The organism is Taishania pollutisoli, from assembly GCF_014518315.1.
Taxonomy (GTDB): Bacteria; Bacteroidota; Bacteroidia; order Flavobacteriales_D; family Crocinitomicaceae; genus Taishania; species Taishania pollutisoli.
The window spans coordinates 692056-749726 of sequence record NZ_JACVEL010000001.1 but is presented as its reverse complement, the minus strand read 5'-3'; the positions used below and the strand labels follow the sequence as shown (position 1 = coordinate 749726).

Sequence of the window (57671 nt, the reverse complement as noted above, 5' to 3'; positions counted from 1 at the left end):
TGGTTGAATTATCGTGATACAGCGGTACGTATATCGTGTTCACGGAGGTGTACGTACTACTTCGGAGTCCTTCTACCGTATAACCGGTAAAAATCTTTGCTCCCGCCGCTACATCTTCTTCCGTGTAATTGGAGTAATCTCCCGGTCCGATCTGGATGCCCTTCCCAATGGTGTACAGTTCCAGGAACTCCCGGGCGTAATTTTCATTCGGTGAATAGAAGGTATTGGTTGCCCCGTTGAGAAATTCCAGCATGTTGGTATTGTTGGTCATTTCTTTGATCAATGTTTTGAAATTCCCCAGTGCATGCTGTCGGATCAGGTCAAAGTAATTATACGAGGAACGCTGGTCAAACGAAAGGATGGCCGCGAAATGGTTGTGCCAGAAGAAGCACATTTTTTCAGCGATGCTCATTCCTTCGTTATTGATCCGTTGCATCAGCCATGCTCCCAGTGATTTTGCCCGTGCCGTATCACATTCCTGTGCCGCTTCAACATCTGTCGGGTAGGGTGAATTCTGCCAGGGTTGTCCGAAAGTAGCAATTGTTTCTGCCGGATCGTAGGTCAGCGGTTGCCCGATTGCCGGAATGATCATCAATTGTGCAATGGCTGCATCCAACCCGTCGGATGTCACCTGGTTGATCTGTTGAAAGGACGGTCCGAAAAGTGACCGTCGGAGCAAATGAGCTGCTTGCGCATTGGTCCACGCTCCCGTATATGGCGAAAGACTATGATTCGTCGGCGGATTGATAACAGAACTAGGCATATAAGAATTAGTTTTTGAGAATCTAAGATATTACTTTTTGCTATCCCACAATGTATACGTACACGTTTTTTACCATGAAAATGAAGAAAAACACATTAAAATTTGCATAACGAAATAAAATCACTACTTTTGCACCCGCAATTGAGTTTTTTCATGCGCACTTGAAATACATGATTCCGTAGCTCAGCTGGTAGAGCAATACACTTTTAATGTATGGGTCCTGGGTTCGAATCCCAGCGGGATCACTCTGATAAAAAGCATTCGCGAAGCGAGTGCTTTTTTCGTTTAAAGCGAACAGAACGTGTTCGAGTGAGCGGTAAACGAAAAAAGTACGTCAAGGCGCGTAGCGACTGATGCTTTTATCCACTGCACGTCGGTCTGATTGGGATCAGGCATTCATCCCAGCGGGATCACAGAGTAAAGCCAATCCGTTTAGGGTTGGCTTTTTAATTACTCATTAATCTATTTTTCAATATTTTAAAACGATTTAAGAAGTTAGAACTTTAGGGATTTTTGGTTAACATCCTTTTTGGGTCTTTGCCTTGACACTTTTAATTGAATCTCCTATGGTAATGGCGTATAAATACGTATTTTTAATTTCGATTGGGATTAGTAGCTTTGTGCACGCACAACAGGAATTATATAATTTATTGTAAATCAATGAGTAAAATTGTAATAATTGATTGCAAGTAATTATTTGTTGCGTATATTTATAAGTTGTATGCCATTTTAGAGCAACTTATCACTAAAAATAAAAACTATGTTAGGTGAACATTTATCAAAAAGAAAAGACAAGAAAAAACTTGTGGTTATTTTAGTAATAACCTTATTGGTGTTATTGGCAGGAATTTTTCTATTTGTAAACAGGTTATGAAAAAGTGGACCAAACGAAAGATTTTTAAATTCATATGGTTTAGTGCTGTCATAATTTTTTTTGCCTGGAATTGGTCAACTTTTCAATCAAGAAATCTTCCAAAGGACACATTTGAAAATTCTAACAAGGTAACAGTATTAAAATCAAAAGACTTAATAACCTTTCAGGCAGACACTTCAAGTGACAATCTGAACATTATCTTTTTTCAGGGTGGTCTGACCGACCCAAAAGCATACGCACCACTATGTAGAAAACTTGCAGAAAACGGATTTACTTGCCACTTAATAAAAATGAATTGGCGAATGCCACAATATGACTACAAAAAGACGCTTAAACTTTTTAAGTTAGATAGTGGCAATTATGTTATAGGTGGACATTCACAAGGCGGAAAAATGGCGGCTCAAATTGTTTATGAGAATCCGACTTTATTCAAAGGACTTTTTTTGTTAGGGACTTCACACCCAAGAGACATTGACCTTTCTTCATTGTTAATTCCGACAATGAAAATTTATGCCGAAAAAGACGGCCTTGCAAGTGTTTCCGAAGTATTGGAAAACAAAAACAAACTTCCAAAAAATTCAAAATTAATTTTGCTTAAAGGTGGCAATCATTCGCAATTTGGATATTTAGGAAAACTCTTAATGGACAATAGTTCGGACATTTCTTTGGAAGAACAACAAAGGCAAACCGTTCAATATATTCTCGAATTTCTCAATGACAATAAAAACGGCATATAACATGGTATTGCCAAAAGCGGGGCTGAATAGCTTCGATTGGGCATTTGTGCAAGGTTCAACTTTCGTTCTTCGATTGAACTTTTGTGCTAAAAAACCCCGCCTTCGGCAATACCCGAACCGTTAGCGGTCATTGTAGGGCGACCCCAACCGACAGATTTATTTACAATTACCATTCGGCTCACAGACTTGACCATCTTGAATTTCTAACGCATTGGGATTTTCTTTTTGCCATTCAGAAAATGCTTTTTCAAGTGTTTTTAAAATTTCGTTTGGCTGTTGAGCACCTGCAATTGCGTATTTACGATTTATGACAAAAAAAGGAACGCCTCTTGCACCCAAAGTTTGGGCGTCTTTACTATCGCTTTCAACTTTTTGGACATACAAAGAATTAGTTAATGCTTCGTTGACTTCGGTTTCTGTTAAACTAATTTCTTTTCCCAACTTAATCAACGTTGCGACATCACTAAGATTTTTGCCTTGCGTGAAATACGCATAGAACAAACGTTCTTCCGCTTTTTCGCCCAAACCTTTTGTTTTGGCAAATTGTATTAGACGATGACCTTTTAATGAATTTGTTACAAGTGCTTTATCAAAATTATATTCAAGCCCTACACTTTTAGCATATTGAATTAAATCTTGGTGCATTTTCTTTGACTGTTCGTAACTGAAACCCTTGCGGTCAGCTACAAACATATACATATTGTCTTGGTATTTCGGAACCTCGGGAATAGTTGGGTCAAGTTGGAAACTTTTCCATTCCACATCCACTTGTTCTTTGTTTGCAAACTGCGACAAAGCCGCTTCAAAATTTCGTTTTCCGATATAGCAAAACGGACACATTATATCAGACCAGATTTCTATTTTCATTTTGTTTTCAATTGTTATATTTTTTGTTTCAACGCTGTCTTGCTTTTCGGCTTGCTGACCACAAGCTGTTAGACAACTCATAGCAAAAATTGTAATGAATATTTTACTTCGCATAATTCAGTTTTCTGAAATAGTAGTAAGACGCAGAAAGAATTGCAAAAGGAACAAGTGGTGCAATACCTTTTACAGGTCCGTCAACAAGCCAATGTGCTAAACTTGCTGACAACAAAAGTATTCCGAAACCTACATACGACCATTCTTTGAACATTGTTGGAATTGCAGGAACTAGAATTATTATTGCACCAACAATTTTCAGAATATCTAACTCTAATCCAAAATAACTTGGAAATTCCATTCTGCGAATGGTTTCAATTAAGTATTCACGTGGTGCGAAATACGAGGGTAACACAATTAAAACCATTGCGATAATGGTTGCTGTCCAATAGATTTTTTTCTCTTTATTCATTGTTCTAAAATTTATTTCGTTTGACGTTGCAAAATTATTTACATTTGCTAACCATTGGTAAGCACTAACCCGACAGTTAGCGATTACTTTTGGGTTAGTAATGAGATTTTAGACAATGGCAAAGACAATTAAATGCGATTCAACAGGCATTCGTGCCATAAAAGATGCAATGGAAACGCTAAGCGGAAATTGGAAACTTCCGATTTTGTTTTCGTTGTCGGGCGGTGCAAAACGTTTCAAAGAAATTACAAGAGAAGTTGACGGCATCAGCGACAAAATGCTTAGCAAAGAATTGAAAGACTTGGAAGCCAATCATCTTGTGAAACGGACAGTTTACGACACGTTTCCACCGACAGTTGAATATGAAATAACAGAACACGCAGAAACATTGTTTGACGTAATGAAAGCGTTGCGTGATTGGGGACAAAACCACAGAAAGAAAATAATTGGAAAATAAAACGGAAATAACAACGAACCGTTAACACGGGTTTTGCGTCAGGCGGGGTGACATGCAAACTTGGAAATTTGTGCTTCCAATAAACTTTAGTAATACATTGAAACTTTGTGCTCCGAAATCCGCCCGAACGCAACCCCCAAAACGTTATTTCCAAAAAATGGGCTTTAATTTCAATTGATTAATGTGTTTTTACTTGCTTGAGTGCAAAAATGATCTGAGCGTCACTAAATTTTGACTTTTTCGTTGTATCAATTTAAATTGTTTACGCTTTTGATGCCCGAAATTCTCTGGTTTTAAATGACCTCGTTTTTTGAAGGGAGGTCAATTCTATTTAAGCCAACATTGCTGAGAGCTAAGTCGGGAGATGGAGCGGCAGAACCCTGTGAAGACAGAGAAGAAGGCTGGTTGTTATATTTTTCTTTCTTTCAACTTATCCATTACTTCTTGTCTTTTTCTGCGCGATATATCAAATTCCTTTCCGTTGTTGAGTCTCAGGTAATAAGGCTCCTTTTTGGAATAAGCGGTAATGTATTCAATATTGACGAGGCAACTTTTATTTACACGCACAAATAAGGCCAATTCTTCCAGCGTTTCTTCCAGCATTTTAAGATGATTTGCTACAATATACTTCTCACCCGATATGGGATAAATAGTTGTATATCGACCATGTGCTTCAAAGTAGATGATGTCAATTAGCTTCAAGAATCTGACTTCATCTCCATAATGTACAGCGATCTTTTGTGAATCTTCGTTGGATTCAATATTTGCAATAAGATTGAGTACCTGTGAATGCCTGAACACCTTTTGATCAACTACCCGTTTTGCTTTATCAATCGCTTGTTTTAAGTCGTTTATTATTACAGGCTTAAGCAAATAGTCAAGTGCGCTGAACTTTATTGCTTTGAGTGCAAATTCGTCATGGCTGGTAACAAAGATGACTTCAAAATCGATAACGGTCATTTTTTTCAAAAATGCGAAGCCGTTTTCTCCGGGCATTTGTATATCCAGAAAGATCACGTCGGGTTTGATTTGCGGCACTGTTTCAAAAGCTTCTTGTGCAGATGTTGCCGTACCAACAACAGTGACTTCATCCCGAAAATAAGAAGTCAGTAAACTTATCATCACTTCTATGCTGTCAGTTTCATCATCTATTAAAAATGCACGTAACATGTCTTTTCGGTTTTAGTTTATAAAAGCGGTAAATAGATTTCAACTCGTGTGCCCTGGGGATTGTTTGTTTCATCGTACAAGTCCACGATTTGAATGGAAGCATCTTCCATTGCATCATACAGTTGTCCGGTCATCTGAATACGATCGTTTACCAAATTTAACGCCATTGAATGGTGGTCAATGCCTGGTTTTTCCCTTTTCGATTGATTCCGGCCAATCCCATTATCTTCAATCACTACTTTAAGCAAGTTATTCTCAATGGCAAATAAAAGCCGTAACTTTCCTCTACGGTTTTTGAGTGGTATCAAACCATGCCAGATCGCATTCTCCAGTAGTGGCTGTATGAGTGTTGGTGGTAACAAAACTTCGTTTTCGTCAATCGTTTCGTTTAGATCAACTTCAAAATCAAAAGACTGTTTGCACCGCATTTGTTCGAGTTCCACATACAGTGAGAGGATTTCGAGTTCCTTGGCCAATACCACTATTTTTTTCTGGGAATTGTATAAGATCATGCGAATGAGGTGACTGAATTTTGCCAGGTAATTGTACGCTTCTTCTTTTTGATTTTTAAGTATGTAATTCTGAATAGAATTAATGGCATTGAATACAAAATGCGGATTCATTTGTGCCTGAAGCGCAGTCAACTGGCTTTCGGCAAGTAAGGCGTTTATTCTGTTTTTTTCTTCTGACTTCTTTTGGGCACGTCGGATCAATACACGAAGTACGAAGATGAAAATCAGTACCATTGTTACCAGCTCCAATGCAATAAACCACCATGTTTGCCAGAAGGGTTTAGAGATATAGAATGTATACACAAAAGGTTGTGTACTTCTGATTCCCTTGCTATTTTCACCATACACAATCAGTTTGTATTTCCCGGGGGAAAGATTTTCCAAAACCAGTTCGGTGGAGTTGCTATGAGAGAACACCTTATCCCGACCTTTCAACTGATAAGCAATGTGAGGAGAAAAGTCTTTGAATGAGAGGATGTCAAAATGAAACCTGAATGTGTTTTGACTGTATTTCAGTTGGTGAGGTAAGTGCCCGGTATTTATATGTTTATTGTTGATCTGTAAATTACTCAGGTAAATTCTGGGATTTCCTCGTTTTTCCTCTGAATCCAAAGGCAAAGAAGAAATGCCAAAAACACTGGAAAAGAAAATCCGGTCAGGTGTGGCAGCCAACTCCCGGACTTCATCAGCCGGTAAACCATCTGATTGGGTGTAAACTCTTGTAGAAACCCGGCTTCCCTGCATGGTGCAACAATACAAGCCCTCGTTGGAAGAAATCCAGTAGTTTTCATTTACATCCTGAACAATTTCAAAAAGAATGCGCGCAGGAATAGCAAACCAACGATTGACAGCAAGTAGTTTTTCGTCCTTATACAGAAACAATCCCTCACCTTTTGTAGCAATAAAAATACGACCCTTTTTATCTTTCAATATATCTGAAACAGGCTGTGTAATACCCGGTATTCGTATTATGCTACTACGATCTCCCATCCAGGTAACCTTCCACAAACCATCTCTCGTACCTACCAAAAAGCAGTCATTGTCCAAAGGTTCGAAACAAGTCCCTAATGGCATGGCAGGTACTGACTTTCTGTAGTTGCAAACAAGACCTTTAATTTCGCCGATCAATGAACTTCCCAGCGTGTACAGTTTTCCGTTAGCGCTTTTCAGTTGTTTGGCAGCACAATTATAAGGCCAGTTTTGCTTCCTGACAGGATGAATACGTGTAAAATTTTCGTCAGTAAGGACTAAAAATCCATGAGAACTGATGTAATATTTATGATTAAAAAAACTTATATCTGTAATGTAATCCGGACTTGTTACATCGAATGAAACCTCTTTTAAAACAGAATCGTTAAGCACATAGATTTTTTTCTGCCACGTTACAAACAGATTACCATTCAGGTATGTTAAAACCTGAGGATTTTGCTGCATATTCGGAATACTATAACTCCATACTTTTTCATTTCTGCAAAAAAACAGTCCTTTTTCCAACGTAGTACACCAAATATTACCCTCTGCGTCTTTTATGATTCCACTTACGGAATAATTGTTTAGACTATTAATCGGCTTTGATTGCAGATCAGCACTGTTATAGTAAAAAACTCCTTTCAACAACGTTCCTATCCATAGCCCGCCGTCTTCATCGGCATACATGGAAAGAACTACTCCGGGCAAGCGATGAGTCTCATGTGTTCCGTCAGGATTTAAAACGATCAAATTCTGACCAAATGCCACATATTTTTTGTCCGCCATTGAGCAGGTTAACAAAAAAGTGGAGCGAACAGGTAATTTTATTTGTGGAACTACAACGACTTGTTTTAATTTCCCACTGATAAAATAGTTGAGTTTCTCTGAAATCGGAGGCTTAGGACGCACATTCTCATTTGCCCTGCCATTGAACGCGATGAGTTTGTTATTGATCAAATTGACATCGTAGTCGTAGTAATTTTGTGTGTGTTTGATTTCCGTACATGCACCTGTTTTCTTGTTAATCAAAAAGGTACCTCTTACATACGTGTCAAGATACATCTCTTCGGCATTTACGAAAACAAGTGAGGTTACTATTCTCCCTTTCGATATCTGTCTGAAAGCGTTACTGAATGATGCTTCTTGTAGCTTTTCATTGTCAATATAAAGTATTCTGTTAGTAGACGTTATGATCCAGATTTTTCCTGATTCGTCCATTTCAAGCGCATAAACTGCTTTTTCAGGAAGGCCGTTTTTTTCATTATAAACAGATAATCCTTCGCCATCATACCTGCACAATCCCTGTTCAGTTGCAAACCAAATATATCCTTTCGTATCCTGTAAAATATGATAACACTCCTGAGAAGGTAACTTCATAGTATTGCTGATGTTCTCGAAATACATCTCCTGCGAAAACACCGCTAAATGTAGAATCGAAAAAATAAAAGCAACCAAAAACCGCATCAAATACAAGTAAATTACAATTGAACTGAATACAAAGATAAAGCAATAGCTCTTTATTTGCCGTAAGAGGAAGCCGGCGTGTGAAAAACGTAATTAACGGTCGTGCAAATGCGTTCCGAGGGAGATACCTTTGCACGGACAAAGATTTTAAAAAGTACAACCCGAACGGACACTTTCCAGAATAGTGGTTAAGTGACACCGTAGAAATATACCACCTTCATTGATCCTTTCATACTACATACTATTTATTGAAAAGACCTGTTAGTTTTACAGGTCTTTTTTCTTGTTTAAAAAACTCACTACATGAGATCAAAACCGAACAGATAAAAAACACAAATAGCAAGTATGATGATGGTGAAAATCTGGCAGAATGATTTGAGAGTACTTTTTTTGTTTTTATCTCCTGCAATGAGTAGCTTTGGGCTCAATAACCTTGCAATTGAAATTTAGGCTGCTAAAGAATGACAACGTAACTACTTCAGGTCAACATTATAGGAACCAATTTATTCATTCATAATGAAAACATACAAAGAGAATTACCTGCTGATTAGTTTTATTGTCGGTTTTTTGGTGTGGCTATCAGCCACTGTATTATTTAGGGTCGCAGGACACTATTTTTTTATTGTTGACAATGTATTAATCCTGGTCGCTTTGTATATCATTTTGATACCAGCGTTAGGTTTTATTTCAACCGCGGTCTTTAATAAATTTAAGTTGGGTAATCTTGAGAGTATAAAATCTGCAGCCATTATGGTGCTACCTGGCATGCTACTGGATACACTATGTGTGCAGTTTTTTGAAAAATTATTCCCCAATATGCCGGAAATCTATAGTAAAACGTTTGCTTCCTGGCTCATGTTTGCATATGCTATTGTTTTAATTTTCGGACTCTTGAGAAAGAAACAAGAGGATGCAAATTGATTGTGATAAAATGGTTCTCTGCTGAGCGCCAATTGTCTTCAATCACTCAATTATCCCTTTTCAAACTCCTGGCCGCAATCCCGGCATTTGTACACATCTTTGCTATACAGAGGAAAAACAAATAAGAGGAATGATGTAATAGCAGCCAGGATTCCACCGACGTTTTTCATGGATTTATACCCCGATTGAATGTGAGTGGATGCACATTTCGGACAATGGATGGCTTTTCCCTCATCGGTTGTATAAGGAGTTTCTTCCAGTTCCAGCAAAATTTCTTTCGCGTGAGTAAGATCCTCTTCGTTGATTTTAAGCTTGATACCACCGACTGAATTGGAGTAAAGCGGATTGATCGATACAATGTGTTCATCAAACAGAAAACAGGTAATTCCTTCACTCTCCAGTTTAATTTTCAGAAGATGTGCATCCACTGCATTGTCGAATGTTTTGAATGTAATCAGGGACATAGATATCTAACGGGTAAAAAGCTATTCGTTGAGGTATACAATCTACGGAATCTCCTTATTTTCCTGTTTTTATGAGGTCTACCAGTTTCTGGGTTTCTGTATAATTTTCGTTATTTTTCTTTGCAATTTCAATTGTTTTTTCAGCCTGAGTAAGGGCTTTCTGCTGATCGCCTGATTTGTAGAGCAACCAGGCGTAAGTATCATTGTTCGCATAGTTATTGTTCAGTTCTATCGAACGGATCGAGCATTTTATAGCCGTTTTTATTTTATTTGTTTCACCCGCATTTGCTTGTGAATTTACTACTCCCCATGCATAGAAATTCAGGCTGTTTTCATCATCCCAAATCTTGGAAATATACGATTCTAATGTTTTGTTATAGTGAACAGTATCACCAATCCGATCATAAAAAGCAAGGGAGGTCTGTAAAACTAGGTGGATACCCATGATACCAGTTATTCTTCCATCCGTTTCTTTGAACAAATAGGGTTCACCGGTGTCATATTCCTCCAATGCCTGTATTGCTTTTTTAAAAGCAGGTTCATCTTTGTGCTCTATAGCAATGTAACAAGCTTCGTTTATTATCCGTGCGATTCGTGCAGTGACCTGGTCTTTCTCTAAATACACATAAAATTTTTCTTTGTTTTGTTTCAGAAATGAAAAATACGGACTGTCAAAAGGAATAAACGTTTGTGAATTATGTACACAGAATTCGTAGATGAATTTCAGGTTTTTTTCTTCAGAAAGATCGTGAGGTTCTACTGTATTTAAGTAATCCATTACAATACTTGAATCAAGCTCAAACGCATCCCTCAACATGTAACAATACGCAAATAAGAAATCCGAATCCCGGTTACCCGCGGCGTATTGTTTTTTGTAATCGGAAAGCACCTTGCCATTTGTTATAATATGCCGCGCCTGTTCTAAAAACTCTTCAGGAGAGAACACCCCGACGATCCGGTGTAGTTCATTTCCCGACTGATCAAGAAATAAGTATGTAGGGTGCATTTTAATGGAATAAACCTTATTGACCTCTATCCCCTTTTCTTTTAATGTGTTGACTTCAAAATTTATAAAGTTTGAATTGTAAAACCGAGCAACCTCCGGGTCACTGAAAGCCGTTTTTTCCATCTGAAAACAGGCTCCGCAGCCATCAAAATGAAAATACAACATCACAATCTTATTCTCTTCCTTCGCAGTATCAAATAGTTTGGAATAGGACAATTGCCGGAATATAAGAGTAGTGTCTGAAGCAAAACCGGAGGTACTTGCCATCATTGCTATGCTTAAAAAAAATAATCGTAAAATCATGGTAGAAGTGTTTAATTAAAACATACGTTTTGATTTAGTGAAACAGGCAAAATTGTATGAGAACACATACCTGATTTAGCTCATTTTCAAATATAAGCATTTTTTTTAAACAGGACGTTCGGCCTTTTTCCCGGGTAACAAAATGAATAAGCTTATTGTTGTGGCAGGTAATCCTCCAGTGTTTGAAAGGTTTTGTTGGTATAATTATCGAAATGAAACGTATCCAATTTTTTCAACAGGATCGTCAACTGCTCCTTTTCGCGTTGTGTCAACTCCCCGGTGGCGATTTTACCAAGGGTATTCATCTTGCCAAAAATACCGAACAATTCAAATTTTCCGGTGTCCGTTAACAAAATAAGCTGACTTCTCTGGTCTTCCGGGTTGTCCTGCTGCATCAGCATCTTTGCCTTGATCAGCCGGTTGATGATCTCAATACCACTGCTTTTCTCAAATACATTTCGCTTGATCAGATCTGTCTTGGAAATCCGCTGGTGTTGCATGACGGTAATTAAAAAACTAAACTCTTCCAATGTTTTAATCCTGCTTTCCGAAAAAGCAATTTTGGAATAGAATTTAATGTAACGGTATAAAAACAATACATGCTGGGAAATTACCCGTTCGATATTATTTTCAATGTGGAACGAACGTTCTGCCTCCGGCTTTTCATACGTTCCGACCAGTGAATTTTTATATGCCTCCGGTTGTATTGCCGGACCCAGCGATTGGATATACCCCTCCAATGACAAATTGTCCTTATCTGCCTCACCGCCTTCGTACTGTTCCAGCTTCTCAATCAGCACCTTTACTAACTCAAGACTATTCATTCGTTATTTTTTAGTATGTTTTTGTTCTAAAATAAAAATAAAAGTATAGATTTGTACAAAAATACATCATTTTATGAAAACAATCCACCTGTTTTTGTACGTTTTTGCACCATTTCTTCTGTTTTCCCAGAATATCGGAACAATAAATGGTACGGTCAAAGATAAGAATACTCAGGAATTATTGATGGGGGTGAAACTGGCGCTTCGCGGCCAGGATACCATCTATGCGCTTTCGGATGAGAATGGTGCCTTTAACCTGAAAGCTCCCGTTGGGAAGTACAACCTGGAAGCGACATTTATTGGCTATGAACCTGTTTCATTGTACAATTTAAATGTCAATTCGGGAAATGCACTGGTAGTACAGGTTGAGATGAACCCCGGAGTGCAGGAATTGGATGAGGTGGTAGTGAGCCTGGCCAAATCAGCGCGAGCTACCGATATGACAACACCACTGGCAACGCAGAAACTCACGGCGGAAGAAATTAGAGTAAACCCGGGAGGAAATTTTGATGTTTCCAAGGTAATCCAGGTGCTTCCCGGAGTGGCCGGAGGAACAACCGCCAACCGGAATGACATCATTGTTCGCGGTGGAGGCCCCAGTGAAAATGTGTACTACCTTGACGGGATAGAAATTCCGGTACTGAACCATTTTCAGACACAGGGAGCAAGTGGCGGGGCGACAGGAATTCTCAATGTTTCATTTATCAATGACGTCCAATTGACATCTTCCGCGTTCGACAGCCGGTACGATAATGCGCTTGCTTCTACGATTGTCATTCAGCAACGTACAGGGAACCCCGATAAATTGAGTGGCAACATCCGTTTGTCAGGGAGTGAATTTGCAACCACACTGGAAGGTCCTTTGGGCAAGAAAACAACGTTTTTAGCTTCCGCACGCAGATCCTACCTGCAATTTTTATTTCAGTTACTGGACTTGCCCATCCGCCCGGATTACTGGGATTTTCAGTACAAAATCAATCACAAGATCAACAATAAAACAGAATTGAATTTTATCGGAATCGGTGCCATTGATAAATTTCGTCTGGTAGCACCCAAGTCGTCGGATGCTGAAAACGAATATATCCTGCGTTCAAACCCGTTGCTCAATCAATGGAATTACACAGTTGGAGCATCGCTTAAACGATTGGTCAACAATGGATTTTTCACTGTTGCACTCAGTAGGAATATGTTTTTTAATGGAGCAGACCGGTATGAAAACAATGCCAGTGCAACCGGAAACAAGTTGTTCAGCCTCGGTAGCCATGAAACGGAAAATAAGTTACGCTTCGATATGAATAAATATGTGAACGGATGGAAATTCAGCTACGGAGTGAGCGGACAATATGTGAAATATGACGCGTCCCTGTTCAATACCATCTCGAAGGAAGTAACGGATTCTGCTGGTAATGTCGTGAGTCCTGCAATTACCTTTGCGAGTGAAACCGCAATTGAATTCTTTAAAATGGGAGCGTATGTTCATACCAGTAAATACCTGTTTAATGAGAAGTTATTGCTTTCCGGAGGATTGAGAACAGACCTAAATACGTTTACAACAACGGGTTTGAATCCATTGAAAACACTTTCTCCGCGGTTTTCAGTTTCCTATGCGTTCAATCCGAAATGGAATGTATCTGCTTCAGCGGGAAGTTATTATAAATTAGCACCCTATACCGCACTGGGTTACAGAGATTCCTCAAATACCCTGGTGAATAAAGACCTGGACTATATTCAGGCAATTCACTATACTGTGGGGACACAATTTGTTCCGCGAAGTGATTTCCGGTTCACATTTGAAGTATTTTACAAAGATTACAGACAGTATCCGGTATCATTGACCAATGGTATTTCTATGGCGAATATCGGAACAGATTTTTCTGCTGTAGGAAATGATACGTATACTTCAATCGGGAAAGGACGGGTATACGGAGTGGAGGCCTACGTACAGCAAAAACTGATTAAAAACCTGTTTTATGTCGTGAGTGCAACCCTTTACAAATCGGAATTTTCAGGGGCTGATGGCGCGTTTCGTCCTTCTACATGGGACTATGGATTCATTGTCTCGACAACATTGGGGTATAAATTCAAGAAAAACTGGGAAATCGGGGCAAAATACAGAATCGCTGGAGGTCAGCCGTATACACCATTTAATGTGGCGCAATCAACCGCCACTTATCTGACAAGCGGAGTAGGGGTGTATGATTATTCCCAGCTAAACAGTGAGCGTTTGCCATTCTTTCATCAACTCGATTTGCGGGTGGATAAGAAATTTAATTTCAAAAAAACCAGTTTGACGCTGTTTGTTGATTTTCAAAATGTGTTTCTCTATAAAACACCTTATTTGCCACGGTTTACATTCCAGAGAAATGAGGACAATACGGGATTTGCCACAACAGACGGGAACCCTGTCGCAGCAGATGGAAGCAATGCCATTCCATATATTCTGAACCAGCGTTCGGCAACAATCGTACCGTCGATCGGTTTTATTTTCGAGTTTTAGGAAATAATTCATAGCGCGTGCTGCGTCTCGGAGAAATGTTAAATGAGCCTGTCAGTAATCCTGACAGGAGGGAGATTACTTATTTTTGCTACAGATGTTAAATAATAAACGCAATGAATACATATACCGTAAAAGCATTCGGAACGGAAGCCCCGGAAGCTGCTTTAAAAGAAATGAACATTGAACGCCGGGAAGTAACGGCAACGGATGTGGAAATTGAGATTCTATACTGCGGTGTTTGTCATTCCGACTTGCACACCGCGCGCAATGAGTGGCATGGGACGATCTACCCGAATGTGCCGGGACACGAAATCGTAGGGCGCATTATAAAGATCGGTAGTGGTGTAACCAGGTTCAAAGCAGGTGACCTGGCTGCCGTTGGTTGCATGGTGGATAGCTGCCGGGAATGTGAAAGTTGTAAAGAAGGGTTGGAACAATACTGTGAGCAAGGAAATACAGGAACGTATAATTCTCCGGATAAATACCTGGGAACACATACCTTTGGAGGTTATTCTCAAAGTGTAGTAGTGGATGAGGCATTTGTGTTGCACGTGCCTGAAAACCTTGATCTGGCTGCTACAGCACCGTTGCTGTGTGCAGGAATTACAACCTATTCACCGTTGAGACACTGGAACGTTGGTCCGGGTAAAAAAGTCGGAATAGTGGGCATCGGTGGTTTGGGACATATGGGAGTGAAACTGGCAAAGGCAATGGGAGCACATGTGGTTGTGATCACAACGTCCACCTCGAAAGTGGAAGATGCCAAACGATTGGGTGCGGACGAAGTGATTCTTTCTACGGATGAAGCGCAAATGAATGCACATGTAGGAACCTTTCATTTTATGCTGGATTGTGTTTCGGCACAACACGATATCAACGCATATTTGCGTTTATTGAAACGGGATGGCTCGCTGACATTGGTCGGAGCGCCTGAACATCCGCTTCCGGTGGCACCGTTCAGCCTGATCCCGGCACGTAAGAGTTTTTCAGGTTCTATGATTGGAGGTATCTCGGAAACGCAGGAAATGCTTGATTTTTGCGGAAAACATAACATTACATCCGATATTGAACTGATCCGCATGCAGGATATCAATGATGCATATGAGCGGTTATTGAAGGGAGATGTCAAATACCGGTTTGTCATTGATATGGCTTCGCTGAAAGCCTGACCTCAGAAAACAGCATTATACAATTTAAACGGGTGGAGGGAACTTCATCCGTTTTTTTGTGACCCATTTTTAAGAGGAATCGGAGAAGATAACGTACTATTGTGAAGCAATATAACAGTCATCAAAATGGAAGAACTTGAATTAACGCAGGTGACACTGGAAGAACTCCCGTTGTTGCAGGAAATCGGCCGGGCAACATTTTCAGAAACGTTTTCATCCTACAATTCGGCAGAAAACATGGATAATTACCTCGAGGAGGGATTTTCAGTGCAAAAATTGACCGAAGAGTTGAATAACAAGCACTCCGTCTTTTATTTCGCTCGTTTGGGAGGAAGCGTGATTGGTTATCTGAAAGTGAATTTCGGTGGTGCACAAACGGAATTACAGGACAGTAATGCACTTGAAATCGAACGGATTTATGTGCTGAGGGCATACCATGGAAAACGGGTAGGGCAGGTAGTGTACGAAAAAGCGATGGAACTGGCTGAACAAAGAAACGTGGACTATGTTTGGCTGGGGGTGTGGGAAGAAAACCCGAGGGCAATTAACTTTTACCAAAAGAATGGATTTGTTGCATTTGACAAACACGTATTCAAACTCGGAAAGGATGAACAGACAGATCTCCTGATGAAGAAAGTACTGAAAACCGGTAAATAAACACATTTGAAACGCAGCCAAATACAATCACCAATGCATTTTTCGATTCAATCTCCATTAGAAAACGACACCATTCTCTTGCTTCCCCTGCAGGACACAGATTTCGATGCCTTGTACGCAACTGCCTCAGACCCGAACATCTGGGAACAGCACCCCAATAAAGACCGCTGGAAAAAAGAAGTGTTCCGTGTATTTTTTGACGGTGCCATTCAAAGTGGAGGTGCATTTAAAATTGTGGACAAAACAACCGCACAGGTCATCGGAAGTACCCGCTTTTACGATTACAACGAAGGAGAAAACAGCATCTTCATTGGTTACACCTTTTACGCGACATCGTGTTGGGGGAAAGGCATTAACCGGGGTGTAAAAACCATGATGCTGGACTACATTTTCTGGTTTGTGGAAACGGTCCATTTTCACATCGGTTCGGAAAACAAACGTTCACAGATTGCCATTGTACGGTTGGGAGCCGAAAAAGTAGGCGAACAGGAAGTTGCGTATTTCGGCGAACCGGTCAAGTTGAACTATTGCTACCGGATTACACGGGAAGGGTGGCGTATATTCAATTTGAAAGCTTAACGAACGGTTCGTTATGAAGTGATTTCTACGAAAAAAAGAAATCCAGCCTTCCCAGGTTCACACCGGCCCAGCCAACCTGATTGATCAGCACTTTTTCACCATCGAGGTTGATTTCTTCGACAGGTTTTTCCAGAAAGGTGTGTGTATGACCGCCCAGGATGAGGTGAATGTTTTTGGTAGATCGAGCCAAAATCCGATCGGATACTTTATTGGAATCGGTGTATTCAAATCCTAAGTGTGAAAGACAGATAATGAAATGGCAGCCTTTGTCTTTGAGTAGTTGTGCCTGTTCATTGGCAACAGTAATGGGATCGAGGTATTTGCTGTTTTCGTAACACAGCTTGGGAACAAGCCCTTCCATTTCAACACCCAGTCCTAAAATCCCGATTTTTAATTTTCCTTTTCGAATGATCAGATGTGGAATGGTTTCACCGTTGAGAATGGTGTCCGAGAAATCATAATTGCTGCAGATAAACGGAAATTTAGCATACCGTTTGGCATTTTTAAATCCCTCTAATCCCAGGTCAAATTCATGGTTTCCCATAGTCGATGCTTCGTAGCCCATTTCGGACATTAGTTTCATTTCCAGCACACCTTTGTACTTGTTGAAATAAGGTGTTCCCTGGAAGAGATCCCCGGAGTCCAGCAGCAATACGTGCTCTTCTTCCGACCGGATTTTCTGAATGAGTTCATGGCGCCACACCACGCCCCCGCGGTTGGGAAATTTCGCATGATTGGCGGGAAACGGATCAATGTTGGAATGCGTGTCGTTGGTATGGAGAATCGTTAATTTGATCTGTTTTTTTTCCGGTTTCTGAGAAAACAAGGAAGGGGAGAGGATCAGCCCTCCGGCAACAGCAAACGTATTTCTGACAAAATCTATTCTTTTCATTGGATGATGATACGGTTTTCAGGGTTACTGATCAACGTTCCTTGTTCTTTTGCTTCAGTGATGATGCAATCGCGGATTAACTTCCCGGTGTCAATGACTTCAATTGCTTTTTGGAAAAAGTACATTTTATCTCCTCCGTTCAACAGGTAGTCAGAAGTGATGATAATGAATTCTTTGGTAGTCGCTTCGACCCCGTTTACAGTCAATTTTCCGTTTTCAAGCCGGGCTCCGGAAATCGGTTCTCCGCCGGTCTTTTCCAAATAGGCCGCGATTTCTGGAATCACTTCGACAGGCATTCTGACCCACACGGTAAGGTTGTCAAAAGGCATGATTTTGAACAAGTCACCAATGGTTACATCCCCTTTGTTGATGGTTGTTCGTAGTCCGCCCGTATTCAGCAGACACATGATAGGAACATTTAAACGTACGTTTTTTGTCTGGTTGGTCAGCAATGCATCGGCCGCCCAGTTGTTAAGGTTCCCGCATGGCCGTTCCGGGACAAAATTTGTGTCTGCAAAAGCAATCACTTTGTTCATTTCCCATTCAACCGAATCCCGGTAGGGTTGTATTTCTGTTTCCAACACGGAATGTTCGCCCGGCGTGCCCTGAACGGGAATCAATTCATAAGATTCTTGCCTGACAGAAAGAGAAGAGCAGGCCATCAGACCTGCTCCAATCATTAAAAATAGCGAATAAACGAGTTTACTCATTTTTCAATGGATCAACTTATTTAATAATTACTTTTTGTGTTACTTCACCTTTTGGTGTCGTGATGTGAAGCAAGTAGCTTCCTGAAATCAATCCGTTTACGTTGATATCTGTTGAAACTGCGTTTACTTCTTTTCCGGTGATGATCACACGTCCTTGCAAATCAATCAGTTCATATCCTGAAATTTGTGTGTTGTTAACCAATACAGACAAGTTGTTGCTTGCAGGCACAGGGAAAATCAAAACATCATTTGATGTAATTACTTCTTTCACACTCAATGGACCACATCCTGTTCCATTGTAGTTCATTGAACCAAAGTCAATATAACATGCATAGTCAACAGAGTCAATAAATGGGTTTCTGTTCCCTTGAACGCTATAAATGTATTCATTACGTGCAATTTCGAAATTGTCCGGAAGGTCTTCAAAGTGCCATTGACGGATTACTTCAGGATCTTGTCCGTACATAATGAGGAAGCTGATTTGCTCTGGAAATGCCCAAATACCACCTCCGGTTCCATTGTATGTTGTTGCCATATACATCAAGGCACGAGCTACATCACCTTTTATTTCATCCCGTGGTTCATAAACAGTTCTTCCTTCAGCATTTGCTCCGAACTTTGAATCCAAGTATGAACTTTGAACAGATACAACCTCACCAAAAGGATAGTTACTTCTAACGGCATTTACATTAGGCATACGAACGGGGAACAAGTTGTGCTGGTCTGTATAAGCAGGGTGCTCAGGACTGTTGTATGGATTTCCTGGCATCCAGGAGTGTGCATATACGTGTTCTCTTGAAAAATTAGCATCTGTCCATGTAAATGTTCCGGAGAATACTTCTTTGTGACCGGAATACAAACATTCTACATACGTTTGACCGCCTGTTGTATCCCTCAAAGAAAAATTATTCAACATCGTTTGCAGATAATTGTAGTAGGTGATCATTGTATGTGGATTTGTCAGTGCTTTCAAATCTGCGGCAAATGTAGACTGGTCTGTAGAAATACTCGAATAATAGTTCCCTATTTCTTGTCCTCCTGAAGTGACAGAACCAATTGCTGGAGCGGTTGTCAGGTAATTTTCAATACCATTTGAGCCGTTAAATGCATAAACAGCGAAATGATAGTTTTGATTGGCAATCACTCCACGAGGAGTAAAACCCGTTGCACTACCTACATATGCCACACGTGCATTACCGATCACATCTCCTCTCTGGTAAGTTGTTCCGTCAACAGGTGCACCTGTTACAGCACTTCCGTTGTTCCAAAGTACCAGGTATTTTGTTGCTCCAGCTCCAGCATTGAATGATCCGCTTACACGGTATGCTTTATTAACAGGGAATGTCAATGCTGATGCATTGGAAGTCGGTTGTGTTGCCAATCCGTCTGTACCTGCTGCTTCGAAGTTAATCACATATGAACTTTCATCTGCATCGTCAGATGAGATGGTCAATGTTGCATTGTGTGATCCATTTGCTGTCGGTGTTACCGTCAATGTATATGCATTATTCGTTTCAGGACCTACAGTTCCCGGTACAATAGATGTAGAATAAGCTGCTGCCTGCGTTCCTGTAAATGAAGCGCCGCTAATTGCCAGATTACCTACTCCCAGGTTTTCAACTGTAATATTTGCCGTTGTCGCAGTTCCTAAATAAAATGTTGTTCCTGACAAGTATGTTGTTCCGTTTACAAGTACGTTGATCTCTCTTTGCGGAGCAACGTATGGAACGATGTCATTCAAGTCTCTCGGAATGATCTGGTAGTTCGTGTTGAACTGTCCTACTACACCTGTGATAGAAACTGTTCCTGAAGGAATATTCGTACCATCAATATTTGTTGTTCCGTTGATACGGATGTCCAATGTTGTGGAACCATCTGTTACCTGAACAGTTGAATTTCCTGAAGCAAATGAACCACTTGTCGTAAAGGTAACGTTGTTGATCACCACCAATTGCCCTTCTACTGCTTCATTCACAGCAGACAATGGAACTGTCAGCGGTTGTGGAATAACTTGTGCAGGACCGTGGTTGATGTATGTCGGATTTCCTCCGGACTGTCCTGTACCGATTTCCAGTAATCCGTTGAACTCTGTCAATGGACCTGTTACGGTAATAGAGTCATAGCGGTTGATTCCACTAACATTCCCTCCGTATGCAGCAATTCCTGCTGTCCCGTCCTGTAAATAACGAAGGGCACCTAATTCCGATCCGTTGGTAACAACTCCTGAAACAGTAACTGTCTGTCCGAGACTTGTACTTCTTGCACTTGCAATACTGATCACCTGTGAAAATGCAGATGATGCCGTAAAAATGCTGATTGCGATTAATAATTTTTTCATCGTTCCTATATATTAAAATTCGTAAGCTATTGAAGCATTAAATGTTGTCCCCATTCCAAAGAATACTCCGGCAGAAGCAGCATCAAATCCACTTCCGTTTTGGTTATTTCTGGCATCGGAAATGTAGAGTGTATTCAATACGTTGAATACGTTTCCTCTGAATGACAATGCCGATTTTTCAAACTTCAATGTGTATCCTACATGGGCAGATAACTGACCATAACTAGGTATTTTCCATGATTCTTTTCCGCCGTTCGCTCCTGTTAAGCTGAATGGATCAAAGTTGGAATAATACCGGTCAAAATAGGTGTATTTCAATTTGATGTATGCACGTTTAACAAATTCCCAGCGAATGGACCCTGCATAAACTGATTGGGCAGCATCTCCTACGTGCACACCTTTTGCATCGAATTCAAACTTTGTACCAACAACATCTACTGTTTCGGATGATTGCCAAGTCCAGTCTCCGACAGAGGCCATTCCTTCTATTGTAAGGTTTCTCAGGATATTATACGCTACATCTACTTCAACACCCATGTGTAATGCATCCATTCCGTTAACATTTGCGCGGATAAATGTTGTCGGATCGTTTGGATCCGGTACATTTACACCAAACGGGAATGGTTTGTTGTTCCACACGGTGTAATATCCGTTTGCGTTGACGGATACTTTCTTGTGACGGAATCCATACCCAGCTTCAAATGCGTAGATTTTTTCATTAACAATTTCTTCAAAGAACTTATTGGTATTGTTATCAATTACATTGCTAAACATTGGGGTTCTGTCCAGGTAACCAACATTTAGGAAAATATTAGAACGTTCCGTTACGTTGAAGTTGGCCCCTGCTTTTGCTGTAAAACCTGTTAACCACAATGTTTCAGTCTGATTGAATTTTAATTCTTTAGATGAATGGGAATAAATTTTATCATTGTATTTCACAGATGGATCTTTCGCTCCTATATAGATAATTGTATCATCTATATGTAGTTCCTTTTTCATGAAATAGTCAATTCCTTTGTAGCTGTTAGCAACAACAGATAAATTTGCGAATGCAGACCATCTTCCCTTTGTAAATTCAAGCTGTGCAAATCCACCGATCCATTGCATCAGTGCATCTCTGTGGTTGTGATAAGGTTGCCAACCGATCTTATCTCCTTCTCGCATCATTGCGGTAGGGCTGTTTTGATTCTGATTATTTACATAGTAATCCCCACCCAACAAGTTTGTAATTTCTGTATAGTGTTCACCTTTGTACCATCTGTAATCTGCACCACCTGCAAAAGTGAAGTATTGATTGATTTTCCAGTCAACTTGAGAAACCCCACCAATCCACATGTGGTTGTTAACCATTGATGCCAATATCTGAGAAGAGTTTAATTCAGTGTTGCTATATTGAGGGAGTATTGTTGGAACTTGTACTCCGAAAAGATCCATTTCTTGATTGTTTTTGATGGTTTGATCCCAGTCGATAGTCTTATCTTCTTTATATAGCATTTGAGAGTTTCTGGCACGTTCACCTCCACCCCTACCAATGGAAACATAAGCTGTATTTGTCCATGATAATTTGTCATTGACTTTCCAGAAATCCCGCAGCGTAATCTGAGGTTTGTGGTAATAATTTCTTCGTTCAGCCATAATTTTCTGCTTTCCATTCTCGTCTGTGTAGTACCCATAGTGGGGGTTGTAACGAATCCCATTGTTTCTTGCACCGACAGTATCAATCCCCAATTTGGCCGCATAATTTGCATCCCAATATGAAATAGGTTGATTGAACGAACGTTGCGCATGTTGTTGAGGTGCTCCGAAACCACTTAGGGAAATCACATGATTTTTAACTTTCTTCTGAATTTTCAGGTAGTAAAACCCTCCTTGCGTGAACAATCCGTCTACCCATCCGTTACCTTGTTTGTAAGAAGCAGACATAACAACTCCCCATCCGTTCTTTAACATCCCTGATTTATAGGATAACGATGTTCGAAAGAAATTTCCGGAACCATATTCTTGCTGAATTTTTACTTCCGGTTTACCAAATGCATTCTCAGTGATAATGTTCATGGTACCTCCTACAGAAGGCATTGCCAGTTTGGTCGCACCCAAACCTCTTTGTACCTGGATTTGTTGTGTGATGTTGTCCAGACCAAACCAGTTGGACCAGTACACCCATCCGTTTTCCATATCGTTTACAGGGACACCGTCGATCATCATACCAACGTTTCGTTGGTCAAAACCACGGATCGTGATGCGCGCATCACCGTCTCCACCTCCTTGTTGTGTTGCATGTACACCAGGCTTGGAATTCAGTACCATCGGAAGATCTTGCGAACCCAATTCCTCAGTAATTTCTTTTTTGCCCAATGTTGAAACGGCAACAGGTGTTTTCCTGTCTTGAACAAGGCTTGCTACAACGCTGACTTCTTCTAAAATTTCTTCGGATCCCAATACGAAATCTACAGTTTGGTTTTCAACACCAATGGTAACTGAAACCGTTTTTGTTTCATAGGTTGCCATTGATAGTGTAACGGTGTATTTTCCGTAAGGAACGTTTTCGATGGTATAGAACCCGTCAATATCTGTTTTTGCTTTTAATTCCGGTGAGAATTGAACCAAAGCGCCGACTGCACCTTCATTTGTTTCTACGTCTGTCACTTTCCCCTTTACAGTCGCTGTTTGTGAGAACGTAACAACACTTGTTAAAAGAAACCACGTGAAGAATACTAAATGTTTCATGGAGTTATACTGTTAGTTTTAAGAAAAAATCCCCCTTTTTGATTATTTCCAAGGGGGATTTTTTAAGCAATATTATTTTACAATGACTTTTTGAGTAGCCGAACGACCGGAATGATCGGTTACGGTTACCATATAAATGCCTGTTTTTTCTGTTAAGTCAAAAGAAACAGATGTTTGTGTGTTGTTTCTAATTGTCGTTACTTCCTGACCGAGTGAGTTGTATACTTCAATTGTAGCAACTTTGTCCAATCCGCTGATTGTAAATGCTCCTGTTGTCGGGTTTGGATACAATTTGATCTCATCCAGGTTCATTGCATCTACTCCTAATGATGCAGGGTCACATTCACATGCATGCCATCTCAATGTTGACCAGTTTCCGTCTACAACATTATTTCCCTGATTATTAAGGATAGGATTTCCGTTTTCATCCAATCTGTTTACCACCGCAGGAATAGAATCCCATTGCTCTAAAGGATTAAAGATATAGCCTACTGCAGCGGCTTCCTGAATTGTAAGACCTCTTTTTATCCCTGGCTTTCTAATTAATGAATGATCTTCAGTGACAATAATGTCATTTGCCCCTCCTGCTGTACCATCATAAGGAGAAACAGTTGACCAACCAACAGCTGTTTGCTGATTGTGTTTTCCCATGATATCATAAAGTACATTACTTGTTGAGAGTGGTGTAGAAGCATTTCCTTTGAATAAAGCTACAGCATCGTTTCCGTTCCAGTACCACGTGTTATTATTATTGTATACCGCTGAATAAAAAGCATCTGCCTTTACTTCTAGAGAATCCCAGATGGGGGCCTCTTGCCCTGTTCCAGCAGGGTTTCTTTTATCTAATACTCCTACATGCGTACTATGTGGCTGGAGAACTCCAGTTAATTGCACACAATTTTGAGCAGTGAGTGATGACAGACCTAGTCCATCACGAACACGTGCAACAAAATATTCAGAAAGATTCACTGGCTGATCCGTTGGGTTATAGATTTCCAATGCTTTGTTGTTTCCCCATCCCTCTACATATTCAGAGATAAAGATTTTTGTACAGTCCTGCGCAAAAGCCGAAGCCATTACTGCAAAACAACTTAATGATAGTATTACTTTTTTCATGATACAGAATTTAAAGTTATTACAGATAGATAAGAAATATACGAGGATTGTAAGCGTAGAAACAGCCTCCCTTTTGTAAAAAAGGCACACAGGGCATCTTGTAATATAAGATCCTGCAGGTGTTTCATGAAGAACATTATTTACTCATTTCTACGCAATCATTTTTCTGAAGTGGTTTCAGCAAACAGGTGCTTCAAGGACAACACAACAGAAATTTCACTGCAAAGCTACGGCAATTTTTTCTTCGCTACATTAATAAATTGTTAACAGTAGTTGAATGTTTTTCCACGAGAAGGGTTATTTACTGCTGTTGTTCATACGAAAACGAGTGGTCAGTAAAAAGCAGAACAACAGGGCAGTCCAGAAGGAAAACATGGCATAAACAAGGGATACTTTTCCGAAATCCGGTTTTTGTAGAAGTGTTCCGGAGACAAGGAAAGCAATGGTTGTGTTGTGTACTGCCGATTCAACAGAAACGGTAATCTGGTTGTTGAGCCCGAGTTTAAAGATACGGGAAACAATATACCCGGTTAAAAAACAAAGTACATTTAACAACAGTGCATATGGAAAAATGTCTAAGACTTCTTCTTTTGTAATTCCGTTTTCCCCATTCCCGCCAAAGAATTTTAATGTAAAAACGATCCCAAGTAATAGGGTAGAGACTGGTTTGGTATATTTTGCAATAACTTGTGCAATAGCAGGTTTCCATTGCCGGAGCATAATTCCTGAAAAGGCGGGAATTGCTGTTAACACAAAAATTTCTTTCATGGTTTCCCCTACAGGCAGGCGAAAAGCGTCAGTGGTCCCATAAAAGTGGTGCAGTGCAAAATTGACAATTAACGGGATAGAAATAAGTGTAAGTAATGAATTGACGGTTGTAAGTACAATAGACAAAGCGGTATTTCCTTTAAACAGGAATGTGATAAATCCGGAAGTTGTTCCCCCGGGACTGGCTGCGAGGATGATCAACCCCATTTTTATGTACAGCGGGAAGTCAAAAAAATAACAGATGGAGAATGCAATGAGGGGAAGGAGGAGCATTTGTGAGGTAAGTGAAATAAGAAGAGCTTTCGGTTTCGAAAACACTTCTTTTACTTCACTTAGTGTGAGCGATACTCCGATCCCGAACATGATCAGGATGAGTACCAATGCGATTAAGAAGTCTATATCAATCATCTTTTACCAAATAAGTCGTGACTGATGCAGATCAACCTGCTCAGGCGTTATTAACTGTTCTTGTCCAGTTTAAAAGTGTACTGCAGCATGATGGTACGCGGCTGTTCGATTTTCAATGGACGCAGCGAGTACGATTTATTCAGCAAATTGGCACTGATCACCGCTAATTTATGTTTTTCATTGATGTTATAGGAAATACGTGCGTCAAAAATCCATACACCATGCTGGTGCTCTTTAAAATAATCTATGTAACGGATTGTTTGAATAAACGGACCTTGTGTTGCATCTTCAAATTCCTGAATTACACCATCCATATTGATAATTTTACTGAAGTACTTAGCACTTCCTCCGATTGCCAGTTTTTTAAATAGAGTCACTTCAACATCCGCTTTCACATTGTGAAGAAAACGGTACTTTAATATCCTGCCCGAAGGATCCAGGGAAGTCGAATTGTAGCTGTATTCTTTTTGTGTCAGCATTGTATCTACAGCATATACATATTCCGGAGTCAATGTTTGAGGGAGAATATAGTTGTATCCCAGTAAAAAGACCATGTCTGCTTTTTTACCAAGGTTGGCTTTCCCTGAAAAAGAAAGGTCGATTCCCAAAACTCTGGACTTTCCTGTATTCAAAAATTTGAATCCGAATCCGTCGCTGAGCTGTGTGAAAGATGTTCCCCAGAAACCAAATAAGTATTCAATGGTATTTTTATATTCCTGCCAGAATCCTGCGATATCCAGGTATCCGTATATTCCTCCAAGCTTAATCCCTTGCTTGATCCCTACTTCTGCATTCCAGCTGCTTTCCGGTTTTAATTCAGGATTGGCAAACACACCAAAATTTCCGACTCCTGTCCGGATAAAGCGTTCTGTAATGGTCGGAAAGCGATATCCCTGTCCATAAGAAGCACGGAAGTAAGTTTCCTGTAAAATTTTCAAGCTTGCTCCGGCCCGGAAAATTGGTTTAAGTGCTGTTATAGAGTCATTCAGTTGGAAGTATTCCAAGCGCCCTCCCACAGACAGGTTTAAGACATTCATTACCTTTTTTTCAAGTTGCGTATACGCTGAGAGGTTTAATAATCTATTGTTAGGGGAACCTGAACCGACATACATGTTGGCATAAGAATCGGTATGTTTTCCTGTTATTCCTGCGATAAAATCAACTCCCCGAAGGCTTGCAATCGTTTTCTGAAACATATAGTCTGCGTACAGCGTCGTTGCCCGGTTGGATTGATTGGCTGTCATCTTATTATCTGCATGAAGAATCCGCGTTCGCAAATGATGTTTTCCTTCGGTAGCAGTAATGAAGTTGATAAACGGATCGACATTAAAAATAAATTGTTCCTGTAAAAAAACAGCTCCCGGGTATCCCTGGTAAAGCCCGGAACTATCATTCAGCCAGGCAAAAACCAATGGTGATTCAGAAATCATGAAGTTTCCGTTTATTCCATAGTTCAGACCCCTTAATTTTCTGCTTCTGTGTCGAATGTTAAAATTGACCCGTGCTCTTTTAGAAGTCATTTGCTTTTCTGTGAATTTAGACAGGGTGTCCGGAGAAAATGCTTCAACAAGAGAATCTTGTACCGGCGCTCCCATATATCCGTGGTCATAATTCACATTCGCTCCGAGAACAATGTCCCAATTTCCTGCAATTCGCGAGTGCAATACGTTTGCTCCTGAAATCAACGGTGCTTGTTTCCACCATCTTGCTCCTTCAATATTGGGCTCGGAGTAAAACCCACTGTATAGATTCACTTTTGTGAGGGGTTCGGATTTCGGATATGCGGTACGGATGTGGATGGCTCCTGATAATGCGGAACTTCCGGATAAAACGGAAGAAGCTCCTTTAATCACCTCAATCTGATGAATGTTTTCTACCGGGATGAACCCCCATTCAGGTCGCCCGGCATCTCCGGATAGCATCGGCATATCATCTACAATAACAGCGACTTTTGATCCGACGCCGAATGTGAATCCGCTTCCTCCCCGAATTTGAGGTTCACCGTCCAAAATGTTAAGTCCCGGGGTTTGATCCAATGCCGATTCAATGCTTCGGGTATTTTTGTTTTCAATCAGTTCCGGACGGATGATTTCCAGTGAAACGGTTTGTTCTTCTAACGGACGGTCAAATTTTCCGACTTTGATTTCTACTCCTTCTATTTTTGTATGAATCGGATCCATTTGGAAATCGACTCTTTTCAAATCCCCTGCGGCAAGCTCAACGCTGATTGTATCTGTTGTCATACCCGTGTACCGGAAAATTAGCAAGGCTTTTCCCAATGGAACTTCTAACAGGTAATTTCCGTTCTCGTCAGTATTGGCACCAATGGTTACATCCTGTCGGTAAATTACGGATGCTCCGAATATCGGTTCGTTATCCTGATCGGTAATTTTCCCTACAATTTTTGCAGTTTGGGCAAATAAAGAATTAGCTACTATTCCAAATACAAGTACTATCAGAGGCTTCATAATGGTATTTTTAAATCAAAAAAGCCCCTCATTTCTTATCTCGAAATAAGGGACTTTGCAAAAGTATAAAATTTATTCTATTGTTTTACCACACGCACTGTTTGTGTGTTCTCTCCTTGTTGTAAGCGGAGTAAATACACACCATTCTGCATATGTGTCATATCAATTGTATTGGAATGCGAAGAAATTTCACCGCTCTCAATTACCTGACCTGAAATTGAAATAACTGTATAGAAAGCAGAAGATTGAATGTTGTCAACTTTTAACAACCCGTTTGTAGGGTTCGGGAATACTGAAACAGGTTCAATTGCTTCCGTTTCTTCAATGCTCAGACATGCATCAATTGAAATGATGTCAGTCGCTGAGTTAGAACATGAAGTCGATGTGTTTGTATATGTGTATGTAATGACAGTAACCGTTCCGGCCTGGAAAGCTGCAGGGTTAAAGATATTTGCTCCAACTCCTGTTCCTGAATACGTTCCTCCGGCAGGAGATCCTCCTGAAAGACTGAATGCAGGTGAACCTGTACAAATTGTATCATCCGCTAATGTAAAGGATACGACCGGTAAGTCGTTAATCGTTACATCAAATGAATGAGATGCAGCCGGACATGCTCCTACTGCAGCAATGTCATTTGTTACTGTATACGTTCCCGGAGTACTTTCAGAAATGTCAATTGTTCCTGTATTGCTGTTGATGTTTAATCCAATAGTAGATGAGAATACACCAGCATTTGCTCCTGCTACATAAATCGGTGAAGCATCATTTGCATTCAGACAGAAAGCAGCATTAGAGTAGCTGAATGTTGCATCTGGTGTGTCTGTCAATGTAATATTTACAGTTACAGTATCCGGACATCCGCCACCTCTTACGTACGAAACTGCATATGTCCCCGGAGTACTTCCGTCTACATCAATTTCACCTGTAGAAGCATTAACAAATGTTAACCCTGTCGGTTCTGCACTAAATGTCCCTCCCGCTTCTGTCACCGATGGTGTTTGGTCACCCCCTAAGATACAGATTGTATTTGTCGGGTAACTGAAACTTGCATCGGCTCCCTGGAAAATTGTAACCGTATTTGTGGCAGTAGAAGAACATGCTCCGGATGTTGTATGTGTAACCGTGTACGTTCCTGCTGTACTTGCCGCCAGGTTAATTTCACCTGTAGCTGTATTGGCAAACGTTAATCCTGCCGGAGAGGATGAGAACGTCCCGGTTCCGGATGTTGTCGGTACAGGATTGTCGAGATTTGAACAATAAGTGGCCTGATCGTAATTAAATGCCGGATTAGGAATCGCATTAACAGCAACGTGATTTGTTTTCGTTACAGTTTTACTCCCCCATTGGTTGGAAACAGTTAACGTTACATTATAAGTTCCTGGTGTATTGTATGTTACTGTAGGGTTTGCAACGTTGCTGGTTGCAGGTGTTCCACCCGGAAATGACCATGCATAAGTTGGGTTTGTAAGCGTTGTTGTGTTGGTGTATGTTATGGTAGAACCCGTACAAACAGTTGTAGCAGAAGTGTTAAAGTTGGCAGGGTTATAAATCAGTTCAACATCATCGATCCACAATTGATCATTTGAAGCACCACCACCAGGTGTCTGGTTTGTAGTGAAGGTTACCAACAGGTAATTAACGCTTGTAGCAGGCCCTGTATAGTTGAAAGGAACAGATTTTCGAACCCATTGACCTCCTGTATTCGGAAAGTTGACAATAGCAGAAGCAACGACATGACTTGTTGAAGCAGCATCTTCCGGGTCGCGGTATTCATAATTGTCGTGAATCGTTGCTTTCATACGCGCATTCTGATTGTGCCCGTTTGGTGTGAATTTTACCCAGAAAACGATGGAGTCCGGAATGTGTGGCATTGCTTCAGAGAACGTAGTGTTTCCGATGATTGATTTATTATAGTTACTTGCATCTGAAGGACTGGAGGATCCCATGTTAATTCGACCCAATGTAACGTTTCCGTTTGCAACAACACCCAGTACACTTCTGGACCATATTCTTGCACTTTTAGATCCTGCAGACCCGGGACGAACGTCTGTTGTTTCTTCAATCTGGTTAGCAGCGAAAGTTGCCAACCCCCCACTTGCAGTTAAAAAGCTATTCCAGTTTACAGGCTCCGACCCTCCGGATACTGATTCCCAGTTTTCAAACCCTGAATTACCAATTTGTGTTTGTGCATTTACGGCAATACTTGTTGTAATTGCCATTGCCATAGTAATTATTTTCTTCATAAAACAATTTTATTTGTTGGGTCAAAAGTAAGAAACTTTGGGAATATCAAAACTAAATTTAACAAATATCCCTTCCCGATTTAAAAAATAACAGACTGAATATCAAAATATTTAAATGGAATTTTTGCAAAACTAATTGACTGTTTTATTGATTTTCCTATATTTTTAATTAGATTTGGCATTCTTGAATAAACTCTTACTTAGTATAAAACTGTTATATGGCAAACTCTTGGGGGAAAAGGAAATCAATCGCTAGTTTACAACGTGAAGCATCTAGTTCGAATGGTTTGAAGCGTTCATTAAGTTCTACATCACTTGTTGCGCTTGGAATTGGCGCAATTATCGGCGCAGGATTGTTTTCTTTAACCGGTATTGCAGCGGCTGAACATGCCGGTCCGGCAGTGACGATATCATTTGTGCTTGCAGCGTTGGGGTGCGCATTTGCAGGTTTGTGCTACGCAGAATTTGCTTCGATGATTCCGGTTGCGGGAAGTGCTTACACTTATTCCTATGCAACTATGGGGGAGTTTATGGCGTGGATTATCGGTTGGGATTTGATCCTCGAATATGCGTTGGGTGCAGCGACGGTTGGTGTCAGCTGGTCGCATTATCTGCTGGAACTGCTTCATACGATGAATATTCACATTCCCGAAAGTCTGGTAAAAGGCCCGTTTGAAGGAGGAATCATTAATCTTCCTGCCATTTTTATTGTCAGTTTACTTTCTTTGGTGCTGATTCGCGGAACCAGGGAATCGGCGATGATTAACAATATTTTAGTGGTGCTTAAAGTTGCGGTTGTATTGTTGTTTATCGTACTGGGGTGGAGTTATATCAATCCGGATTACCATACACCATACATTCCTGAAAATACAGGAGTAAAAGGAGTTTTCGGATGGAGTGGAATCGCTGCCGGAGCAGCAACGGTATTCTTCGCTTTTATTGGTTTTGATGCTGTTTCAACTGCTGCTCAGGAAGCTAAAAATCCCCAAAGAGGGATGCCGATCGGAATCATCGGGTCATTATTGATCTGTACGATTTTATACGTTTTATTTTCACATGTTATGACAGGACTGGTTCCTTTTGAAGTGTTCAAAGGAGATGCAAAACCGGCAGCGACGGCTTTCGCGCAAACACCTTATACCTTTTTACAAACGGGGTTAATCATTGCGATATTGGCTGGTTATACATCTGTGATTCTTGTGATGTTGCTGGGACAAAGCCGTGTCTTTTTTTCCATGAGTAAGGACGGTTTATTGCCTTCTTTCTTCAGTCATTTACATCCTAAGTTTGCAACGCCGTGGAAAACAAACGTATTCTTTATGATCTTTGTCAGCCTGTTCGCAGGTTTTGTTCCTGTTTCTGATCTGGGACACATGGTAAGTATCGGTACGTTATTGGCCTTTTCATTGGTTTGTATCGGCGTTCTTGTTCTCCGTAAGAAAATGCCGGATGCACCTCGTTCGTTCAAGACACCGTTGGTTCCATATATTCCGATCGCCGGAGTACTGGTGTGCGGATATCTGATGTATGCTTTGCCGTTGGAAAGCTGGATTCGATTAATCATCTGGATGGCACTGGGTGTTGTTGTTTATTTTGCTTATGGTCAGAAAAACAGCAAATTGGCCACAGGTGAAGAACAACCGGAAGATGATCCTGCGCCGAAAGAAGATTAAATGATTTACATTTGATTGTTCATTTTTTTTCACGTTTTCTTTTCAATAAAGTTTCATTTTTTACGAGGTAATTTAATTAGATTTTATACTTTTGTTATCTAAAATGATTCTAAATTATGAAGGTTGTCATCGCCGATGGTAATAACTTGATGAGAATCGGTTTGCGCACGATTCTCAATACTTTACAACCCGTTAAGGTGGTTGGTGAGGCAAAATCTTCGGAAGAATTACTGGAATGTCTGAAAAGTTTTACTACGGATGTCGTATTGATTGACTATACTTCCGATAACTTCGAAATAGACGTCATTCCTAAAGCACTTCAAAAATCTCCAAACGTTCGTTTTCTTGCAATTACACCTGAACAAAGCGCGCAAACACTTGTCAATGCATTGCGTTCAGGGGTACAAAGCTATGTGAAGAAAGATTGTGACCTGGGAGAAATTCTGGATGCGGTGCAGGAAACAGCGAAAGGCAAAAAATTCTTTTGTGGTCAGATTTTGGAAACCATTCAACGTGCTTCCATTGATGTAAACGATATTGATTTTGATTCATTTACCTGCGAGCCGATTTCCTTGTCAGAGCGGGAAGTACAGATCATCAAAATGATTGCCGAAGGTTTGACGAATGCACAAATCGCCGAAGAACTGTTTTTGAGCAATCACACCATCAATACACATCGAAAAAACATCCTTTCAAAATTAGGGGTAAAAAATACGGCAGGTATTGTCATGTATGCAGTTAAGACACATTTGGTTTCCCCGAATAAATTCTTGTTTGCCGGGGAGTAACACCTGGTTAAGGCAACCGCGTTTGCTTTCTTTCGTTTTCACAGTAATACTAACAACTAAAATTTTTACTATGAAAGCAATTATCATTTTTGCGGCTATTTTCTGCCTTTATTTTCAATCGTTAGGACAATCTCAACAGCAAGGAGATATCACCGTTCACTACTTCGGGACACTCATAAATCACGACGATCAGCATTGTTATTCGGATGTGATGGTAGAAATGAATGTCTACATCAATAATTCATTCGTAAATGACACGCTTAAACTGATCGATGAGCAAGGGCAACTGATCAACCAGTTTATAAATATCTATGGAGACCCCTATTGGAATGCATATACTACCCAACAGTCATCAAGTGAACCAGACGATATGGTTTTTAATAACCATACGAATGTGCCGGTCTATCATGGGATTCACAAAATTATTTCAGACGACGATACGCTTTACCTGTATTCAGTAATGATGAGTGATGTCTTTGTACCGAATCCATGCAATTACAACACAATATCGGGAAGAATGTATGTTGACAACGACAATGATTGCGCGTATTCACAGGGAGATGAAAGTATTGTAGGTCTACTGCCTTCTGTAAGTGCAAATTATATATATCCACCTTTGTCAGGAGGAAATAGCGGAGGAAATAATAATGGCATGTACCAACGGACAATTCAGGAAAGTTGGCTAATTGATTATACGGTAAGTATCCCTTCCGTCTACCAGTTTGCATTTCTTCCGGGTTCATGTTTCCAGTCAAGTTATACATTTACCTCACTACCTCAGGGAAATGTTGATTTCCCGCTTCAATGTAGTGATTTGGATACAAGAGTGTATTCATACTGGACAAATGCCCGCCCGGCAATTCCGTTTTTCCTGTATCCGCGGGTGTACAATATTGGGTGTACACCTGTTTCAGGAACATTAAAACTCAAACTGGATCCGAATGTAGTGTATGATCCGTCTAATAGCAGCAACCCGGCAGATCTTGTGAGTGGAGATACACTGATCTGGAATTATGTGAATTTGAATAACCTGGCAAATAATAACAATCAGGGATATTTTAACCTATTCCTCGGAGGAATTGAATTGACTCCGACATTGGCTGTGAACATTGGCGATTTACTGACATTTGAACTGATGACCGAAGTACACCCCGATGATGTTGATCCGTCTAATAATTCCTATACATTCAGTGTCCCGATTGTCAATTCATACGATCCCAATATCAAAGAAGTGTCGCCGAAAGGAGAAGGGACAGAAGGGTTTATTCCTCCGACGACCGAAAAATTGACGTATACCATCCATTTTCAAAATACAGGGACCGCGGAAGCAATTCATATCAGTGTAATCGATACGTTGGAGGAAAATCTGCTGCCGCGTACACTCAGAATTCTTGAAACAAGTCACCAAATGATCCCTGAATGGCTGAATGAGAACACGATCCGGTTCCGTTTTCCACATATTAACCTTCCGGATAGTGCTTCCAATGAACCGGAAAGCCACGGATTTGTTCGCTTCGAAATCGCGATGGAGCAGGATTTAGATCCCGGAACGGAGATTAAAAATAAAGTAGAAATTTATTTTGATACCAACGAACCGATTGTAACCAACGTTGCGCTGAACACCATTGAATTCCCATCGGGATTAACGCTGGAAAACCTGGAATTGTCCGGCCTGAAAGTATATCCGAACCCGACAGACGGAGTGGTATACTTTGAATTGAAAACAAGTGTGGATGCAGAGTTGTTGATTACGGATATAACAGGGAAAATGATCTATCAGCAACGGCATGACGCTACTTCAATCGTACAGGTGAATACAGAAAAAATGATGCAGGGAATTTACGTGTATGAATTACGTGATCTGACGAACGGAGGAACAAGTACAGGTAAATTAATGATCCGTTAAGGGAACCCAGTCAACCCCTTTTTTCAACAACGATTGTGTTTGTTCTTCGATGCTTCCTGCAGGAATAGGTTTCATATATTCCCAGGAAGCATCTTTCGGAAGACTCATTAAGATCGATTCTGTTCGGCCTCCGCTGTGCAACCCGAATTTGGTTCCGCGGTCGTGAAGCAAATTAAATTCAACGTAGCGCCCTCTCCGGATGTTTCGCCATTGAATGTGTTCCGGAAGAATGGCTTTATCTTTCCCCAGGTTTACCTGGTATTCATACAAGCGTGGGAATGCCTCTCCCAGGTCAACTGCAAAGTCAAGTAATTGTTGTTTGCTCAATCCGCAGGTTTCATCCAGGTGATCGTAGAAAATACCGCCTATTCCCCTGGTTTCATTACGGTGTGGTTGGAAGAAATAGTCATCTGCCCAGTTTTTGAAACGTGGATAAAAGTCAGAATTGTATTTGTCACAAATCGTTTTTAATTCCGTGTGAAAGGCTGTTGCCTGTTCAGGAATCACATAATGAGGTGTTAGATCAATTCCTCCCCCGAACCAATATTTCTTTCCGTTGTCGTATTCAAAATACCGAACATTCATATGAATGATCGGAACATGCGGACTTTTCGGATGAATGACAATGGAAACGCCGGTGGCATAAAATTCGGAACCGTCTACCAGCAAAGCATTTTTCATTTGTTCGGAAACGGGACCATAGACAGCTGAAAAAGCCACACCTCCCTTTTCAATCACAGCACCCTCTGTGAGTGTGTTTGTCCTTCCGCCGCCTCCGGCTTCACGCGTCCAGTTGTCAGAAACAAATTGCGCTGTCCCGTCCACGTGTTCCAGGTACCGGCAGATATATTTCTGAAGCGCTTTAAAACGTTCAGAAATTTGTTCCTTATTCAAGGCCATTACTGATGTTTTTTAATTCGTATTCGCTGTGTGTCAGGATTTCTGTATGTTGGTTCTCAAACCCGTGATTCGGACCAATCTGGATGGATTCAAAATCGTTCATGATCAATTGTCCTGCTTTTTTATCCAATAAAAGTTCCGAACAGAAGTTGTACATGACATCAAAGCCCTGAATCGCTACTTTTGTAAAATCAGACTGGTACAGGGAACGGTATTTTCGATGGTAAATCTTGGTTCGTTCGTAGTTATAATTCAGATCCATGGAAGTCGGAACCGTGATGCGATATTTGTTACGATAAAATGCATTGATTCCATCCATATCCAACCAGGCGTCTGTTCCGAATACATAAGACGAACTTCCGAACTTGTGAGCATACCGGCTCAATTCATTCATGAAGCTGGTTGCTGATTTAACATCATTCGTCGGGAAAACAAGTGCTGTTCTTCCCGAATTAGAGAGGTACCCGGAGAAATTACCCGGTGATGTTTCAATTAATTTTGTTGCGCCTGCGCCTGCCAAACGGTTGTACTCTGATCGGAATGCCTGGTACAATACAGAATCTTGCGGAGTGGTCGGTTTGATCAACACAATTTTACTTCCTTTGAACTGCTGTGCCATAAATTTTGCCAACCCCTTCATCAGGGTAATGTCACTACCCATCGTTGTATATACGTACGGGTTGTTCTGTAAAATCTTCGTATCAACGTTGACCGGACAAACCATGCGTACTTTGTGTTCCAGGCACCAATCCGCTACCAGTGGCGCATTGGATTTATTGAGCGGCCCGATGATGAGATCCATCGATGCCAGTTCAGGTTTTGCCAGGATTGATCGGATCTTTTCAGGACTGTTTTCCGTGTCGTATACATATACTTTAGCGTTTAATCCTGCTTTTTCTAAACTGTCAATTGCCATTTGGGCTCCCATCAGAAACTCAGCGGCCATATTCGAGATCGCTTCTGAATAACCGGCTCCTTTATTCAACATGAAAGGAAGCATGATCGCTACATGATATTCATCTTTTTTCTTGAAAATTAATGAATTATCTACCTTTTTTCCGGTTTCTTTGTCGGGAACTTCACGCACATCAACTTTTGCAATGCGTTCTTTTTTCAACGGTATTTTTAATACCTCACCCGGTTTGATATTGTTGTTTTTCTTGTTGTTGAATGCGATAATTTTTTCGGATGGAACCAGGTATCTTCTCGAAATACTGTACAATGTCTCTCCCTGTGCAACGGTATGCTCTACAATTGAGTCATTGAACGTTATTTTCACAGGATTTGCTGCTGGTTCTTTCGCTTGCTCTGCTGCTGCCGGCTCGGCTTTTTCACCGGTAACATACGTTGAATTGAAAATTTTGAGCTGCTGCCCTTCCTTGATTCCCTGATCACTTCCCGGATTCCACCGGGTCAAATCCTTTACATTCACATCATACTTTCTGGAAATTGAATACAAGGTTTCTCCGGTCGCAACCGTATGCGTTTTTTCCTGCGTAACCACAGGAACGGGAATGTAAACAATTTGTCCTTCCTGTAATCCGTTTTCAACGCCCGGGTTACCCGCAACAATCTTCTCTACGGGTACATCGTATAATTTGTGCAATCCCCATAAGGTATTTCCTTTTTGAATAACATGCACATATACGCGTTGTCCGTTTCTGGACTCAATCTTTACATCTTCCAGTTGACCAAACGATACAAAGCTGAAAACAATAAGTAAAGCAGTAAAAAGAAAGTGTCTCATGCTAACGGTTTTTTTGATATATCGGTTTACAATCTATGTGCCAAAACATTATTCCCACTCAATTGTTGCAGGTGGTTTAGAACTAATATCATAGGTCACGCGATTGATTCCTTTCACCTGGTTGATGATTTTATTGGAAACTTTCGCCAGGAAATCATACGGTAAATGCACCCAATCTGCCGTCATCCCGTCAGTGGAAGAAACAGCACGTAATGCAACAGCATTTTCATATGTCCGTTCGTCTCCCATTACTCCAACAGATTGTACCGGAAGGAAAATGGCACCTGCCTGCCAAACATCACCGTATAAGCGGTCTTCTTTGAGGCTGGAAATAAAAATGTGATCCACTTCCTGGATAATACGCACTTTTTCCGCCGTTACTTCCCCCAGAATTCTGATTCCTAATCCCGGACCAGGGAAAGGGTGTCGTTGTAAGATCGCATCGTCAATATCCAATGATTTACCGACTCTTCTCACTTCGTCTTTGAATAACAGTCGGAGCGGTTCTACAACCTGTAATTTCATATAATCAGGAAGTCCGCCGACATTGTGATGCGATTTAATTGTTTGAGAAGGTCCGCCATTTACAGAAACAGATTCAATCACATCCGGGTATATTGTTCCCTGACCCAACCATTTTGCTCCTTCAACCAATTTCGCTTCTTCGTCGAAGACGTCAATAAAGGTTTTACCGATTGCTTTTCGCTTCAATTCAGGATCAGACAGTCCTTTTAACGCAGTATAAAATTTTTCGGAAGCGTTTACTCCCTTTACATTCAACCCCATGTGTTTATAGGAGTCCAGTACATCCTGGAATTCATTCTTGCGCAACAGTCCATTGTCAACAAAAATACAATACAGGTTTTCTCCGATGGCTTTGTGCAACAATACAGCTGCAACAGAAGAATCGACTCCTCCGGATAATGCAAGAATGACTTTGTCGTTGCCTAATTTTTCTTTTAGTTCAGCAACGGTAGATTCCACAAATGAATGCGGTGTCCACGATTGTTTACACTGACAGATTTCAACAACGAAGTTCTTAATCAGAATAGCTCCTTCCAGCGAATGATATACTTCCGGGTGGAACTGAATTCCATAGGTTTGTTCTCCCTGGATCTCATATCCTGCAATTTCAACGTCAGTTGTGCTGGCGATAATGGTATAATTGGACGGAACTTTCTTGATGGTGTCTCCATGCGACATCCACACCTGGGAACCAACGCTCATTCCTTTTGTCAATTTGTTGTTCTGACTGACAGAAGAAAGATTGGCTCTTCCATACTCCCGGATCGTTGATGCAAGTACTTCCCCTCCATACTTACTGGAGAGGTATTGTGCTCCGAAACAAACACCCAACAACGGTAGCTTCCCTTTTATTTGTGTTAAATCAGGAGTGGGGGAGTTTTCATCGCGTACAGAAAACGGACTTCCTGAAAGAATCACGCCTTTGATATTCGGAGTGAGTTCAGGAATCTTGTTCCACGGATGAATTTCACAATAAACATTCAGTTCTCTGATTCTTCTTGCTATAAGCTGTGTATACTGAGAACCGAAATCCAGTATTAATATCATTTCTTGCATGGCACAAAAATAGAAATAAGGTCAGCAAGTAACAAAGTTTTCTCCGTTTTTATGTATGTAAAAAGTTATAATTCCAGTATTCCTATTCCCTGGCGGATAATCTGCGGTGCCTCATCGGTACAATCAACAATTGTTGATGCGTCCAGGTTGCCATATCCACCGTCAATGATATAGTCCACTTTATCTTCATAGCGTTCATAAATTGCGTATGGATCGGCAAAATAATCCTGTATTGTATCTTCGTCGTTGTGCAGAGAGGTAACAGCGACCGGATTTCCCAGCTTTTCAACTATTTCGATGATAATCCGGTTGTCCGGAATACGAATCCCTATTTCTTTCCTGTTACTGTCAAACAACTTCGGAACCTCATTGGTTGCCTGAAGAATAAACGTAAAAGGTCCGGGAAGATGCTGTTTGAGCAATTTGAAAACCGGCCTGGAAATGTGTTTCACATAATTGGAAATATCACTGAAGTCTTTACAGATGATTGAAAAATTAGACTTTGATAACTTGACATCCTTCAGTTTTGCCAATTCCTGTAGCCCTTTTTTGCTGTACAAGTCGCATCCCATGGCATACACCGTATCCGTAGGAAAAATGATGACACCTCCTTTCTTTAAACTTTCGGTAATCTGGTTGATGATCCGGTCGTCTATGTTGTGCGGATTTACTTCAATAAGCATATTCTGATTGTTTGACAGGATACACCTGCATCCTTCGTTTCAACCACTAAATATATTAAAAAAATCCCGCTTTGCCGTTAAGAATGTATTATGTCGGTAAAATATTATCGGATTTTACTCGATCTGACATATAGATTCGGAATAATCCACCGCATGGATATTTCAAAACCACCCCGTGAACGGGACATTGCTACCAGCGAGTTGAATAAATTGAAGTCATAAGCAATTCCGACCCCGACCCCATTCCATTCTACGTGTGCTTTCGCAACCAATGCATCCTGATTTCTGCAGAACAACCCCAATGCAACGGTTGTCCGTTGAACAAAGCTTGTAATCCGTGATTCTCCTTTGAGAATGTATCTACCGTACATTCCGAAGAAAATTTCACGGGCATTTCCCTGCTGATGAAAGAATACTCCCGGTTCCAGTATTATCCGCGTGTTGCGGATTCCGAATGAACCGTTAACAAATCCGGAAAACCGCATATACATCCGTTCCTGCGGCCGGTCGATAAAGGAATACCCCGGTCGGTTCAGGTGATAGGCGGCAAATCCGACATTCAGTAGCTTTGTGTCATTTTCCGCTATTCTCGATTCACCGGATTGAAAAGTGTACACCAGACCTGCCCCTGTATCAAACATATGAAAAGCTGAAGAAGTAAAAACTTCACCGCTTTGCAGGGTCGGATCGTACTCCAGCCCGTTGTACTGACTTCCCCATTTTCCCGCATAGGGATTGAGGGACCGTTGTGCCCATCCACCATAAATACCTGCCCCCAGCGTATGTCCGGATCCCAGCATTACATGTGTCGCGAAGTGAAGGTTGACATTATTGGTCATCACCTGAGCGGATCCTGCCCTGTCGTTAAAAAAATTAATACCTGCCGCTAAATGTGCCTTTTTCCTTCTTTTCTTCTTTGCGTTCAGCCGGGTGTCAACTGATGCGGCAATGGTTTGAAATGGCTCTGCAACACTGTTCCATTGATTTCTATAGTTGATGTTGGCTTGCAAATCATAATTAGCCCCTGTCAATGCAGGGTTTAAGGTTAACGGCGAATACGCCATTTGAGAAAAATGAATATCCTGTGCCTGGTGAGTGAAAGGCAAAATCAGGAACATTCCAATACATAAGCGTTTCATAGTTGCGGTTTTTTGTTAAGTTTTTATCGAGTTACATTTATATTTCCGGATTCCCGGACGGTCTCTCCGGTTACCAGCATTGCCTCCAGTTTGTATACGTACACACCGGTTTGCACAGGCTTCCCTCTAAAAGTACCATCCCAACACTGAGAAGGGTCTTTTGAATGAAAAACAGCTTCTCCCCAACGATTGTATATTGTAAAATCAATGGAGTGTACACAGCTTCCCATTACACATTCCAGGTCGTTTAACCCATCACCGTTTGGTGAAAAAATAGTTGGTACAAACAATTCTCCACACGGCTGCGTCACAATAACGGTAACAGAGTCAACAGCTACACACCCTTCATCACTGATAACCATGACATGATATGTTGTAGTAACTGTTGGAGAAGCAACAGGATTATCACAATCCGTGCAGCTTAATCCTGTCGGAGGTGTCCAACTGATTGTCGTTGCAACAACTCCCGGTTCAATCGTCAGCGTTAAACCGACATTATCTCCCGGTTCAATCGATGACACTGCAGGAGCAGCATCCAGGTTGAATGATACCAATGTCAGAACCGTTGCAGTTACGGAAGTCGTACATCCCAATGCGTCCGCAATATTCACTGTATATGTTCCGATCGGTAATCCCGTCGCCACGTTTCCAGTGCTGACAACAGGATCCCAGCTATATGTATAATTTCCGTTTCCTCCGCTTACATTCAGGGAAACCTCTCCGTCTGCTTCACCACAATTAGCATCTGAAACAGAAGCTGTAGCCACCAGTTGATCCGGCTCCCCGATTGTCACTTGTTCGATTGCTGTACATCCCGCATTGTCCCTTACGGTAACTGTATAATCACCTGGCTCGAGATTACTGGCTGTAGCTGAAGTTTCACCGGAAGGGAACCAATAATACGTATATCCCGGTGTTCCTCCTGATGCTGTTACGGTTGCGGTTCCATTTGTGTCTCCGAAACAGAAAACATCCTGGCTGTTGGTAATCGTTAATGCTGGTGCATTGGCAGCATTGATAATCACAGAACTTGTCGACTGGCATCCGTTCGCATCGGTTACTGTAACAGTGTAATTTCCTGCTCCCAGATTACTGGCTGTAGCTGTTGTCTGAGAAGGAGTGGTACTCCAATTGTAGGTATAAGGCAGTGTTCCTCCTGATGCTGTTACGGTTGCGGTTCCACTATTGACAGTACACTGCGTTTGTGTGGAAGACATCGTTAATGTTGTAGCAGAAGGATCGTTGATCTGGATACTTGCTTGTGATGAACATCCTGCATTGTCTGTTACAGTTACAGTATAGGAACCTGCAGTGAGGTTCCCCGCCGTTGCTGCATTTCCTCCCGCAGGAGACCAGTTATAAGTATATCCCGGAGTTCCTCCGCTCACTGTAACTGTTGCGGAACCGGTACCTCCTGCACATAGCGGATCTGTCTCTGAAATAGCCAGTGTGAGATTGGAAGATTGATTAACGGTTACGTTTGCAGTAGCAATACATCCTGCATTATCTGTTACCGTTACGGTATAATTTCCTGCAGGCAGATTCGTCGCTGTCGCTGTCGTTTGTACCGGGGTACTGTTCCAGCTATAGGTGTATGGTGCTGATCCTCCTGATACGGTTGCTGTAGCAGTACCATTTGCTCCTGCGCATCCTGCAATGGTTGATGTAGTTGTAACGGTTGGATTAGATGCAGCATTACTCACAGTTACATTTGCAGTAGCAGTACATCCCGCATTGTCTGTTACCGTTATAGTATAGTTTCCAGCCGGTAAATTGGTTGCCGTTGCCGTTGTCTGTACAGGAATCGTGTTCCAACTATAGGTATATGGAGTCGTTCCTCCTGATACGGTTGCTGTAGCAGTACCATTATTTCCTGCACATCCGACAGGTGTAGATGCTGTTGTAACAGTCGGGCCGGTAGCAGCCGGATTGATCGTCACCGACTGTGTGGCAGTACATCCTGCATTATCTGTTACCGTTACGGTGTAATTTCCAGCCGGCAAATTGGTTGCTGTTGCAGTTGTTTGTACCGGCGAGGTATTCCAACTGTATGTATAAGGTGTTGCTCCGCCGGACGGTGTTGCTGTTGCGGATCCGTTGGCACTGCAAGTGACATGCACCGGGTTCATGGCAATACTGATTGTTGTTGTTGCACATGGATCAGTACTGCACGCAGTTAAAGAAGACGCATTGTTAATGGTGATAGTGGCACCGCTTCCATCTGTGACCTGAATAGGATAGGTAGACGGGGCAGGGACGTTACTTCCCGTTCCGAAATTGACCCAACTGTCAGCGGTTGTACATGAAGTTGCGGGCATAAAACCATTCATACATTGATTGAGGAATGGCTGCCAGGTATATCCGCATGCAGTACATTGAGCTTGATTCGTTATTTGTACTGTCCCGCCAGGTTGGAAATAGGCCCACGTATACGGGTTCACTCCTCCTGAAGCAGTAAGACTTCCGTTTGATTCCTGGCATACTTGTAGCGCACAGGGAGAGACGGTCACTGTTGTCGTTGTTACAAAACCGCAGGTGGCGGTAAATGTAATTGTGTGTGTGCCGACTCCTGCGACGGCGGGAGAAAATGTTCCGCTGGAGGCATTGGTAATTCCTGTTCCGCTCCACGTTCCCGTAATTGTTGAACTGCATCCGACCCCTGATGTAGCGGATAAATTAAACGGAGCATCCGAAAGACAGGCACTGGAAGAAGCAATTTCAGCATAACAGCAGGTATTCTGAACAATGCTGACGTCGTCGATAAAATAGTATGCAAAATAATTTCCGAATCCGGATCCTCCTGCCGCAGCTCTTGTTGTGGCACCGTCGGCGTTGAAGTTACCGATGATAAAATACTGCTCACCACCTGTAGCAACATAATCCCATTGTAGCCTTACCCAGTTGACAGTATCTAAAAGAATACCGCAATTATTTGTCAGATGAGGTGTTACATTTATCCGGGATCCTTGTGTACAGGCATTTCTCAGGTATTGGTTGTTGGAAAAGTAAACCCCGATATTCTCAACACCCCAGGGACTTCCGTCTGCCAGGCTGATATAGAAAGAAACACAATAGGTTTGTCCGGCAACAAGTGGAGCTGTCGTGTGTCCCTGGATGTATTCCCGGTAGTTGTCAGCAAAACCAAAGGGAGCAGAATAGGCAATGAGTCCCGCGTGGCGTGTTCCGGTTCTGGAATATTGCCATCCTATTCCAAATGCTGTTGCATCTGGCATCCCTGTTGCAATGGGGTTACATGCCGAAAATAAGTCAGGAGATGAACAACTGTCTCCCGGAATATTTGAATTGGCATTATCCCACGAAGGATTTAAGTCCTGACGGAATCCTTCACCCCCGAATCCGCTGCAATTCGTATTGGTAATTTCAAAACTGGGATTAACCACTAAATTTTGGGCATTTAGCAGATTTCCCGATAAGAGTAGTAAATATAGCAGTGTTTTTTTCATAAATTAATGTAGTAAAATAAAACCTCACTTGAGTATACAATTCAATAAATTACAGGAAGTTGTATTCTATAACCATTCTGTTTCAGTGTGTCAGAAGATGTAAAATCATTCCGTCGATGAAACAGAATATAGATGAAGCAAGTCAGTTTTCATTACAATAATACTATATTATTACGAAAGCAACATCAATTCGTTATAATTTTAACGTACTTTCATCTGTTTGATCAATTTATGAAAGGAATCCAACTGATTCTGCACCAGTAAAAAATAAAGAGCGACAGAAATAAAAAGTCATGAAATTTGAATGGTATGAAGAATGGAACATTACATTTGTTCTATGGACAAACATATTGGGTTCTTTAAAGAACTTATAGGAAATTATTGCCTTTCAGATGAAGCAACACTTCAGGGATACAGCCACGATGAAACAGAGGACATCCGTGTTTTGCCATTGTGTGTACTCAAGCCCGGTACAGTGGATGAAGTAAGTAAGATTCTCGCGTATTGTAATGCCAATCAGCTACCGGTTACCCCGATGGGTGCGCGAACGGGACTGAGCGGCGGAGCAATTCCTGCTCCGGGAGGAGTTGCCCTTTCCATGGAACGATTTAACCGGATTTTAGCCATTGATGAAAACAATCACCAGGTAACGACTGAACCGGGAGTCATTACCCAGGTGCTCCAGGAAGCTGTCAAAGAAAAAGGACTGTTTTATCCGCCGGATCCTGCCAGTAAAGGAAGTTGTTTTATCGGAGGAAATGTTTCGGAGAACTCAGGAGGACCGAAGGCGGTAAAATATGGGGTAACGAAAGATTATGTGTTGAACCTGGAGATTGTTCTGGCTGATGGGAGTGTGATCTGGACCGGAGCGAATGTTTTGAAAAATGCGACCGGGTATAACCTCACACAATTAATTGTCGGTTCTGAAGGAACGCTGGGAGTTGTAACCAAAATTGTTCTAAAACTGTTACCGCATCCCACAGCTGATTTGTTGCTACTTGTTCCATTCTATTCAGCGAAGCAGGCATGTGAAGCGGTTGCAGCGATTTACCGCAAAGGAATTATTCCAAGCGGACTGGAGTTTATGGAACGGGACGCCTTATTGTGGACACAGCAATTTACCGGTGATTTCTCCATTGAGGTGAAAGCGACACATGAAGCACATTTATTAATAGAAGTAGATGGATTTAACCCGGAACTACTCATGGAAGAATGTGAATCGATTCTGAGTGTATTGGAACAATTTGAAACCGATGAAATCCTGTTTGCAGAATCCCAGGCACAAAAAAATACCCTCTGGTCTCTGAGAAGAAAGGTTGGAGAAGCAGTGAAGTCGCAATCGATTTACAAAGAGGAAGATACCGTCGTTCCACGTTATGCATTGCCGGAGCTGCTATCGACCGTTAAATCTCTGGGAGAAACATATGGATTTAAATCGGTGTGTTACGGACATGCCGGAGACGGAAACCTGCACATCAATATCATTAAAGGAGAGATGACAGATGAACAATGGAACCATGATCTGACAAAAGCGATCCGGGAATTGTTCACAAAAGTGGTGAGTATGGGAGGCACCTTGTCGGGTGAACACGGAATCGGACTGGTACAAAAACAATACATGGACATTGCATTTGATGATGTTTCGTTGCGTTTGATGAAAGCAATAAAGCAGGTCTTTGATCCCAATAATATTCTGAACCCCGGGAAAATATTTATGGATTAATCCCGAATGAATAAATATTTTTGCAAAATCCACGTTATAGGTCATGTATGTTAAATAAAATAAAACTTTTACTGTCTTGCTGTTGTATTACTACTGCTTCCATGGGACAAATCGGAACCGGGGAGTGGCGGATTCATTCTCAAAGTCTGGATGCAAAAGACGTTGTGAGCAACGGGAATGTATTATATGCTGCCTTTGATGCTGCGTTACTGGAATACGATGCAGAATACAAGGAACTTTCAACATGGGATGTTACCAATGGATTATCAGATATTAAACTGACCAGCCTCGGTGTACACGAAGGTTCCGGGAGTGTATTTATTGGTTATGAAAACGGGAATATTGACCAGATCCAGAACGGGCAGGCAATTAATATTCCGGGAATCAAGCTGGCGACAGTGATCGGTTCAAAACGCATCCACTCCATCAAATCCAAAGGAAGCTATACCTATTTTGCTACCGGACTTGGAATTGTAAAGGTTGATCCGGTTAAGCACGAGATAAAAGACACCTATTATCCCAACGCCTCCGAGGAAGAAATTATTGAAATTACATTTAAAGGCGATAGTATTTACGCGTTGACAAAAACCAGGATGTACAAAGGGAACCTGAATAATCCCGCACTTGCCGATTCAAGTCAGTGGGTCTTGGATACACGCCTGCCGATTATTTCAGACAGTCAATTTGAATACAAAGACATTGAATGCTGGAATGACAGCCTCTATTACCAGAAAAATTATACCAGTTGGGGAAATGACTCCGTTTTTGTCATCCGGCCAGGAGGAAATGCCCAAATTATAGACTTGCAGAATTTTGGTGAGTTGATTTCCCTGCAGTTAAACGGGAACAACTTAGTGATGAATGGCGATGGACTCCAGGTTATTTTCAATGACGATTATTCATTTAACTTTTTTCTTCAGGAATATACGCCGGGTAGTGGAGTTGCCGTGAATGCGTTTGTTGCGTTCGATGATATGTTTTGGTATGCCGATGCCCGTTCAGGTCTGATGAGAAGAAGACAGGACGGAACATTTGAACAGGTACTTTTTAAAGGACCGTCCCGGAATACCTTTTTTTCCATGGATTGGCATGAAGGTGTGTTGGCTGTTGTTCCGGGAGCTGTGAACGGTAACAGTGAATCGTATTTCCGACCGGGAATTATGTATTTTGAAGACGAAGAATGGTCGGGGATCAACAACGGGTATGAAAACTCGTTGTGGAAGGCTGTCAGAACCTGGGATAAAACATCTGTTTCGATTAACCCGAAAAATACCAACCAGGTTGCACTTGGAGGTTTCTCAACAACTCCGCTTTCACTTGTTGACAAAGAAAATGCAATTGTTACAGACACGTTCAGCACATTCAACGCCCCTTTTACCCGGTTTATCAACGGGAGTGTGTTTTTAAGTTCACTGACCTATGATGATAACGGAAATCTTTGGGTGGCCAATGCCTACAGCATACAACCCCTGAAGATGTTGAGCGCTGACGGCCAGTGGTATTCATTTAACCTGGGTTCGGTTGCTTCCAACAAGCAAACGAAAAAACTCTTTTATGACTACAACGGAAATCTATGGCTGTCTGTTGCAAATACAGGATTAATCGGTTACAATTCCGGTTCTTCAGCTACCTCTTCTTCCGATGATAAAACAGTTTTACTGAATTCCGGGGAATTTACAGGTGCTTTACCGTCGAACAATGTAACAGCCATTGCAATGGATTTTGACGAAGAATTGTGGATCGGAACAGACAGCGGCTTCGGAATACTCTACAATTCGGAAAATGCATTCGATGCATCGACAGGCTCTTACAATATTCAGCGTCCGAAGATTGATGTGAACGGAGAAGTGGATTATATTCTCGGAAGTTTATCCATCACGGATATTGAAGTAGACGGAGGGAACAGAAAATGGTTTGGAACAGCTAACTCGGGCGTGATATTGCTCTCAGATGACGGTCTTTCCATTGTAAAGCACTATACAATGGACAACTCTCCGTTGGTTTCCAACAGCATTCTGGATATTGAAATCGATCACAAAACGGGAGAAGTGTTTATTGTCACAGATAAAGGGTTGATGTCGTACAGAGGAGATGCAACGTATGAAGATGCGGAATATTCAGATGTCAAAATATTTCCCAATCCTGCCCGTCCCGATTTTGACGGGTTGATTACCATTCAGGGAATCCGGTTCAATTCCGATGTGAAAATTACGGACGTGGCTGGAAATGTTGTTTACAGAACCACTTCCAATGGGGGGACTGCAACCTGGGACGGAAAGACAACAACCGGTGAGAAAGTTGCTTCCGGTGTATACCTGATCTGGACAGCTTCCAATATCAATAAAGGACGGTTTGTCGGAAAAGTGGTTGTGGCCAACTAACAGCGTTCATGAAACAGACGGACACCGGTATTTTTTTGCACCGAACATCATTTTCCGAGTCAAGTGTTATTGCCACATTTTATACCCGGAATCAAGGGATTCAGAAGTTTATTTTCCAGGGAGCAAAGAAGAAAAACAATACACTTTTTCCGCTCAATATTTGTGAACTTAATTTTTACAGGCGTCCGGATTCGGAATTAGGAAAATTAACGCAGGCAGACACAGCGGTGGTACTGGATTCTATTGTGATCAATCCCGTCAAAAGTATCATTGCCTTTTTCATGGCCGATGTGATCCGGCAATCACTGCAGACAAATGAGAAAGAAACAACCGTATTCGAGTTTCTCCGTGAAGCGATCTGCGAACTAAACGATGCAGATGACCTGGTGTTGTTTCCTTTGTTTTTTCTTGTCAATTTTGCTCCTTTTATTGGCATTCAGCCCAGTTTGTGTGATGATGAAGCCCTTTATTTCAATTTGAAAGAAGGAGAATTTCACAGCGATTACAGACCTGGTGAATGGTGCATCGAGGGAGAACAGGTACGCCACTTGTACGGCTTGTTTGAGTCCAATACAATTGCTCCGGCTTTCAGGAAACAGGCTTTTGAAACAATTCTGGACTACTACCAACTGCACATCCCACGCTTTGATGTAAGCAAGTCTCTGGATATTATCCGCGAGACACTGGCATGACGTATTTTTTAGCAAAAAAACAAGCGCATTCATTTTTAGTAGTGAAAAATTATTTAGCAATTGAGATTTCTTAATTTTAATTAAAAATACTATGCTCGCATAAAATATTTTTTTATCTTTAACCGATTTCAAATTCATTTTAATGGCTGATAATTCTTCTATTTTGATAGATTCTTCCATACGCACAGCGTGGTTCAGGCTTTCAAGGATGTACAACCAAAAAGCAGCTGAGCACGATATGACAATGTCCATCGGGTTTATTCTGATGAATATTGACAAAGAAGGAACTCCCAGCACACAATTGGGACCGCGGATGGGAATGGAGCCAACGTCACTTTCCAGGACATTGAAAACGATGGAAACACGTGGATTGATCAGAAGACAGGGAGAGGGAGTCGATAAACGGAAAGTATTGATTTTCCTGACAGATGAAGGAATTGAAAAGCGAAGGGAAGTGCGTGATTTCTTGATTGATTTCAATACCAAAGTGTTTGAAAAGATGCCGCCTTCAAAGATCAAAGCGTTTCTTGAAGTGATCGAAAAGATTGAAAATACAATAGATAAAGAACTGGAATTAAAAGAATTGATTAATAAACAAAAAATTAAGGTATGAGCAGAACAATCAAAAAAGTCGCAGTACTCGGATCCGGTGTAATGGGGTCGAGAATCGCGTGCCACTTTGCGAATATTGGATGTGAAGTTGTATTGCTGGATATTGTGCCGCGAGAGACAGACGATGCTGAGAAGGCAAAGGGATTGACATTAGAAAATAAAGCTGTTCGCAACAGGATTGTGAATAACTCATTGCAATTTGCATTGAGCTCGAATCCGTCACCGATTTACCGGAAATCATTTGCTCAGCGCATCAAAACAGGGAATTTTGATGACGACATGCAACAAATCGCATCGTGTGACTGGATCATTGAAGTGGTCGTAGAACGCCTGGATATTAAACAAAAGATTTTTGAAAAAGTAGAACAATTCCGCACGGCTGGAACCATTATTTCTTCCAATACTTCAGGAATCCCGATTCACCTGATGCTGGCCGGAAGAAGTGAAGACTTCAAAGCACATTTCCTGGGAACGCATTTCTTTAACCCGCCGCGCTACCTGCAATTGCTTGAAATTATCCCGACTCCGGAAACACAACCGGAAATTGTCGATTTCCTGATGGACTTCGGAAGCCGTTTTCTTGGTAAAAAGACGGTTTTGTGTAAAGATACGCCGGCATTTATTGCCAACAGAGTAGGTGTTTACTCCATTATGGGAGTCTTTCATACGGTGAAGGAAATGGGGTTGACGGTAGAACAGGTAGACAAATTAACGGGACCTGTACTGGGACGTCCTAAATCAGCGACGTTCAGAACATGTGATGTCGTAGGACTGGATACATTGGTGCACGTTGCAAACGGGTTGAAAGACAATTGCCCGAATGATGAGGAACGTGCATTATTCGAACTGCCAGACTATATTTCCAAAATGGTAGAAAACAATTGGATCGGTTCCAAATCCGGACAGGGATTCTACAAAAAAGTAAAACATCCGGATGGTAGCAGCGAGATTCTCGTGCTGGATTTGAATACACTCGAATACCGTTCCCAGGAGAAAGTGAAGTTTGCAACCCTGGAAATGACCAAACCGGTAGAAGATCTGAAGCAACGGACAAAAATGCTCTTCATGGGAATGGACGATGCAGGGAAATTGTACCGTAAACTTTTCGGAGGGCTGTTTGCGTACGTCACAAACCGAATTCCGGAAATTGCAGATGATCTTTATAAAATTGACGATGCCATCAAGGCCGGATTCGGATGGGAATTAGGTCCGTTTGAAACATGGGATATCCTCGGATTCGACCAGGGACTGAAACTCATCGCAGATGAGAAAAAAGAAGCTGCGCAATGGGTGAAAGACATGAAAGCGGCGGGAATAACTTCTTTCTATAAAACAGAAGCAGGAAACCGCTATTTCTATGACCGTTCCTCCAAATCATATAAAATCATTCCGGGAACAGAAAACCTGATCATCCTGGAGGCATTGCGTGCAGAGAAAAAAGTATGGGGTAATTCCGACACAACAATTGTTGACCTGGGAGATGGTATCCTGAACCTGGAATTCCACACAAAAATGAATACAATTGGCGGTGGAGTGATAGAGGGAATCAACAAAGCGATTGACCTGGCGGAAGAAAGCTACAAAGGATTGGTGATTTCCAATACCGGACAAAACTTTTCTGCCGGCGCCAATGTAGGTATGATCTTCATGATGGCAGCAGAGCAGGATTTTGATGAATTGAACTTTTCGGTTAAAGCATTCCAGGACACCATGATGCGGGTGCGTTATTCCAATATCCCGGTGATTGTTGCACCACACAACCTTGCTTTAGGAGGAGGATGTGAGTTGTCGATGCATGCCGATAAAGTGGTCGCACATGCGGAGTTGTACATGGGGCTTGTTGAATTTGGTGTCGGATTGATCCCGGGAGGAGGAGGTTCCAAGGAATTTGCGAAACGTTTATCGGAAGAATTAAAGGATGGGGACATCAAAATCAACCGTTTGAGAGAGCGTTTCCTGACAATCGGTCAGGCAAAGGTATCGACATCAGCTTATGAAGCATTTGATCTGGGATACCTCCGGGAAGGAACGGATGAGGTGGTGATCAGCCGCGATCATCAGTTGGCGCGTGCGAAAGCAGCAGCAATTGAATTGTCGGATAAGGGATACATTGCTCCGAAACGTGAGAAAAATATTACAGTGGTAGGTCAGGAAGGACTTGGAATTGTATATGTAGGAGCCAATTCCATGCTTTCCGGAAATTACATGTCAGAACACGACAAAGTAATCTCTGAAAAACTGGGATATGTGCTTTGCGGAGGTGATTTATCTGAAAATACGGTTGTATCCGAGCAGTACCTGTTGGATGTGGAAAGAAAAGCATTCCTGGAACTGTGTGCAGAGCGGAAAACGCTCGAACGCCTGCAAAGTTTGGTAAAAACAGGGAAGATTCTGAGAAATTAAGAGGTACTGTTACACATACCGAAGGCAATGAGGGATTCCTCGTTGCCTTTTTTATTGATTCGTATTTATTTTGTTACTTTTGTCTTCATAGGCATTTAACTCTAAAAAAGATATGAAGTTTCTCGTTTTTATCCCGCTTTTGATTGGTTTAGTTGCATGTAACGGTTCCAAAAACACGCCGGAAGAGCTTGTTGTACAAGAAGAAAAACAAACGCCGGTTGTCGAAGCAAGTGAATTTGATGCATTGATGGAACGGATTGATGCCGAACTTCCGAATATGTCACGCATTGAAAGCCTGATCTACTCCAGGGAGGATGGTTCGTCTGTCTCAGCGGTGGCTTACCTGGATCAAAACGAGGTAATTACGAAGATTGAAGAAGAACGCATCGACGGGAAAACGCGTACCAGTGCGAAATATTCGTATTATTCCAACGGCGGAGTGTTGTTTGCCACGAAAAAAGCCAGTGAAAAAATCAAAGATAAAACAGCTTATTTTTCGGAAGAAATTTCGTTTTATTCCCCGGAAGGAAAAGTGACAACGTCAAAAGAGCGGACCGCAGATTTTGAAGAATACATCAGCAATGAAGAATACAGGGAAATAGCGGCTGTGGAACATTCAAAAGAGGACGTCATGAAAGTCTTGAGACAGGAAGGACCTTACGCGACAACATTCCAGGGATTTGTGGAAAGCGGACCCTATCATTTCCTGATTGTCGGAGAAAATGTGCCCGCCAACGGATACACAGCATCATTATCTATTCAGGAAGACAGCCCGACATTGAGGTACCTGCGAAAAGAAGGTAAAAATGCTTTGGGCAAAGAACTGTCCATTCAATTTGAAAAATACATCGACGGACAAGGATACATCATGCAAATTCTGAAAAGTGTTGCGTTGGTGGAGCGACGTTAATCAATTACCCGGAACAAGTAATTTTCTGCCAATAACCGCTCAACAATGGGTGGCAGGAGTTTCTGCAACCGTTCTTTGGACTTCAGATTATCGTGAAAAACCAATATGTCTCCGGGTTGGATACTTTCCGCTGCCTTAATGATGGAATCAACCGGTATGGATGCATCATAATCTTTGGAAAGCCAGGTCCACATAATGATTTTAAAGCGCTGTGTGAGGAGTTTGTCCATTTTCCGGTTTAATCGGCCGTAAGGAGGTCTGAAAAGGTTTGATTTCACTTGTTTTTCTGTTTCCAGGATGGAATGCAAATAGGTTTTCTTATCTGTTTTCATTCCATTGAGGTGTTTCATCGTATGATTGCCTGTCCGGTGCCCTTCATCCAGCAACCGCCGGTACAAATCCGGAAACCGCTCTACATTTTCTCCCACACAGAAAAACGTTGCCCGGATATTCTTTTCTTTCAGAAAGTCCAGAACCCAGGAAGTGATCTCGGGATGGGGGCCGTCATCAAATGTGAGAAAGACGGACTTGTCGGAAACAGAAATCCCCCAAATCCGTGCAGGAAATAATTTATGCAGGAGTTTGGGGGATCGATGCATCAATCAGTTGTTTGATTATTCTAAAACTGAATCTTGTTTCATTTGCTCCTGGATCAATTGATTAAAATCCATTTCAGGAGCATTGTTTTGAATCGGTTGATTGCTATTTTGCGCAAATCCGTATTCAGCGCTCAATGCTTCAATGTAATCTTTCAACGACAACAGGTCAATTGTTCTGATTGCACGTACATTTTCGTTCGCATCTGCCAATTCCGCTTCAATGCGTTTGTACAGTGCCGGTAATTTTTTCTCAAACAATTCCATCACATATTGCTCCGTTTGTTTTGCAAAGGCCCCGTTTGGATTGCCTTTTGCCTCGTTGGAGGCAGCAAACAGTTGCAGGTAAGAATCCAGTGCAACCAGGAAGTGCGGCTGGTTTTGAGAAGACAATACAATGTGAGAAGGGCTGTTCAGGAAAAACTCAATGCTTTGCTTGTATTGCTTCGCTAATTCCGTTCCTAATTGTTCCGCTTTCGCATTGTTATCAGCATCGTAGTACATTTGTACATAATCTACTGCAATTCCATCGGAATACCTCGGGTAATTTGCTCCCTGGTACTTGAACGAACCTGCCGGATTCGGCTCTCCGCCGTCCAGAACAATTTCTACCGGCATAACTTCCTGTGCTCTGTCCAGCAATGCGCTCACGCGTTTCTTGCCCTCAGCAATCACCTGATCTGCGTTCTTTCTCAATTCCAATACTTCTGCTTCCGCAGGCTGAATTACCGGTTGGTTCTTAATCATATCGATGTACGAATCAGGATATGCTTTTACCCGTTCCGCCTGATCAATTGTGTGCAGGTAATAGCGTACAAGCGAAGCAAACTGGCTTCGGTACTGAATCACATGACGTCTGGCATAGTAATCGGTCAATACCTTCGGATCGTTCATTTTCCCGAAATGCTGCTTTTTCATTAAGCTTTCGTACATTTCTTCCACATCAATCGGAGCGTCCTGTCTGATCGGGTTTACTTCGTATGTTGAACCGGTTTGTTTCAAAGCGCCTGCATTCAACAAGGCACGTGAAACTTTACTTCCATATGGACTGGAGAAATAAATTCCGCGCTTCCATTCGTTGTTTGCCAGGATGTCCATCATCATGATTTCTTCACGTGTCAGTGAGTTTACCTCCATTTTGAAGATCACTTCATCCATGATTTTCGACTTATCCGTATTGGAAGGAATTGTACCTGATTTCAAAACATTGTCTTTGTTTACTTTCAATACAAACACATTTGTCGGGAAGAAACGTGCGCTGCCCGCTTTTGTAGTCAGCATATTGTTGTCATCACGCAGGAATGCCATTGCATCTGCCAGGTCCATAGATTCCCATCCCTGACTCAATTGCTGGTATGCCTCCTGGAATCCCTTGATCGTATTTTCGGTAGGAGTGATTGCCTGGTTTTGCAAAGCACCGAACAACTCTCTCATTCCGGAAAAACGCATGTGAATATCGTTGGTCAGGTCATTTACCTGCGCGGGACGTGTCAATACTTCTCTCAACTGACCTACGCGTTGCTGAACTGCCGGTTGCGCGATTTCAAATCCACTCATCACTCCCGTCATGGAACCGGCGAATGTTTCAACAGCTTTAATGGCGTTGGTCGTGTTTACTTTTACACGTAAATCAATGATTTTCTTCAAAATTTCGGCAGAAGCATTATTGCCCAGGTACAAATCTGACAGATTCACAAACTGAATCTGGTCCGTATTTCCGGTATACATCAGGATCTGATCCGGAGAGAATTTGATCGGCAACGGATCTGAATCATACGTTTTGCGCATCATTTGTGCGGTGTACCAGTCGGTTTGCATCAACGAAAGGTTACAAACACGTACGTCTGACCGGAATCCCTCCACTTCCTGGATGTACCACAACGGGAAGGTATCATTGTCCCCGTTTGTAAAGATGATTCCGTTCGGAGAAACCGCGCTCATATAGTTGTAGGCAACATCGTGAGCCGTTGTCTTGTTACTTCTGTCGTGATCATCCCAACCTTGCAGTCCCATAATAACAGGAGCAATTAACCCGAGAAGAGTTGCCAAAGTGGCGCCGGCTGTTTCGCTTCGTGTCACTTTTCCGACCAGCTTCATTCCACCGAGTAACAGGAACGCCATCACGGAAATAGTCAGCCAGGATAAGGTATTCGGCAGAGAAGATTCGCTTCCCATATCGAGAATGAAGAAGAGTGCTAATCCTACAGCTGCGATGATTCCAAATTTCTTAAAATGTTCTTTTCCGAACGATGTAAATGCATGGTAGAGTGCGTACACCCCGATACCGATCCACATGGTGAAGAAGTAGAATGATCCTGCATAGGCATAATCCCGTTCACGTGGCTCATATACTTTCTGATTCAGGTATACGACAATTGCCAATCCTGTCAGCAAGAATCCCAGCAGAACCACAAACGCGTCTTTCGGTGAACGATAGGCGTGGAAAAAGAACCCGATTAAACCAAGTACCAACGGAATGAAAAAGAAACTATTGTTTGCTTTGTTATTGGTTGTGTAATAAGGTGCATTTTCCTGGTCACCCAAGCGTGGTGTATCGATGAATGAGAACCCCGATTTCCAGTTTCCGTTGATTTGATTTCCGTCTCCCTGAATATCATTTTGACGACCTGCAAAGTTCCACATAAAGTAACGGATGTACATCCAGTTAACCTGGTAGCTGAAAAAATAATCCAGATTTTCACCGAAACTAGGTAATGGCAACTGATCTTTCCCCATTTCTCCTTCCTTGCGGGAAGCATCATACCCGGACCACATTTTGTAACCGTCTATTTTTCTCGGATCTTCGGCACTATACATACGCGGGAAGAAGGTTGTTTGCTCGTATGCAGGTTCTGCCTGTTCTCTTGATCCTTCGTTTACCTCGTAAAATTCTTCTTTGGATTCCGCTTTGTTCTCCTTTGCAAACTTCTCAGCATCTGCTTGTTTCAGGAATGTCTTCAAGACAACATCGTTCTTGTGTACAATAAAACGACGGGCATAAACCGCTTCTCTGTCCTTCCATCCGGACCGGTCTGCATACGGATTCCAGCTTCCGTCTGAGTCAAAGCGACCTCCCAGCTCTTTTGAATTCCAGTGTGGTCCACTGAGCAACGGTGCTTTTCCATACTGATCCCGCTTCAGGTAGGAGTGAAGATTTACCAGGTTTTCCGGGTTATTTTGGTCCATCGGAGTATCTGCATTCGAACGAATCACAATCACAGAAAAGGAACCGTAACCGATCAACAGGAAAATCAATCCGAAAAGACTGTTGTACAAAACTGTTTTTCCTTTTTTACGTGCATATCTCGCACCGTAAATTAAGGCACCAACCAATACTGTGAAGAAGAAAATCGTTCCTGCGAAGAATGGCAGACCAAATGAATTTCTGAAGGTAATTTCAAAGGAAGAAGCCATGGAGATGGTTCCCGGAATGACACCTTCCTGAATTACAGCAAGGATAATCAACGAAAGAAGTCCTGTAAGAATGAATGTTTTTGGTTTCACTTCTCCCCACAAACGGAAATAAATAACATACCCGATCGCAGGTACAAGTAAGATTCCCAGTAAGTGGACCCCGATTGCCAGACCGATTAAGAACATAATCAGCAACAACCAACGATTTGGAGCAGCATCCACCCCCAACTTTCCGCTTTGCAGTAAAATCATTTCTTCGTCCCATTTCAGGATTGCCCAGAAAACAATCGCAGTAAATAAAGATGACATGGCATATACCTCACCTTCAACTGCTGAAAACCAAAAAGTTTCGGAAAAAGTGTACGCCAATGAACCGACGATTCCACTTCCCATAATTGCAATCAAATCTCCCTTTGAAAGTTCCGGTTTGCGTTGCAATACCATCTTGCGAACCAGTGATGTGATGGACCAAAACATGAACAAAATAGTAAATGAACTTGAAAGAGCTGACATTCTGTTGATCCACAACGCAACGTCTGTCTCAAGTGCGAAAAATGTGAACAGACGTCCCAGTAACATAAACAACGGAGCTCCCGGAGGGTGGCCTACTTCCAGTTTGTAAGCAGCCATGATGTACTCCCCGCAGTCCCAGAGACTGACTGTATCTTCAAGCGTGATAAAATAAACAGT

Annotated in this window: 40 protein-coding genes and 1 tRNA gene (2 of these 41 only partly in view); 17 read left to right on the top strand and 24 right to left on the bottom strand. The window is 41.7% G+C overall.

Features of this window, described 5'->3' with window-relative positions; translation table 11 throughout:
- Positions 1 to 763, bottom strand: partial view of a DUF1800 domain-containing protein gene (locus tag H9Y05_RS03065; protein ID WP_216713467.1) — the 5' end (the start) only. It extends 854 nt beyond the left edge of the window; 763 of the gene's 1617 nt are visible here — the first part of the coding sequence; the start codon lies at positions 761 to 763; its stop codon lies off the left edge, out of view.
- 172 nt (positions 764 to 935) lie between these two features.
- On the opposite strand from H9Y05_RS03065, the gene H9Y05_RS03060 reads away from it, so the two are divergent.
- Together H9Y05_RS03060 and H9Y05_RS03055 are read left to right on the top strand one after the other, a co-directional pair.
- Positions 936 to 1008: transfer RNA gene (locus tag H9Y05_RS03060), tRNA-Lys, on the top strand.
- A gap of 625 nt (positions 1009 to 1633) precedes the next feature.
- On the top strand, positions 1634 to 2374 hold the full coding sequence (locus H9Y05_RS03055) for an alpha/beta hydrolase (protein ID WP_216713466.1): 741 nt from the start codon (positions 1634 to 1636) through the stop codon (positions 2372 to 2374).
- A 156-nt stretch (positions 2375 to 2530) separates the two neighbouring features.
- Here the strand turns inward: H9Y05_RS03055 and H9Y05_RS03050 are convergent, their stop codons facing one another.
- Both H9Y05_RS03050 and H9Y05_RS03045 read right to left on the bottom strand, forming a co-directional pair.
- Complete coding sequence (locus H9Y05_RS03050; RefSeq protein ID WP_317170273.1) at positions 2531 to 3322, bottom strand: DsbA family oxidoreductase; 792 nt, start codon at positions 3320 to 3322, stop codon at positions 2531 to 2533.
- A 22-nt stretch (positions 3323 to 3344) separates the two neighbouring features.
- On the bottom strand, positions 3345 to 3707 hold the full coding sequence (locus H9Y05_RS03045) for a DoxX family protein (RefSeq protein WP_216713465.1): 363 nt from the start codon (positions 3705 to 3707) through the stop codon (positions 3345 to 3347).
- A 115-nt stretch (positions 3708 to 3822) separates the two neighbouring features.
- Here H9Y05_RS03045 and H9Y05_RS03040 point away from each other — a divergent pair, with 115 nt between their 5' ends.
- A complete protein-coding gene (locus tag H9Y05_RS03040) occupies positions 3823 to 4164 on the top strand; it encodes a winged helix-turn-helix transcriptional regulator (protein ID WP_216713464.1) in 342 nt (113 codons plus the stop codon).
- A 408-nt stretch (positions 4165 to 4572) separates the two neighbouring features.
- Here H9Y05_RS03040 and H9Y05_RS03035 read toward each other — a convergent pair whose 3' ends face one another.
- Both H9Y05_RS03035 and H9Y05_RS03030 read right to left on the bottom strand, forming a co-directional pair.
- On the bottom strand, positions 4573 to 5334 hold the full coding sequence (locus H9Y05_RS03035; RefSeq protein ID WP_216713463.1) for a LytR/AlgR family response regulator transcription factor: 762 nt from the start codon (positions 5332 to 5334) through the stop codon (positions 4573 to 4575).
- A 17-nt stretch (positions 5335 to 5351) separates the two neighbouring features.
- Complete coding sequence (locus H9Y05_RS03030) at positions 5352 to 8192, bottom strand: sensor histidine kinase (RefSeq protein WP_216713462.1); 2841 nt, start codon at positions 8190 to 8192, stop codon at positions 5352 to 5354.
- 603 nt (positions 8193 to 8795) lie between these two features.
- Between H9Y05_RS03030 and H9Y05_RS03025 the strand changes: the two genes are divergently transcribed.
- Entirely contained in the window at positions 8796 to 9200 is a 405-nt protein-coding gene (locus H9Y05_RS03025; RefSeq protein ID WP_163490634.1) for a DUF5367 family protein, read from the top strand.
- Positions 9201 to 9250: 50 nt separating this feature from the next.
- On the opposite strand, the gene H9Y05_RS03020 is transcribed toward H9Y05_RS03025, so the two are convergent.
- From H9Y05_RS03020 to H9Y05_RS03010, 3 genes are all read right to left on the bottom strand, one after another.
- Positions 9251 to 9664 carry a putative signal transducing protein gene (locus H9Y05_RS03020; protein ID WP_216713461.1) on the bottom strand — a complete coding sequence of 138 codons (414 nt, stop codon included), beginning with the start codon at positions 9662 to 9664 and terminating at the stop codon, positions 9251 to 9253.
- 55 nt (positions 9665 to 9719) lie between these two features.
- Complete coding sequence (locus H9Y05_RS03015; protein WP_216713460.1) at positions 9720 to 10973, bottom strand: thioredoxin family protein; 1254 nt, start codon at positions 10971 to 10973, stop codon at positions 9720 to 9722.
- 152 nt (positions 10974 to 11125) lie between these two features.
- On the bottom strand, positions 11126 to 11797 hold the full coding sequence (locus tag H9Y05_RS03010) for a MarR family winged helix-turn-helix transcriptional regulator (protein WP_163490631.1): 672 nt from the start codon (positions 11795 to 11797) through the stop codon (positions 11126 to 11128).
- 73 nt (positions 11798 to 11870) lie between these two features.
- Here H9Y05_RS03010 and H9Y05_RS03005 point away from each other — a divergent pair, with 73 nt between their 5' ends.
- The 4 genes from H9Y05_RS03005 (at position 11871) to H9Y05_RS02990 (ending at position 16699) form a co-directional block, all read left to right on the top strand.
- Positions 11871 to 14294 carry a TonB-dependent receptor gene (locus tag H9Y05_RS03005; RefSeq protein WP_216713459.1) on the top strand — a complete coding sequence of 808 codons (2424 nt, stop codon included), beginning with the start codon at positions 11871 to 11873 and terminating at the stop codon, positions 14292 to 14294.
- A gap of 113 nt (positions 14295 to 14407) precedes the next feature.
- A complete protein-coding gene (locus H9Y05_RS03000; RefSeq protein WP_216713458.1) occupies positions 14408 to 15463 on the top strand; it encodes an NAD(P)-dependent alcohol dehydrogenase in 1056 nt (351 codons plus the stop codon).
- Positions 15464 to 15589: 126 nt separating this feature from the next.
- On the top strand, positions 15590 to 16120 hold the full coding sequence (locus H9Y05_RS02995) for a GNAT family N-acetyltransferase (RefSeq protein WP_163490628.1): 531 nt from the start codon (positions 15590 to 15592) through the stop codon (positions 16118 to 16120).
- 33 nt (positions 16121 to 16153) lie between these two features.
- Complete coding sequence (locus H9Y05_RS02990; RefSeq protein WP_216713457.1) at positions 16154 to 16699, top strand: GNAT family N-acetyltransferase; 546 nt, start codon at positions 16154 to 16156, stop codon at positions 16697 to 16699.
- A gap of 25 nt (positions 16700 to 16724) precedes the next feature.
- On the opposite strand, the gene H9Y05_RS02985 is transcribed toward H9Y05_RS02990, so the two are convergent.
- From H9Y05_RS02985 to H9Y05_RS02950, 8 genes are all read right to left on the bottom strand, one after another.
- Positions 16725 to 17591 (bottom strand): bifunctional metallophosphatase/5'-nucleotidase, encoded by an 867-nt coding sequence (locus tag H9Y05_RS02985; protein WP_163490626.1) that lies wholly within the window; start codon positions 17589 to 17591, stop codon positions 16725 to 16727.
- Positions 17588 to 18301 carry a 5'-nucleotidase C-terminal domain-containing protein gene (locus H9Y05_RS02980; protein ID WP_216713456.1) on the bottom strand — a complete coding sequence of 238 codons (714 nt, stop codon included), beginning with the start codon at positions 18299 to 18301 and terminating at the stop codon, positions 17588 to 17590. Before H9Y05_RS02980 ends, H9Y05_RS02985 begins: the two co-directional genes overlap by 4 nt.
- A 16-nt stretch (positions 18302 to 18317) precedes the next feature.
- Positions 18318 to 20639 (bottom strand): endonuclease, encoded by a 2322-nt coding sequence (locus H9Y05_RS02975; protein ID WP_216713455.1) that lies wholly within the window; start codon positions 20637 to 20639, stop codon positions 18318 to 18320.
- A gap of 12 nt (positions 20640 to 20651) precedes the next feature.
- Positions 20652 to 23366 carry a TonB-dependent receptor gene (locus H9Y05_RS02970; RefSeq protein WP_216713454.1) on the bottom strand — a complete coding sequence of 905 codons (2715 nt, stop codon included), beginning with the start codon at positions 23364 to 23366 and terminating at the stop codon, positions 20652 to 20654.
- A 72-nt stretch (positions 23367 to 23438) separates the two neighbouring features.
- The gene (locus H9Y05_RS02965) at positions 23439 to 24482 is read right to left on the bottom strand and encodes a T9SS type A sorting domain-containing protein (RefSeq protein WP_163490622.1); all 1044 of its coding nucleotides are present in this window, start codon (positions 24480 to 24482) and stop codon (positions 23439 to 23441) included.
- 297 nt (positions 24483 to 24779) lie between these two features.
- The gene (locus H9Y05_RS02960) at positions 24780 to 25658 is read right to left on the bottom strand and encodes a bile acid:sodium symporter family protein (RefSeq protein ID WP_216713453.1); all 879 of its coding nucleotides are present in this window, start codon (positions 25656 to 25658) and stop codon (positions 24780 to 24782) included.
- Between the two features lie 50 nt (positions 25659 to 25708).
- A complete protein-coding gene (locus H9Y05_RS02955; RefSeq protein ID WP_163490620.1) occupies positions 25709 to 28126 on the bottom strand; it encodes a TonB-dependent receptor in 2418 nt (805 codons plus the stop codon).
- Positions 28127 to 28203: 77 nt separating this feature from the next.
- A complete protein-coding gene (locus tag H9Y05_RS02950) occupies positions 28204 to 30369 on the bottom strand; it encodes a T9SS type A sorting domain-containing protein (RefSeq protein WP_216713452.1) in 2166 nt (721 codons plus the stop codon).
- A gap of 218 nt (positions 30370 to 30587) precedes the next feature.
- Here H9Y05_RS02950 and H9Y05_RS02945 point away from each other — a divergent pair, with 218 nt between their 5' ends.
- From H9Y05_RS02945 to H9Y05_RS02935, 3 genes are all read left to right on the top strand, one after another.
- On the top strand, positions 30588 to 32042 hold the full coding sequence (locus tag H9Y05_RS02945) for an amino acid permease (RefSeq protein WP_163490618.1): 1455 nt from the start codon (positions 30588 to 30590) through the stop codon (positions 32040 to 32042).
- Between the two features lie 116 nt (positions 32043 to 32158).
- Positions 32159 to 32830 (top strand): response regulator transcription factor, encoded by a 672-nt coding sequence (locus H9Y05_RS02940; RefSeq protein WP_163490617.1) that lies wholly within the window; start codon positions 32159 to 32161, stop codon positions 32828 to 32830.
- 70 nt (positions 32831 to 32900) lie between these two features.
- Entirely contained in the window at positions 32901 to 34736 is a 1836-nt protein-coding gene (locus tag H9Y05_RS02935; protein WP_216713451.1) for a DUF7619 domain-containing protein, read from the top strand.
- On the opposite strand, the gene hemF is transcribed toward H9Y05_RS02935, so the two are convergent.
- The 6 genes from hemF to H9Y05_RS02905 form a co-directional block, all read right to left on the bottom strand.
- Positions 34722 to 35636, bottom strand: coding sequence for an oxygen-dependent coproporphyrinogen oxidase (hemF, locus tag H9Y05_RS02930; RefSeq protein WP_163490615.1), 915 nt, complete (start codon positions 35634 to 35636; stop codon positions 34722 to 34724). The two genes, H9Y05_RS02935 and hemF, sit on opposite strands and share 15 nt — an antisense overlap.
- Positions 35623 to 37383, bottom strand: a complete 1761-nt coding sequence (locus H9Y05_RS02925; RefSeq protein ID WP_216713450.1) for a LysM peptidoglycan-binding domain-containing protein — start codon at positions 37381 to 37383, stop codon at positions 35623 to 35625. The genes hemF and H9Y05_RS02925 overlap by 14 nt, the downstream gene beginning before the upstream one ends.
- 48 nt (positions 37384 to 37431) lie before the next feature.
- On the bottom strand, positions 37432 to 38964 hold the full coding sequence (gene guaA, locus H9Y05_RS02920) for a glutamine-hydrolyzing GMP synthase (protein WP_216713449.1): 1533 nt from the start codon (positions 38962 to 38964) through the stop codon (positions 37432 to 37434).
- A gap of 65 nt (positions 38965 to 39029) precedes the next feature.
- Entirely contained in the window at positions 39030 to 39647 is a 618-nt protein-coding gene (locus tag H9Y05_RS02915; protein ID WP_163490612.1) for an L-threonylcarbamoyladenylate synthase, read from the bottom strand.
- Between the two features lie 104 nt (positions 39648 to 39751).
- Positions 39752 to 40786 (bottom strand): PorP/SprF family type IX secretion system membrane protein, encoded by a 1035-nt coding sequence (locus H9Y05_RS02910; protein WP_163490611.1) that lies wholly within the window; start codon positions 40784 to 40786, stop codon positions 39752 to 39754.
- 23 nt (positions 40787 to 40809) lie between these two features.
- Positions 40810 to 44250, bottom strand: coding sequence for a T9SS type B sorting domain-containing protein (locus H9Y05_RS02905; RefSeq protein ID WP_216713448.1), 3441 nt, complete (start codon positions 44248 to 44250; stop codon positions 40810 to 40812).
- 337 nt (positions 44251 to 44587) lie between these two features.
- Between H9Y05_RS02905 and H9Y05_RS02900 the strand changes: the two genes are divergently transcribed.
- The 6 genes from H9Y05_RS02900 to H9Y05_RS02875 all read left to right on the top strand — a co-directional run bounded on the left by H9Y05_RS02900 (position 44588) and on the right by H9Y05_RS02875 (position 52971).
- Complete coding sequence (locus H9Y05_RS02900) at positions 44588 to 45973, top strand: FAD-binding oxidoreductase (RefSeq protein ID WP_163490609.1); 1386 nt, start codon at positions 44588 to 44590, stop codon at positions 45971 to 45973.
- A gap of 47 nt (positions 45974 to 46020) precedes the next feature.
- The gene (gene porZ / locus H9Y05_RS02895) at positions 46021 to 48354 is read left to right on the top strand and encodes a type IX secretion system anionic LPS delivery protein PorZ (RefSeq protein ID WP_449649464.1); all 2334 of its coding nucleotides are present in this window, start codon (positions 46021 to 46023) and stop codon (positions 48352 to 48354) included.
- 8 nt (positions 48355 to 48362) lie between these two features.
- Positions 48363 to 49046: a DNA repair protein RecO gene (recO, locus tag H9Y05_RS02890; protein ID WP_216713446.1), complete on the top strand. Its 684-nt coding sequence runs from the start codon at positions 48363 to 48365 to the stop codon at positions 49044 to 49046.
- A gap of 142 nt (positions 49047 to 49188) precedes the next feature.
- Positions 49189 to 49659, top strand: a complete 471-nt coding sequence (locus H9Y05_RS02885; RefSeq protein WP_163490606.1) for a MarR family winged helix-turn-helix transcriptional regulator — start codon at positions 49189 to 49191, stop codon at positions 49657 to 49659.
- A complete protein-coding gene (locus H9Y05_RS02880; protein ID WP_216713445.1) occupies positions 49656 to 52061 on the top strand; it encodes a 3-hydroxyacyl-CoA dehydrogenase/enoyl-CoA hydratase family protein in 2406 nt (801 codons plus the stop codon). The genes H9Y05_RS02885 and H9Y05_RS02880 overlap by 4 nt, the downstream gene beginning before the upstream one ends.
- 112 nt (positions 52062 to 52173) lie before the next feature.
- A complete protein-coding gene (locus H9Y05_RS02875; RefSeq protein WP_163490604.1) occupies positions 52174 to 52971 on the top strand; it encodes a hypothetical protein in 798 nt (265 codons plus the stop codon).
- Here H9Y05_RS02875 and H9Y05_RS02870 read toward each other — a convergent pair.
- The gene (locus H9Y05_RS02870) at positions 52968 to 53570 is read right to left on the bottom strand and encodes a polysaccharide deacetylase family protein (RefSeq protein ID WP_163490603.1); all 603 of its coding nucleotides are present in this window, start codon (positions 53568 to 53570) and stop codon (positions 52968 to 52970) included. The two genes, H9Y05_RS02875 and H9Y05_RS02870, sit on opposite strands and share 4 nt — an antisense overlap.
- A gap of 15 nt (positions 53571 to 53585) precedes the next feature.
- Positions 53586 to 57671: the 3' portion of a glycosyltransferase family 117 protein gene (locus H9Y05_RS02865; protein ID WP_216713444.1), read on the bottom strand. It continues 57 nt past the right edge of the window; 4086 of the gene's 4143 nt are visible here — the last part of the coding sequence; its start codon lies beyond the right edge, outside the window; the stop codon is at positions 53586 to 53588.

What these genes read in the sequence shown, in the direction of transcription:
- H9Y05_RS03055 (WP_216713466.1), top strand. Translation starts at nt 1,634, where the DNA reads ATGAAAAAGTGGACCAAACGAAAGATTTTTAAATTCATATGGTTTAGT.
- H9Y05_RS03050 (WP_317170273.1), bottom strand. Translation starts at nt 3,322, where the DNA reads ATGAGTTGTCTAACAGCTTGTGGTCAGCAAGCCGAAAAGCAAGACAGC.
- H9Y05_RS03045 (WP_216713465.1), bottom strand. Translation starts at nt 3,707, where the DNA reads ATGAATAAAGAGAAAAAAATCTATTGGACAGCAACCATTATCGCAATG.
- H9Y05_RS03040 (WP_216713464.1), top strand. Translation starts at nt 3,823, where the DNA reads ATGGCAAAGACAATTAAATGCGATTCAACAGGCATTCGTGCCATAAAA.
- H9Y05_RS03035 (WP_216713463.1), bottom strand. Translation starts at nt 5,334, where the DNA reads ATGTTACGTGCATTTTTAATAGATGATGAAACTGACAGCATAGAAGTG.
- H9Y05_RS03030 (WP_216713462.1), bottom strand. Translation starts at nt 8,192, where the DNA reads ATGAAGTTACCTTCTCAGGAGTGTTATCATATTTTACAGGATACGAAA.
- H9Y05_RS03025 (WP_163490634.1), top strand. Translation starts at nt 8,796, where the DNA reads ATGAAAACATACAAAGAGAATTACCTGCTGATTAGTTTTATTGTCGGT.
- H9Y05_RS03020 (WP_216713461.1), bottom strand. Translation starts at nt 9,664, where the DNA reads ATGTCCCTGATTACATTCAAAACATTCGACAATGCAGTGGATGCACAT.
- H9Y05_RS03015 (WP_216713460.1), bottom strand. Translation starts at nt 10,973, where the DNA reads ATGATTTTACGATTATTTTTTTTAAGCATAGCAATGATGGCAAGTACC.
- H9Y05_RS03010 (WP_163490631.1), bottom strand. Translation starts at nt 11,797, where the DNA reads ATGAATAGTCTTGAGTTAGTAAAGGTGCTGATTGAGAAGCTGGAACAG.
- H9Y05_RS03005 (WP_216713459.1), top strand. Translation starts at nt 11,871, where the DNA reads ATGAAAACAATCCACCTGTTTTTGTACGTTTTTGCACCATTTCTTCTG.
- H9Y05_RS03000 (WP_216713458.1), top strand. Translation starts at nt 14,408, where the DNA reads ATGAATACATATACCGTAAAAGCATTCGGAACGGAAGCCCCGGAAGCT.
- H9Y05_RS02995 (WP_163490628.1), top strand. Translation starts at nt 15,590, where the DNA reads ATGGAAGAACTTGAATTAACGCAGGTGACACTGGAAGAACTCCCGTTG.
- H9Y05_RS02990 (WP_216713457.1), top strand. Translation starts at nt 16,154, where the DNA reads ATGCATTTTTCGATTCAATCTCCATTAGAAAACGACACCATTCTCTTG.
- H9Y05_RS02985 (WP_163490626.1), bottom strand. Translation starts at nt 17,591, where the DNA reads ATGAAAAGAATAGATTTTGTCAGAAATACGTTTGCTGTTGCCGGAGGG.
- H9Y05_RS02980 (WP_216713456.1), bottom strand. Translation starts at nt 18,301, where the DNA reads ATGAGTAAACTCGTTTATTCGCTATTTTTAATGATTGGAGCAGGTCTG.
- H9Y05_RS02975 (WP_216713455.1), bottom strand. Translation starts at nt 20,639, where the DNA reads ATGAAAAAATTATTAATCGCAATCAGCATTTTTACGGCATCATCTGCA.
- H9Y05_RS02970 (WP_216713454.1), bottom strand. Translation starts at nt 23,366, where the DNA reads ATGAAACATTTAGTATTCTTCACGTGGTTTCTTTTAACAAGTGTTGTT.
- H9Y05_RS02965 (WP_163490622.1), bottom strand. Translation starts at nt 24,482, where the DNA reads ATGAAAAAAGTAATACTATCATTAAGTTGTTTTGCAGTAATGGCTTCG.
- H9Y05_RS02960 (WP_216713453.1), bottom strand. Translation starts at nt 25,658, where the DNA reads ATGATTGATATAGACTTCTTAATCGCATTGGTACTCATCCTGATCATG.
- H9Y05_RS02955 (WP_163490620.1), bottom strand. Translation starts at nt 28,126, where the DNA reads ATGAAGCCTCTGATAGTACTTGTATTTGGAATAGTAGCTAATTCTTTA.
- H9Y05_RS02950 (WP_216713452.1), bottom strand. Translation starts at nt 30,369, where the DNA reads ATGAAGAAAATAATTACTATGGCAATGGCAATTACAACAAGTATTGCC.
- H9Y05_RS02945 (WP_163490618.1), top strand. Translation starts at nt 30,588, where the DNA reads ATGGCAAACTCTTGGGGGAAAAGGAAATCAATCGCTAGTTTACAACGT.
- H9Y05_RS02940 (WP_163490617.1), top strand. Translation starts at nt 32,159, where the DNA reads ATGAAGGTTGTCATCGCCGATGGTAATAACTTGATGAGAATCGGTTTG.
- H9Y05_RS02935 (WP_216713451.1), top strand. Translation starts at nt 32,901, where the DNA reads ATGAAAGCAATTATCATTTTTGCGGCTATTTTCTGCCTTTATTTTCAA.
- hemF (WP_163490615.1), bottom strand. Translation starts at nt 35,636, where the DNA reads ATGGCCTTGAATAAGGAACAAATTTCTGAACGTTTTAAAGCGCTTCAG.
- H9Y05_RS02925 (WP_216713450.1), bottom strand. Translation starts at nt 37,383, where the DNA reads ATGAGACACTTTCTTTTTACTGCTTTACTTATTGTTTTCAGCTTTGTA.
- guaA (WP_216713449.1), bottom strand. Translation starts at nt 38,964, where the DNA reads ATGCAAGAAATGATATTAATACTGGATTTCGGTTCTCAGTATACACAG.
- H9Y05_RS02915 (WP_163490612.1), bottom strand. Translation starts at nt 39,647, where the DNA reads ATGCTTATTGAAGTAAATCCGCACAACATAGACGACCGGATCATCAAC.
- H9Y05_RS02910 (WP_163490611.1), bottom strand. Translation starts at nt 40,786, where the DNA reads ATGAAACGCTTATGTATTGGAATGTTCCTGATTTTGCCTTTCACTCAC.
- H9Y05_RS02905 (WP_216713448.1), bottom strand. Translation starts at nt 44,250, where the DNA reads ATGAAAAAAACACTGCTATATTTACTACTCTTATCGGGAAATCTGCTA.
- H9Y05_RS02900 (WP_163490609.1), top strand. Translation starts at nt 44,588, where the DNA reads ATGGACAAACATATTGGGTTCTTTAAAGAACTTATAGGAAATTATTGC.
- porZ (WP_449649464.1), top strand. Translation starts at nt 46,021, where the DNA reads ATGTTAAATAAAATAAAACTTTTACTGTCTTGCTGTTGTATTACTACT.
- recO (WP_216713446.1), top strand. Translation starts at nt 48,363, where the DNA reads ATGAAACAGACGGACACCGGTATTTTTTTGCACCGAACATCATTTTCC.
- H9Y05_RS02885 (WP_163490606.1), top strand. Translation starts at nt 49,189, where the DNA reads ATGGCTGATAATTCTTCTATTTTGATAGATTCTTCCATACGCACAGCG.
- H9Y05_RS02880 (WP_216713445.1), top strand. Translation starts at nt 49,656, where the DNA reads ATGAGCAGAACAATCAAAAAAGTCGCAGTACTCGGATCCGGTGTAATG.
- H9Y05_RS02875 (WP_163490604.1), top strand. Translation starts at nt 52,174, where the DNA reads ATGAAGTTTCTCGTTTTTATCCCGCTTTTGATTGGTTTAGTTGCATGT.
- H9Y05_RS02870 (WP_163490603.1), bottom strand. Translation starts at nt 53,570, where the DNA reads ATGCATCGATCCCCCAAACTCCTGCATAAATTATTTCCTGCACGGATT.